This is a genomic window from Pseudomonas sp. Sample_24, assembly GCF_004307605.1.
Classification (GTDB): domain Bacteria; phylum Pseudomonadota; class Gammaproteobacteria; order Pseudomonadales; family Pseudomonadaceae; genus Aquipseudomonas.
Genome location: NZ_RCNW01000209.1, coordinates 57,672 through 98,744 on the forward strand (window position 1 = coordinate 57,672; position 41,073 = coordinate 98,744).

Here is a 41,073-nt window from a genome sequence, read left to right on the forward strand (position 1 = left end):
AGTGCGGCGAGAATGAGTGTGGTGCGTTTCATGGTGTGCCTCCCACTTAAAGATGTCGGATGCCTGTCGTCCATGAGTCAATGAATCAAAGTCGAACGCTCATTATCCGCCGATTCCGTTAAATGGGAACGCTATTGCACATCTTTGAATCTGCGGTGGGAGCAAGCGTGCTCCCACCGGGTTTGTGTTGCAATGAACTGACTATTTGAGGACAACTTCCGCCGCGACCGGCGCTTTCGGTTTGATCAGGCTGAAATCAATCAACGCCCGCTGTTGCCGCTCGTAGGGGTTGCCGATCATCAAGGGGCGAGGTTTGAAGCTGTCGCTGACCAGGCTCTTGCTACGATCGAGCTCATCGAAACTCAGGCCCGCCAGGTCTGCCCAGGTGTGGATCAGATGGGAGCTGCTGTACGGCCGCCCCAGATCAGCGGCAAAGTTCCAGTCATGGGTTTCACGCCATTTTGGCGAGGCCCAGGCCATGAACGGGATGGTGTACATCGGCGCTGTCGGTTTGCTTTCGTTGCGCCCGAGCGTGCTGTGGCCCGGGGAGTCGAAGACGTCTTCACCGTGATCGGAGAGGTACAGCAAAAAGCCGTTCGGGTCGGTCCTGGCGTAGTCCTTGATCAGGCTCGACACCACGAAGTCGTTGTACAGCACCGCGTTGTCGTAGCTGTTGTACGTCGGCAACTGATCGTCACGGACACCGGCCGGAACCCCATTGCGATCCTTGAACTTGTCGAAAGTCGAAGGGTAGCGGTACTGGTAACTCATGTGCGTGCCGAGCAAATGCACGACGATCAGCTTGCGCGGCGCTGTGTCAGCCAAGGCCTTGTTGAACGGCTCGATGACGTCGCCGTCGTACTGGGCGGCGTTCTGGTTACGGTTGTTGTTCAGGTACACCTGCTCGTCGGCCTGTTGGGAGAACGTCGTGAGCATGGTGTTGCGCTTGGTCATGGTCTGCTGGTTGGTGATCCAGAAGGTCTTGTAACCGGCCTGTTTCATCATGCTGACCAGCGAAGGCGTGCTCAGGTACAGGTCAGGGTTGTCTTCGTCGGCGAAGGTCAATACCTGCTGCAACGCTTCGATGGTGTAGGGGCGTGGCGTGATGACGTTATCGAAGACCGCCAGTTGATCCTTCAGCTTGTCCAGTTCCGGCGTGGTCTTGCGCGGGTAGCCGTACAGGCTCATGCGTTGCCGATTGGTGGACTCACCGATTACCAGCACCAGGGTGGAGGGCTGGTTGGCCATCGAATCCTTGAAGTTGTGCAGGGGTGGAATCGTGCTGGCGCTGTTGAGCATCTCCTGCATACCGGCCAGTGTGTCCAGATAGCGGTGGTAGGCCACAGCCATCTGCCAAGGCACTGCCGGTTCGATACGGGTTTCGAATTTTTCGAAGCCGGCGGCAAAACTGCCGGTGCGCAGGGTTTGCTTGACTAATGGATAACCGACAACGGCCACCAGGATCGCTGTGGCTGCGACCAAAGCCTTGCCGCGCGGCAGGTACACCGGGCGCAAGCGCGTCCACAGGAAGTAGCCGAAGGCGGTATGGGCGAGGAAGGCCGGGACCATCCACCAGGCAAAGTATTGCGTCATGTATTCGCCGGCTTCAGACACGTTCGATTCGAACATGATGAAGATGACGCTCTGTGAAAATTCCTGCTGATAGATAAAGAAGTAACCCAGGCTGGCCATGGAGCAGGCCCACAGCACAACACCGATCACGGCGGCCATGACGCGGGTCTGTTTCGGGAACAGCAACATCGGCGCGAGCCAGATGGCGCTCATCACGAAGGCTTGGCGAAAGCCGGAAAAACCGGAAGTGCCGGTCAACTGAATCAGCAGTTGGGTGATGCCGGAAAAATACCAGAAGAACAGGAAGAGCCAGAGAAAGCCTGCCCAATCGAAACCATTCGCAGACTGTTCGCTGCGTTTAAACCAAGACATTCACCGCTCCAATCTCTATTCACTTCCACCGTCGAGCCACTGCAAAGTCGCCGACGAACGGGAGGCGCGCGCATACCGAGCGGCCACAATGAACCGGAGTATCAACAAGCGGATGTGAAAACTTTGTGAGTTGCCAGGACTGGCAAAGCGCTATGGCGTGTCGGAAGCAGGGCGGTGCTGCTTCCGATTCAAGCGAGAGATCAGGCGTGAGGGGCGCGCTGGGTCACCGCTAACGGCTGTTGACCCTGGATCAGCAAGCGCAAGTGCGCCAGCTCCTGCTTCATTTGCTCGTGCTCATCTTTCAACTGACGCAATTCATCGCGACGAATTGTGACGTAAAGGGTTTGTGCTGGCAGTGCGGTGTGTACTGTGCCCATTGCTCACCTCGCAAATGGCGTGTCTCAACTGTAGATCCGCCTGAAATCAGCGGCTGATCTACTATCGGCGCCAATTTTGATTTCTTTTGCCCCCGAAGGGAACTTTTTTATTTTTCATGGTCGGTGTGTCTTCGGCACGATTCCCGACGTTATCAATCAGGATCGGGCACAATGCCCGGAAACTTCACGCCTGCTCGCTGGACTAAACCGAATGAGTCGCGTTGGGCTATAACCTTTGACACACTTTTTATTTGTAGTAGGGAGCATCAGCACATGCAACTCGGGATTATTGGACTGGGCCGCATGGGCGGTAATATTTCGCGGCGCCTGATGCTCAACGGACATTCCACCGTTGTGTACGACCGCAATACCGCTTTTGTCGAAACCCTGGCCGAAGAGGGTGCCACCGGCGTAGCCGATCTGCCGGCCCTGGTGGCTGGCCTGAGCAAGCCGCGAGCGGTGTGGGTCATGTTGCCGGCAGGCGCACCGACCGAAGACACCATCAACACCCTGAGCACCTTGCTCGAAGCCGGCGACACTATTATCGATGGCGGCAACACCTTCTATAAGGACGATATCCGCCGGGCGAAAACCCTCGCCGAAAAAGGTTTGCACTACGTCGATGTCGGTACTTCCGGTGGCGTCTGGGGCCTGGAGCGCGGTTACTGCATGATGATCGGCGGCGATACCGAGACCGTTCAGCGCCTCGACCCGTTGTTCGCAAGCCTGGCACCGGGCATGGGCGATATCCCGCGCACCAAAGACCGCAAGTCCGATGACGACCGTGCCGAGCGCGGTTACATCCACGCCGGCCCTGCTGGCGCCGGGCATTTCGTCAAGATGATCCACAACGGCATCGAGTACGGAATGATGCAGGCCTTTGCCGAGGGCTTCGACATCCTCAAGACCAAGAACAGCGAGAAACTGCCCGAAGATCAGCGCTTCGACCTGAACGTCGCCGACATTGCCGAAGTCTGGCGTCGCGGCAGCGTGGTGTCCTCATGGTTGCTCGATCTGACTGCCGACGCGCTGGCCAGCGATCCGAAACTCGATGGTTTCTCCGGCTCCGTAGCCGACAGCGGCGAAGGTCAATGGACCATTGAAGCCGCCATGGAACAAGCGGTGCCGGTGCCGGTGCTGTCGAACTCGCTGTTCTCTCGCTACCGTTCACGCGGGCAGGGCTCATTTGGCGACAAAGTCCTTTCGGCGCAGCGCTTCGGCTTCGGCGGCCACGTGGAGACTGCGAAAAAATGACCCATGCGATCCGCAGAAAATCCAAGACTGAACCCGCACCACCGACCACTCTGTTTTTGTTTGGCGCACATGGTGATCTGGTCAAGCGTCTGCTGATGCCGGCGCTGTATAACCTCAAGCGCGACGGGTTACTCGGGGATGGACTGCGGATCATTGGCGTTGACCACAACGCCATCAGCGATGAAGGCTTCGCGAAAAAACTCGAAGACTTCATTCGCAACGAAGTGGCCACCAAGGTCGGCAAGGGAGATCAGTCTCTTGATCCGCAATTGTGGGCTCAACTCGCAAGAAACATCAGCTACGTCCAGGGCGACTTCCTGGACGACAGCACCTATCAAGCGCTGGCGGCGAAAATTGCCGACAGCGGTACTGGCAACGCGGTGTTTTACCTGGCTACCGCGCCGCGTTTCTTCAGTGAGGTCGTTCGCCGCCTCGGCGCCTCCGGTCTGCTGGAAGAAACGCCCGAGGCGTTCAGAAGGGTGGTGATCGAAAAGCCTTTCGGGTCCGACCTGCACACCGCCGAAGCGTTGAACGCTTGCTTGCTCAAGGTCATGTCGGAAAAGCAGATCTACCGCATCGATCACTACCTGGGCAAAGAGACCGTACAGAACATTCTCGTCAGCCGCTTTTCCAACAGCCTGTTCGAAGCGTTCTGGAGCAACCATTACATCGACCATGTGCAAATCACCGCCGCCGAAACCGTCGGCGTGGAAACCCGTGGCAGTTTCTACGAACACACCGGCGCCCTGCGCGACATGGTGCCCAATCACTTGTTCCAATTATTGGCGATGGTTGCCATGGAGCCACCGGCTGCTTTTGCCGCTGACGCCGTGCGCAGTGAGAAAGCCAAGGTCGTTGGTGCGATCCGCCCCTGGTCGGTCGAAGAGGCCCGGGCCAACTCGGTGCGCGGGCAGTACACCGCTGGCGAAGTCGACGGCAAACCCATGCCGGGGTATCGCGAAGAGGACAAGGTGGCCCCCGACAGCAATACCGAAACCTATGTCGCCCTCAAAGTCATGATCGACAACTGGCGCTGGGTTGGCGTGCCGTTCTACCTGCGCACCGGCAAACGCATGAGTGTGCGTGACACCGAGATCGTCATCTGCTTCAAACCGGCGCCCTACGCGCAATTCCGCGATACCGCAGTCGATGAACTGGCCCCGACCTATCTGCGGATCCAGATCCAGCCCAATGAAGGCATGTGGTTCGATTTGCTGGCTAAACGGCCAGGGCAGGCCTTGAAGATGGACAACATCGAACTGGGTTTTGCCTACAAGGATTTCTTCGAGATGCAGCCGTCCACCGGCTACGAAACGCTCATCTACGATTGCCTGACCGGCGATCAGACGCTGTTCCAGCGTGCCGACAACATCGAGAATGGCTGGCGCGCAGTGCAACCCTTTCTCGATGCCTGGCAGCAGGATTCAACGGTGCAAGGTTACGCGGCGGGCGAGGACGGTCCGCCGTCCGCTGAAGAACTGCTGAGCCGTGATGGTCGGGTCTGGCATTGTTTGGACTGAGCGACCCGCGTTCTGCCCGATGACCTGGACGGCACGTTGCTGCTGCCCGTGGGGTTCGAGCCTCAGATACCGCCCTCTGGAGGTGCCTGAGGCTGCGATTTTTTGATTTTGTTCTTCAAGTTCAAGATCAAGAAATCGCCGCCTTCGGCAGCCCCAGCAGGGATAGAGCGATTACAGCCAGTAGCTCACGGCATACCAACCCAACGCACCCATTACCACGGTATAGGGCAAGGCCATCCAGACCATGCGTCCATAGGACAGTCGAATCAGCGGTGCAATAGCGGATGTCAGGAGAAACAGGAACGCTGCCTGGCCATTGGGTGTTGCCACGCTTGGCAGGTTGGTGCCGGTGTTGATCGCAATGGCCAGCGTTTCGAAATGCTCGCGGCTCATGTGTCCGGAGATGAATGCCTGCTTCACTTCGGTGATGTAAATGGTCGCGACAAACACGTTGTCACTGATGGCAGACAACAAGCCATTGGCGATGAACAGCATGCCCGGTTGTTGATCGGCGGGCAGGGCCAGCACCCATTGGATCAGCGGCGTGAACAACTGCTGATCGTGAATCACCGCCACTACAGCGAAGAACACCACCAAGAGTGCAGTGAACGGCATGGCGTCCTTGAACGCACTGCCAAGCCGATGCTCGTCAGTAATACCGGTAAACGCGGTAATCAACACAATGACCATCAGCCCGATCAGGCCGACTTCCGCCACATGGAATGCCAACGCGACAATCAGAATCAAGGCCGCCACGCCTTGCACGATCAATGCAGCGCGCTGACGCGAAGTACGCTCGGCATTGTCTTCATCAGCGTAATTGGCCAGCACCGCGCGTACGTTGTCCGGCAGCAACGTGCCGTATCCGAACCAGCTCAGCTTCTCCAACACTACGCAGGTCACCAGGCCTGCCACCAACACCGGCAACGAGACCGGCGCGATCTTCAGAAAGAACTCGGAAAAGTGCCAGCCCATTTCATGGCCGATCAACAGGTTTTGCGGCTCACCCACCAGTGTGCAAACGCCGCCGAGCGCGGTGCCCACTGCGCCGTGCATCAGCAGGCTGCGCAGGAACGCGCGGAATTGTTCCAGGTCGCCATGATGAAGTGCAGGTAGTTTCTGGTCATCGCCGTACTCGCTGTCCTGACGCGGATCGGAGCCGGATGCCACGCGGTGATACACCGAATAGAACCCCACGGCGGCGCTGATGATCACGGCGGTCACCGTCAATGCATCGAGAAATGCCGACAAGAACGCAGACAGGAAACAAAACATCAACGCCAGCATTGCCTTGGAGCGAACCCCGAGCAGTAAGCGTGAAAACAGGAACAGCAGCAGATCTTTCATGAAGTAGATACCCGCCACCATAAACATCAGTAGCAGGATCACCGGAAAGTTGTGCAGAAGTTCGTCGTAAAGTGCCTGAGGGGTGGTCATTTTCAGCAGCAGCGCTTCGACCAACAACAAGCCACCCGGCATCAATGGATAGCACTTGAGCGCCATGGCGAGGGTGAAGATGAACTCCAGCACCAACAGCCATCCTGCGGCAACCGGCCCTACGGTCCAAAAGACCAACGCGTTGAGTATCAGGAAACCGATAATACAAACCTTGTACCAGCGGGGTGAGTTGCCGAGAAAGTTATGCGCGAACGCCTGGGCCATGGAACCGGACATCGGCTACTCCTTGTATAAAGAAGCGCGCAAGTTGCCGTAAGCGGAGAAGAAGATCAAGTGTAGGAAAAGTACCTTTTGACTAGGCCAGATAGCGAGCGACAACTGCCCGATAGTTGCCATCAAGTGAATAGCCGCCGACAACGATCTTGCCATCGTCCTGGACGGTGATAGAGGTGGCCGTGTCGAGGCTGCGGCCCAGACGCGTGCGAACCCATCCGGTGCGGTCGCCAAAGTCCGAATCCAGCTGCCCGTCAGGTTGATAGCGGCCCACCAGGAAATCGGCCTCGATACCACCGATGGTGGCTCCGGCGGTCAGCACATGGCCATCAGGCTGCAGGTGAGCGGCGGTCCATTGACTGCCTCCACGAGCGATTTCCAGCAATTGCGGCAGGCCGCCGTTGCAATGAATGTCCGGACGACCATTACTGTGCACTTTCAAGGCAAGACAGTGCATCGGATCGCGGCTGCTGCCAAAACAGTGAATGTCACCGTTTTGATGCTGGACGATGTGGCTGATCTGGGCACTGCGACCCTGCGCCTTGAAGCTCATGAAACCGTCCACGGCAAAACTTTCATCAAGACTGCCGTCACTGTGATAACGGGCCAGCAAACCTTCCTCGGGGAAGTTGATCGAGCCGCCGACAAGGATGCGGCCATCACTCTGCAGTTTCAGCGTACTGAGCCAGGTGTTCATCAGCAAATGCCTGACGATCACGAACCCTCGCCCATTGAAGGTTGGGTCCAGGGATCCATCGGTGTCGAGGCGTATGAGAATGCCAGCGTGGTCTGCCAGCTCAAAATGGTGATTGGCCACCAGCAAAATCCGGCCATCCTCCTGGACGTTGATATCGCAAGCTTCGGCCCCGGGCACGCCGGGTGGCAGCCAGGCATCGCGCACACCATGGGACAGATTGCCCGGCAATCGAACGACGCAACGGCCGTTGTCACCGAATTCCTGGACGGGACGGCCTTGTGCGTCGAACATCGCCAGGGCCGGCAGCGTGCGGTGGGCATTCTCGTAATGCAGGCCGATGACCAGCAGGCGACCATCCGGCAGTACCTGAACCGTCCCGGCCATCGCATCGAAGCCCGGTTCGAACTGGCCGATGATGCTGCCTTGTTTGCCGAAGCCCAAATCTGCCGAGCCATCTTCCAGCAAGCGCGCCAGACCGAAACGGCTGCCGTCCGCCATGCCGACTTTCGCCGCCACCAACAGCCGGCCGCTGGAATCGATCGTGACCCCGTTGGTCATGCTTGAAAGACTGTCGGCGAAATACACCTGCGCTTGGCCATGGGAGGCAAAACGTGTGTCGAGCTGTCCCGAGGAATGGGCGGGTAGAGGGAAGGCTAAAACGGACTTGGTTGACATGCACGCATCTCCTTGCGAGTCGTCCTTATCCGGATTGGGGGAGGCGACCTGATAAGGAGATCATTCAATCCTTGAATGCTTGGATGCACAACTGACAGAACTAACAGACGGAGGGTCGTAGTGCGCCACAACAGTGTCTTTTCGAACCAAAGGCAAGCCTGCAAAGAATCCAGGCGTTGCGAAGTTCAAATAGCAATACGTCGCAAATACAGATATGCCGGGGTTGACCAGGCAACTAATCAAGACAAAGAGGGCGCGGATTACTCATCGAGTAATCCGCACAAGGATCAATGCGGCATCGACCATGACTGGAGCGTGTAACCTTCTTCGCTCAACTCGGCACGGGCCTGTTCAAGCAAACGTTCGAGCTGTGCCGGATCGGTGTAGGCACTGCTGGGGATCAGCTTGCGACCTATACTGGTATTGGTCCGGTCAATAACCGTCAGGCTGAGTTCACCGTTACCATCCTGTGGCGCCCAGGCCACGCACTGAAAAGGCTTGAAAGCGCGGTCGGCAATTAAAAGAGCTTCGTTGATACGGATCGGGGCGTTCATGGAATGTTCTCTCAGTATTGCCCAATCAAATGAGGTGCCGAAGGTTGGGCTTACCAATCGGCTGGTTACTTGTACTGATGTCCGCAACCAAGGTTCAGGTCACACCCAAACAAAAGAAATTTCAACTTTCTTTCGAAAGACCCACGCGAAAGTGGCTATTTGAAAGCTTAATGAAAGATTGAAGTTCGTTAGGTAACTATCCAACTACCTGCTTATAACTAATTACGCAATAACCCTATAGTCAATCGGTACAAGCACACGTCAAATTCTTGCTAATGTTACAGCCAGGTCCGCCAAATGACTGTTTTTAATAAAATTTCTTAAATTTGGCGCCAAGGAACAGTCATGAGTGAAGCGCCTGCCTTACGACGTCTATTAGTGGTTGACCCGTGTGACGACTGTCATCGTCTATTACCGGGATTGCGCTCCGTGGGTTGGGATGTAGACAGCTGTTCGCTGGAAAACGCCATCGACCGAATGTGTGACGTGGGGCTGCTACGCTTGCAGCCTTTTCACCTCGAACGACCGGATGCCGTCAAAGAACTCATCAGCCGCAGCGGTACGGAGTGGATTGCCGTTCTCAACCAGGAAGTCCTGAGATTGCAGAACGTAGGCGACTTTGTCTGTGAATGGTTTTTCGATTTCCATACCTTGCCGTTCGATGTATCCCGGGTACAGGTCACGCTCGGGCGCGCGTTCGGCATGGCGCGCCTGCGCGGTCAGGGCACTGTTCACATCGATCAGCCTGAACATGAATTGCTTGGCGACAGCAAGCCGATACGGGAGCTGCGCAAACTGCTGAGCAAACTGGCACCCACCGAGTCGCCGGTGCTGATCCGGGGCGAGAGCGGTACCGGCAAGGAATTGGTCGCGCGCACGTTGCATCGACAATCCCAACGTCACAGCAAGCCTTTTGTCGCGATCAATTGCGGGGCAATACCTGAGCATCTGATCCAGTCGGAACTGTTCGGCCACGAAAAGGGGGCCTTTACCGGCGCCCATCAACGCAAGGTCGGACGAATCGAAGCGGCCAATGGCGGCACGTTGTTTCTCGATGAAATCGGTGATTTGCCTTTGGAACTGCAGGCCAACCTGCTGCGGTTCCTCCAGGAAAAACACATCGAACGGGTCGGTGGCAGTCAGCCTATTCCCGTGGATGTGCGGGTTTTGGCTGCGACCCACGTTGATCTTGAAGCAGCGATTGAAAAGAAACGCTTTCGTGAAGACTTGTACTATCGGTTGAATGTCCTGCAAGTCGTGACAGCTCCACTGCGTGAGCGTCATGGCGATCTGTCGATGCTGGCCAACCACTTTTCCCATTTCTACAGCCATGAAACCGGGCGCCGTCCTCGCAGCTTCAGTGAAGACGCGTTGATTGCCATGGGTAAACATGATTGGCCGGGCAATGTCCGTGAGCTGGCCAACCGGGTCCGCCGTGGGCTGGTACTGGCTGAAGGCCGGCAGATCGAAGCGCGGGATCTGGGCTTGATCAGCCAGCAGGCAATTGCCACGCCAATGGGCACGCTCGAGGACTACAAGACTCGGGCTGAGCGTCAGGCGCTGTGCGATGTGTTGAATCGCCATAGCGACAACCTGAGTGTGGCTGCACGGGTGCTGGGCGTTTCGCGGCCGACGTTCTATCGGTTGTTGCACAAGCATCAAATTCGCTAGGCAGCCAACAAAAAAGCCTGGCTGCGATTGAGATCGCAGCCAGGCTTTATATTGTGGATCAGAAGTAGTACGGGAATTTCAGGCTGAACTGGAAGTCCGGGGCATCGTCCGTCATGCCGATGGACAGGTTGGGAACGATGGTCAGGGCGTTGGTGGCGGCAATGGTCATGCCGATGTTGAAGTAGCCCGCATTGGCGTCACTGGACACCACCGACTCCCAATCACCGCCATCCTGTTTGATTTTACTTTTGCGTTGCACCACATCGGATACCGAGAACGACATACTCATCTTCTCGTTGAGGGCGAATGCAATACCGGCACCGAGCTGGAAGCTGTCGCCGATGTCCACTTTGCCCGGGTTGTCCTGTCCGACCGTTGAACTGATGTCGTCGAATGACTCCTGGAAGTTATGGGTATATGACAGGCTGCCGAACAGCACGGCCGGGTCGTAGGTCTTGACCAGGGAAATGCCTGGCGTGATCGACCAGACGCCGTTACCGGTCGGCAGAGTGTCAGGTACGAACAGGTTGGAGTTGGCGTCCACCTGGCGCAGCTTGATGCCGAACGGGTCCTTGCCGGTAGGAGCCTTGACGCGCAAGGTGACCACCGCATCGGGCGTGTTGACCGACTCGTCGAGGAATTTGTAGGCGATACCGAAGTTGACGTCACCGATTTCCGGATCGCGGGTTACGGTTTCTTCGGTTGTCACACCGGCGGAGCCACCATTGCCTCCGCCCGACTGGTAAGTGGATTCGCGATAGATTACCGGCACGTTCAGGTCGAATTGCCAGCGGTTGTCGAAGTTGTAGCGACCGGTCAGGTCGAGTGTCCAGGTATCGGCCTTGATCCGGTCAAGGTTGATGTTGCCCAGAAAGATAGAATCCAGTGCGAGGAAACCGTTAAGGATCAACTGGCGAGTGTCGTACCGCGAATAGGTCAGCCCGGTTTCCACGCTGAACCTGCCGCCGCCGAAGAATCCGCTGGCCTCGTCATACAGGTTGGAAACGCTTTGTGCCGGTTGGGAATCGTCTGCCAGCGACTGCCCGTAGGAACTGCCGCCCCCGGCTGCGCCTCCCGAAGCCGCTGCAGCACCGGTGCCGACCGCGACTTGCGAGTTGCCTTTCATGTCTGCTGGCGATTTGGCCAGGCGTTTCGGAGGAGGGGCTGCCGGTTGTTCCTCAACCTGGCGGACCCGTTGTTCGAGAACCGCCAGGGCTTTTTGTTGTGCTTCGTATCGTTGCTTCAGCTCCATAAGTTCCTGTTTCAGAAGCTCTACTTCCGCATTCGGTGCTGCTTGCACCATCACCGCCGGGAACAGAGTGCTCAAACATACAACTGCACGCAGTGATACTGATCGATACATGAATCAAGCCGTCCCTTTAATGCCTAATGGTCGAGACTCAGCGTAGTTCAATATCCCAGGGAGCGAAGGGCAGTGAGTTGGTTCAGGTTGCAGTCCAAAGCACCTGCAGTCGGGCCATTGTTATTGAGAACGACGTTGAGCTGAGTGAGGTTGCTGACCATGTTGCTGTTGCCCAGCAATCGAGTGTTTTGCAGCAGGCCGCCCTGGGCGACTTGCTGGATGGCCGAACCTTGATTGTTGTTGGCCTGAATAGCCATTTGCACGCCGCCATTGCTGGCAGAAACCGCAATGCTGCCCGCAGCGCTGCTGCCGGTGATGGTATGGCCGGCCATCAGTGCCTGCCCTTGGGCCGGTACCAAAGCCGGCGCATGGCTGGCTTCTTTCACATCAATGGCGATGTTGTTGTAAGCGCTGTTGCCGTCACCTGCGGCGCGCACACTCTGGTTGATACCCTGAGTGCTGTTGAGCCCTGCACCTCCAATCACACTGCCGGTGCCTTGTTCGGCAGGTCCACCGTTACCGCTTTGGCTATAGGTTGAAACGTAGAACTCGGGTTTTACCGTTGCGGCCTGTATCTGCATTGAGGTGGTTGCCCCGATCAGATCGCCACTGGCATTGCGCCAGGTACTGCTCATGACCACACCGAAGCTGATGATCCTGCCCGGCATCACATATCGACCACGCAGCTCGGCCAGCTCCTGATCTTTTATCTCGATGGGTTTGAATCCATTGGCAAAACCTGAGGTGCTGGCTACCAGACACGCAGCCGCCACCCAATAAGAGGTTTTCATGTGCTGCTCCCGGAGCGTCCTGCTCCAAATCTTCTTGTTGGCGATTAAAAGAAGTCGCTCTGTATGAAACCAAAATCCATCAATTCAGCATCTTTGACCGGGTTGAAGTTATCCAGCTTGTTCTTGGCTGTCAGGGGTTCCGGTGGGCTGCGCAGTACATTTGTTTTTTCGTAACCGGCACCCACAATAGCGAAGACAATACCGTTCCAACCTTTGACAAAGTCATCATGGGAGTAGCGTTTTTGACCGAGTACCGGGTCGGCGATGTAGACCCAGTTTTTGTCAGCACGCTGCAACACCACGAAGTGCTTGTAACCGCGAACTTCCGTCAGTACCACCACCGGGATTGTTACTGCGTCGAGCTTTTCCGGCGGGATCTTGTAGCCCCGGGCGCGCATGCCGATGCTTTCTATGTAGCGCTTCATGTCGAGCATGGAAAAACCCTGGGTACGAACCAGGTCCTGGTCTGCATTGACCAGCATGCCTTTGATGACGTGCTCTTCATCGACGTCGAGCCAATAGGCCTGGCGCAAGATCGTTGCCAGCGCGGCGGCGCCGCAGCTGAAATCGGTCTTCTGTTCGACAATGTTGCTGAATTTGCGCTCACGCAAACTCTGCACCTGTTTGTAGATGAGTGTGCCGCCAGGCAGGGCGGCCACTGACATCTGTGCGGCCTCGGTCAGGCCAGACAGGCAGAGAAGGGCGATAAGGGCAGTCTTACGCATGGTCGATACGCCTTGGGACTGAGGAAAAAAGCCCCGTTGCCGGGGCTTTCAGTGCTATCGCGATTACAGGCAGGCTCTGCAGCCGGCAGCGATGGACAGCGAGTTGCTTTGTTGGTTGCCAACACCGGCAGCGTTGTTGAACCCTGCGTTGCCGGAGAAGTTGTTGCCTACGTTGCTGACACTGGCATTGTTGGTGACAGGGTTTTTCCAGCCGTCTGGAGTCATCACTTGTTGAGTGGTTACGCCAGCCAGACCGAATACACCTACGGCTACGAAGTCGGAAGTGGTGTCGCCGTTGCCGCCGTGGCCACCACCGTGGCCGCCGCCATGACGTGGGCCACCGTGGCCGCCGCCGTTGCCTTCGGTTTTTGCCTTGCCGACTGCGACGAATTTCCCGGCAGCGTTGAAGGTCCCGGTGAGCGTGTCGGTGGAGTAGGCCTGATCAGCATTGTTGGTAACGCTCAGGCCGGTGGAGCTTTGGTTGGCCGCTGCAGCAGCTTGTGCGACACGGCCGCCCGATACGGCAATTGCCAGGTTGTTTTTCTGTTGGTTGAAGTTGCCGGCAGCGTTGTTCACACCCATGTTGCCGGAACCGCCATTACCCACGTTGTCGAGGGTTGCGCGAGCAGTGCTGGAGTAGTTGGATACGGTGTTGCCGCCGTTCACTTGAGTAGCGCTGGAAGCGGCGACTGCGGTGCCGAAGATGAAGCTTTCGTCAGCAGTAGCCAGTGCAGCGGCGTTGTCTTGTTGGTTGCCGTCGCCACCAGCGTTGTTGAGGCCCACGTTGCCGTTGGAGCCATTGGCCGAGTTTTCGACAGTGGCACGGTTGGTGGTGCCCTGGTTCAGTACTTCGTTGCCGCTGCTGCTTTGCTGATCCATGACGGTGGCCCCGGCACCGGCGGTGATCTGCAGAATTTGTTCCAGAGACGGGCCTCTAGGTCCGTTGTTGCCGTGCCCGTTGCCGTGACCATTGCCATGACCGTGATCATCACGACCGCCTGCTTGTGCTGCGATTGCCATCACTGCTGCGAGAGCGAAAACCAGTGGTTTTAAGGCCATTGTAGGTTTCATGGTGTTTCTCCGTGCTTATTAGTTGGTTAAGTGTTGGTACTTTCTAATCGCACTGCGTTTGGGTCAGTCAGCGACCCGGATGCTCAGGGTGTTAGCCATTCGGTTTCCCACCCCGGCACTCTGGTTCACCTGAATCACCCCTCGGCTGCCGGTGAAAGCCTGGTCGCTTGTCACGACCTGGCGACTGCCGGTTGGGGTGCCAGTTGCTCCTGAGCCTGGTAGCAACGCCACGTTCTGTTGCGAAAGGGCGCTATCGTCAATCGCCTGCGGAGCAGCACTGATGCTGATGCGCATGACGTTGGCCATCTGGTTGTTGGCCCCGGCGCTCTGGTTGACCCCCAGTACACCGTTGCCATTGCTGAAAGAAGTGCCGCCGATGGTGGCCGTCGCGTTCATTGACGGATTGGCGGGCGTATTGAGTCTTTGGTTGACAATGGTGGTCGCACCGGCTTCTGTGCCAATGGCGATCGCTCGAACGTTGGTCTGTTGCTGTTGGTCACCAGCGGCCTGGTTGACGTTGAAGTTGCCCCTGTATTGCGTGCCGGAATCCTGGATGTCCGCGTTGTTGATGGCCTTCACGCCGGAATCAGCCATGACGCTGGCGCAGCCGAACAAAGCGAGGAAAAGCAGGGAGCGATTCATGTCATTGACCTCCAGCCAGTCTGCCCAGTGGGGCGAGGCCGGAACTCATGGCGCGGTTGATGGTTCCCGAAATCGCATTGCCGCTGCCGCCCTGATGGCCGGCACCCATGCCGGGCATGCCGTTGGGGTTGGTGACAGTGTTGAGACCCTGCATGCCGCCCATGGCCTGGTTGTTGGCGCCACGGAAAGAGGTGCCGCTGGCGACGTTGGCGAAGTCGCCATCGCTCAGTTCACCAGTGATGCGTGCCGAGGGGTTGGTATTGACGGTAACCGGATTCGGATCCTTGCCCTGATTGCGGCCGATGTGCACCGGCTGGACAGTCCGTTGAAGAACGATAACGCCATCGCCTTCAGCCTGGACATTGAAACTGAGCACCGAGCTGGCGGCGCTTGCGATCAGCAGGAGGCAGGTCAAGCCTTTCGTGTAAGTCCCCACGGTGCAATTCCTTCTTTTTGTGGGCTGGCCCTGGTCAGCGTTGTGAAGGAGAGAGCGAAAGCTATGCCTGTTTTGAATTTGTGTTTGGATTCAATAGTTTGTGGATTTTGTCCGGGCGCACGGCAACGACGCTGTTTCAACCATGAGACAGCTCGTCGTGCTTACGCCGGGCCAAAGTGCTTGCGATGCTCTAGAACAGTACTTTGCGCGAAGGTGTATCAACGCTTTAACAAATGCGTTGGCAACGAGGGAAGAGTGTTGAGATAGGCCTTCTGCGGGTACAAGGGTGTTTCAGGAGCGGACACTTTTTCCCCAGAAAAGGGCAAAGGATGGGTAAATACCCCCAGAATCAGGGGCTAGGGCCAATCAATTTCGCAACCGCATCAAACGCTTGGGCGCGTCGCTCAGCCCAGTTGCCGCATAAGACTTTCACCGGTTTCCCATGCTGTTCAAGCCACGCCCGGATGTCGTTGAAAAAAACCTGGCGTTCTTTCAACTCAGGCTGGCAGCGCTGACCATCGTCGGTCCACTCAACGTTGTCCGGTGACAACAACAAGTGCAGGTCATATCGCCGGGACAGGAGTGCCTGCTCGATCCAGCCTGGACAGTCACCAAAGAGCGTGCGACTCCAGAGGATATTGCTGAGCAAATGGGTGTCGAGGATGAGCAGTTGCGGTAGCAAGGCGCGAGCCTCGTCTTCCCATTGCAACTGGCCGCGGGCGATGGTCGGGATGTCTGCCAGACAGGTATCTCGCGGGTTCTCTTCAATGAATCGGCGCACGTATTCACCAACCAGCACCCCGCCGAAATGCGCTTGTAGCTCGCCCGACAGCCAGCTCTTGCCGCTCGACTCGGGACCTGTGAGTACCAGTACTTTCATGTGCGTAACGCCGGGGCCGCGCGCCATTCACGCCAACCTTGCACGGCCAGCAGCAAAAACAGACCGTACAGTGCGGCCGTCAAGTACATGCCTTTGTAAATGAATAGCCCGACGAAAATCACGTCCACTGCGATCCAGAGCGGCCAGCACTGGACGCGCTTTTGCGCCATCCACACTTGCGCCACCAGGCTGAAACCTGTGAGGGCCGCATCGAGCCAGGGTTGGGCGGCATCCGTCCAGTGCGCCATCGCGGCGCCCAGCAGCAGGCTGCCGATGGCACCGAGGATCAATCCGAGGGTCACTGATTGCGTGTCCAGCCGGCTCACTTCACGGCCATGGCTGGCATCGCCCGCACGTGTCCACTGCCACCAGCCATACAATTGCAACGCGGCATAGATCACTTGCAGCAACATGTCCGAATACAGCTTCACCTCGAAGAAGATCCAGCTATAGATAAGTACCATGACCAGGCCGATCGGCCAGCACCAGGGGTTCTGCTTGACCGTCAACCAGACGGCAATCACACCGAGGGTGGCGGCAAACAGTTCAAGCCCGGACATGTCGGTTCCTTGGAGAAAATCGAAGAGGGGCGGATTGTAACCGCAGGCAGCGGATTTTGGTTTGCAGATCAACAGAACGCAGACTTCGGCAAGCCTTTAGCCGCTGCCCAAGCCTGCGTTCTTTTAAGGCTTATACCCTGAACTGCTTCAGCAGCCCGTTCAACTGCTCACTCAAGCCCCTGAGCCGCACGCTGGCGGCACTGGATTGCTCCGCCGCCAGTGCAGTGGAATGGGATAACCCGGCTGCTTGCGTCACGTTCTGATTGATGTCCTCGACCACATGCGCCTGCTGCAAGGTCGCGCTGGCAATCGAGGCATTCAATCCGTTCAGATTGCGCAATGCCTGGCCGATGGCATTAAGGCTCGCGCCGGCGAGGCCAGCCTGTTCAATCGTCAGTTGCGACGCACGGCTGCTGTCGCCGATGACCTTGACCGCCGCTTCGGAATGACTTTGCAGGCGTTCGATCATCGACTGGATCTCCGCCGTGGACTTCTGTGTACGCTGGGCCAGCAGTCGAACCTCATCGGCCACCACGGCAAATCCGCGACCTTGCTCGCCGGCACGGGCAGCCTCGATGGCCGCGTTCAAGGCCAGCAGATTGGTCTGCTCGGCGATGGAGCGGATCACCTCCAGCACGCTGCCGATCTGCGTGCTTTCGGCGGCCAGGGTACGAATGACTTCCACGGCCTGATCGATGGTCGAAGACAGCGTATCGATCTGTTGCAGGCTGCCGTCGATGTTGATCTGGCCTTGTTGAGCCTGGGCTTCGGCGTCGCGCATTTCACTGGCGGCATGTTCGGCGTTTTTGGCCACATCCTGCACGCCATAGGTGACTTGGTTGATCGCCGTGGCCACCAGTTCCATTTGCTGCGACTGTTGCTGGCTGCGTTGCTGGGCCTGAGTGGCGTCGTTGCCCAGTTCGCTGGACGACTGGCCCAAGGCACTGGCAGATGCCTGCAACTCGCCGATCACCAGGCGCAGTTTGGCGGTGAAAGCATTGAAGTGCCGCGCCAGTTGCGTGACTTCATCCTGGCCATGGGTGTCGAGGCTGCGGGTCAGATCACTTTCACCGCTGGCAATGTTGGCCATTGCGTTCACGGTTTCCTGGAGCGGACGCACGATGCTGCGGGCAATCAGGATCACCAGCGCAACCATGATCAGCGCAATGGTCACCCCAATGATCGTTGCTTTCCATACTTGCCCGTAAAACTCGGCCTGCATGTCATCAATGTACACCCCCGAGCCGAGCACCCAGCCCCAGGGCTCGAACAGTTTGACGTAGGAGGTTTTCTCGACCGGCGCGCTGGCCCCCGGTTTCGGCCAGCGGTAATTGATGATCCCGGCGCCTTTGCTCTTGGCCACGGCGACCATTTCGTTGAACACGGCAAAACCGTCGGGATCGCGGATCGCCGAAAGGTTCTGGCCGTCGAGCTTCGGGTTGGCCGGGTGCATGATCATCACCGGCGTCAGATCGTTGATCCAGAAGTAGTCATTCTGGTCATAGCGCAGGCCGCGTACGGCGGTCAGCGCCTGTTTCTGGGCGTCTTCACGGCTCAGCGTGCCGGTGGTCTCCAGGCCATGGTAATAACTCAAGATACCGCTGGCCGTCTGCACCACATGCTGGGTTTTTTGAGCCTTGGCGTCATACAGGTCATCGTGAATCTGCTTGAGCATCAAAACGCCCAAGGCCAGCAGCATCATGACGGCCACGATCAAGATGAGCCACAACCGACGGCTGATCGACATATTGCGCAAGCTGTTCATAACGCGGTGCTCCGGTTTCTTGTTTTTGTAAAGTGATCGCCAGCATCCTGCCAGGTCCGATAACGCGGCAGCGCTTTTCAGACTTGTCTGTTAGGATTTCGGCCCGGCGCGCAAAAACCTGAATCCAAATTGATTTTCCACGCGATTTTCAGGGGCCAGGGGGGACTTTGCGCACGCGGACTTCAACGACGCTGATCGCAGTGAACGCTTGGTATTAATGACGGGGCATGCGCAGATGCATAGCCTTTTGGGGGATCGATGGACCTTTGGACTGCCTTTCAGGCTTTGATTCTTGGCGTTGTAGAAGGACTGACGGAGTTTTTGCCCATTTCCAGTACCGGGCACCAGATCATTGTTGCGGACTTGCTCGAGTTCGGTGGTGAACGCGCCATGGCGTTCAACATCATCATCCAGCTCGGGGCGATCCTGGCGGTGGTCTGGGAGTTTCGCCGCAAGATTTTCGACGTGGTCATTGGATTGCCAACCCAGCCGAGTGCGCGACGTTTCACCGCGAACCTGCTGATTGCCTTCCTGCCGGCCGTGGTTCTGGGGGTGATCTTCGCTGACTTGATTCACCATTACCTGTTCAACCCGATCACCGTGGCCGCAGCCCTGGTCGTGGGTGGCGTGATCATGCTGTGGGCCGAAAAGCGTCAGCATGAAGTGCATGCCGAAACCGTCGATGACATCACCTGGAAAGATGCGCTCAAGGTGGGTTTCGCCCAGTGCCTGGCGATGATTCCCGGCACTTCGCGCTCCGGCTCGACGATCATCGGTGGACTGCTGTTCGGCCTGTCGCGCAAGACCGCTACCGAGTTCTCGTTCTTCCTGGCCATGCCGACCATGGTCGGTGCCGCGGTGTACTCGGGCTACAAGTACCGCGACCTGTTCGTGCCGGCAGACTTCCCGGTGTTCGCGATAGGTTTCGTCACCGCTTTCATCTTTGCGATGATCGCCGTACGTGGCTTGCTCAAATTCATCGCCAGCCATAGTTATGCGGCGTTCGCCTGGTATCGCATTGCCTTCGGCCTGCTGATCCTGGCCACCTGGCAGTTCGGCTGGGTCGATTGGACAGCGGCCCAGCCATGAGTGATTCCAGCGCACGCAACAACCCCGGTCGGCAATCCGGGGGAGGGGTGCAAAACCTTCGCCTGAAGTGGCTGGTGTTTGCGATCCTGTGTGCGCTGCCTCTGTTCGGTTCGATGTCGTTATGGCTGTATGGGGTGTCGACGATTCCCCTGGCGGCCTATGGCATCGTCAGTGTGCTGGCGTTTTTGCTGTATTGGAGCGACAAGCGCAAGGCCCGCGCCGATCAGTGGCGAACCCCGGAAAACGTGCTGCATGCGCTGGAGTTCGCCGGTGGCTGGCCGGGCGCCTTGTTGGCTCAACAGGCGTTTCGGCACAAGACGCGCAAGGTTTCGTTCCAAGTGGTGTTCTGGTTGATCGTGCTGATGCACCAGGTGTTCTGGATCGACCACTTGTTCCTCGGCGCACACCTGTTCGCGCTGTTCTAAAGCAGTAAGCCGACCTGGCTGCGCTTGGGCAATTTGCTGACGACCAGTTGATGGGAGCGCCTTAGCAGCGCCTGCAATTCCTCGCCGCCCAGCGGATAGGGCGTGGCCATGATGATCCACTGGGCGCGTGCCAGATAAGGCGCCGGATGAATTCCCGGGCGATCGCAATGACCGAGAAACAAATCCTTGTCGACCTTGAACGCCAGTGACGCACCGCGCAGGCCCTGCAGGGCGAACATCTTGTTTGCGGCAATCGAAAACACCCGTACGCCGCCCCATTTGTAGTCTTCCCGTGCACCCGGCAGTGCGAGGCAGAATGCTGCGACCTCGTCTTCGCTCATGCGCCCAGCCTTCATATCAAGCGATCTCCGCAGGCATTGAATGTTTCGATCAAATGGTCAAGCCAGGCGCGAACCGCCGGCATCACCCCACGTCGATGAGGGTAGACGGCTTGCAGCCAGCCTCCCGGCAAGGACCACTCGGGCAGCAACTGCACCAGAGAGCCGTTTGCCAGTTCCTGCTCGCAGTACATCATCGGCAACGTGGTAAAGCCCTGGCCGGCGAGGGCGCAGGTCTTGCGCACGATGAAGTCATCAATGCCCAGTCGTGCTTCAAGGGACAGCTCGTAACTTTTGCCCTGACGATCAACCAGACGAATGTGCACCATTCGATCGGGTTCAAGTGCACCCAGCACTGGCAGGCTTTTCAGGTCATCGGGATGACTGATGTCATGTCCCTTGAGGAACGCGGGGCTGGCCACCATCAGCATTTGCGCCTGACGCAGTCGGCGTGTAACCAATAGCGGGTCTTCGTCGCCGGGCTCGCGTACACGTAAAGCGACGTCCACGCCTTCGGTCACCAGATCGACGCGGCGATTGACCAGCATCACTTCCAATTGCACCTGGGGAAATTTTTCGAGGAAATTGCTGATCACACCCGGCAACATTTCATGGGCCAATCCGACCGGCGAAGACACCCGTAAACGACCGCGTGGTTCGCTGGACATGCTGGCCACAGCCTCATCAGCCATTTCCGCTTCGAGCAGCATTGCCTGGCAGTGTCGCAGGTAGCGTTCACCTACAGCCGTCAGCTTGAGCTGGCGGGTGGTGCGTTGCAGCAGACGTGCGCCGAGACGCTCTTCCAGTTCGGCAATGCGCCGCGACAAGCGCGATTTGGGAATCCCCAGCGAGCGCCCGGCCGCTGCGAAGCCGCCAGCCTCGACAACTTTGGCGAAGTAATAAAGGTCATTGAGGTCTTGCATGCGTGTGTGCTCGATTGTTCTATCAGTGAGACAAACTATCGCATTGTTGCATGCTAATCAGCTATTGGTTTCGTCTGTAGGATTGTTTCCATCAGATCGCCCTTGTGGGCGATCCTCACCTGGAGATCCCACATGAAACTGCTGCATATCGATTCGAGCATTCTTGGTGACAACTCGGCTTCCCGTCAGCTGAGCGGTGAAGTGGTCAAAGCCTGGCAAGTTGCCGAGCCATCCGCTGTGGTGACCTATCGTGATCTGGCCGCTGATGCCATCAGCCACTTTTCCGCGACGACGCTGGTTGCTGCCGGGACCAGCGCTGAACTGCGCAATGCCGCACAACAGCACGAAGCCGAACTGAGCGCCCAAACCCTCGCTGAATTTCTCGCTGCCGACGCAGTAGTGATTGCCGCGCCGATGTACAACTTCACCATTCCAACCCAGCTCAAGGCCTGGATCGACCGCATCGCCGTGGCCGGTCAGACCTTCCGTTACACCGAAGCCGGTCCTGAAGGCCTGTGCGGTGGCAAGAAAGTGGTGATCGTTTCGACGTCCGGCGGCCTGCACGCAGGTCAGGCGACCGGCGTAGCCCACGAAGAGTACTTGAAAGTGCTGTTCGGTTTCATCGGCATCACCGATATCGAGTTCGTTCGCGCCCACGGCCTCGCCTATGGTGATGAAGTGCGTACCAAAGCCATGAACGACGCCCAGACGCAAATCAGCGAGCAACTGTTCGCCGCTGCGTAAGGCTTGCGTAAAGCAGCAAACCGTTCAGGTAAAGCCCCAAAAAACTCTGTATTCTGGATACGCAAGTACCAGGTGCGGAGTTTTTTGTTTCTGGTCGTTACAGGTTGTGGCCCAAGATATGCAATCGAGGGTTTACCTCCATGGTCCGGTAACAAGGTGGGCATCCCATGATGCGTCTTTGTGCAACCTTAGTGATATGCCTGTTGAGCAGCCTGAATTCGGTGCACGCCGCCCCCGCGCCACATCCTCACTGGAGCGTCGGTTATCACGAGATGAGTTTTCTCGACCCGCTCGATCTGCAGCCGATGCGCGGCATCGCGTTCTATCCCTCCAGCGAAAAAGAACATTCCAGCAAGCTTGAGGGCTACACGGTCGAAGCCGGCGAAGACACCAGGGTCGCCATGGGCCGCTTCCCGATGCTAATGCTCTCCCACGGCAATACCGGAACCCCGCTGGCGCTGCACGACCTGGCCACGTCGCTGGCTCGCAAAGGGTTTGTGGTGGTGGCGGTGATTCACCCCGGGGACAATTCCAGGGACCACAGCCGACTCGGCACCTTGAGCAACCTGTACGGGCGGCCGATCCAGATCTCCGAAGCCATCACCGCGACGTTGGGCGATCGTATGCTCGCGCCGTTCGTCAATGCCGAGCAGGTGGGCGTTATCGGTTATTCAGCCGGCGGGGAGACCGCGTTGATTCTGTCCGGCGCGACGCCCGATCTCGATCGCCTGCGCCGTTACTGCCAGGAGCGTCCGGATGACCGTGACGCCTGCAATACCCAGGGTGAGTTGATTGTCGACCGTGATGATTTGCAACCGGTGGCTGACCCGCGGGTCCATGCGTTACTGCTGATGGCGCCGCTGAGCCTGAAGTTCGGCCGACACACGTTGGCCGATGTGCATGTGCCGGTGCTGCTCTACAGCGGTGACGGCGACAAATTGGTGGCCTTTGACAAGAACGCCGCAGCGCTGGCGCGCAAACTGCCCATCGCACCGGACTTCAGATTATTGTCCGGGGCAGGGCACTTCGTGTTCATGGCACCTTGCAATGACGAACAGATCGCGATCATGCCGGCACTTTGCACCGATGCTGATGGCGTCGACCGCGAAGACATTCATCGCAATCTGATTGCCGAGGCTGGACGTTTTTTCTCGCGTACCCTGGGCAAGGCAACCCGGGCCGGGATGCAAACCGCCGATCAGTAGCTCAACGCCCCCACAGTTCATTGGGCCATCGAACGCTGCTTGAGCAGCAGCGTCAATCCAAGACCGCTGATCGACAACAGCGCCGCACTGAAGAAAATCCACGAGTACCCCATGTTCAGCGCAATGGCCCCCATCAGCGGGCCGGCAATCGCCAATGCCAGATCGAAAAATACTGCGTAAGCACTCAGTCCCGCGCCACGGCTGGAGTTGGGCACTTGTTTGATCGCCTCGACACCGAGCGCGGGGTAAACCAGCGACAGGCCAAACCCGGTCAACCCGGCACCTATCAAGGCATACCCGGTTGAGGGTGCGAGCCACAGCAGCACCAGGCCGACTGTCTCGATGGTCATGCAGGCAATGGCCGAGCTGAATCCGCCAAACCGGCTGATGCTGGAAATGAACAACAATCGCGCAAGGATAAAGCACACGCCGAACACCGTCAGGCAGTACGCCGCACCGCTCCAGCCGCGGTTCAAGTAGTACAAGGTAATGAAGGTGGTCAGGGTGCCGTAGCCAATGGACGCCAGGCTCAAGCTCGCACCGAACGGTGCAATGCGCCCGAACACCGCCCAGAACGGCAAGCGCTCACCACGCACCACTGGCACCGACGGTTTGTTGCGAATCAACAGTAGCGCCGCCAAGGCCAGTACCGACAGGGCAATGCCCAGGCTGGCGAACCCCAACTGAGCGACCATCACCACCCCCAACGGCGCTCCGATGGCGATCGCACCGTAGGAAGCTATTCCATTCCAGGAAATCGAACGTGCCGTGTGCTCCGCGCCAACCTGGCCCATGCACCAACTGATGGTGCCGACGCCGATCAAGCCTTGGGCGATCCCCAGCAACAAGCGGCCGGCGATCAGGATCGACAAACTTAACAACGGAAACCCTTGCAGCAAGGTCGACAGCAGCGTCAGCACACCGCTCAACACAATCCCTGACAACCCGTAAACGATCGCCCGTTTGGTCCCGACGTTATCGGACATGCGTCCGGCCATGGGCCGACTGAGCAGGGTCGCAAGGTACTGCGAACCAATGGTCAGCCCCGCGATTACAGCACTGAACCCCAGTTGTTCATGGACATACCCCGGCAACACCGCAATGGGCAAGCCGATGCAGAGGAAGGCAATAAAGGTGTAGAAAACGATGGAGACGATCTGCAGGGTGATCGCCATGGAGCTTTGCGGTGGCTGTTGCTGCGCAGACATGAGGGCTCGTTCGCGGGCGGCGGAGGGAGAGCTGCATGATGGCTTGGGCGCGGGATAAAAGAAAGCTGGCTAACTATGTTTTCCAGGTCGTGATCCTGATCGTTCCCACGCTCTGCGTGGGAACGCAGCCCGGGACGCTCCGCGTCCCATTCGAAAGCTGGAACGCGGAGCGTCCCTAGAGGCGTTCCCACGCAGAGCGTGGGAACGATCAGGTCGCAAAATGCAAAAAGCCCCGTCACAAGGACAGGGCTTTTCGATTCAAGCGGAGGCTTAGAACACTACGCCCTGGCTACGCAGGTAATCGTCATAGGTACCGCTGAAGTCGGTCACGCCATTCGGGCTCAGCTCGATGATGCGAGTGGCCAGGGAGGATACGAATTCACGGTCGTGGCTGACGAAGATCAACGTGCCTGGATAGTTCTCCAGCGCCAGGTTCAGCGCTTCGATGGATTCCATGTCCAGGTGGTTGGTCGGTTCGTCCATCACCAGTACGTTCGGCTTTTGCAGGATCAGCTTGCCGAACAGCATGCGACCTTGCTCACCACCGGAGATGACCTTGACCGACTTGAGGATCTCGTCGTTGGAGAACAGCATCCGGCCCAACGTGCCGCGAATGATCTGCTCGCCCTGTGTCCACTGACCCATCCAGTCGAACAGGCTGACGTCGTCTTCGAAGTCGTGGGCGTGGTCCTGGGCGTAATAGCCCAGCTCCGCGCTTTCGGTCCACTTCACGGAACCGGCGTCCGGGGTCAGCTCGCCCATCAAGGTGCGCAGCAGGGTGGTTTTGCCGATACCGTTCGGGCCGATGATCGCTACGCGCTCGCCAGCTTCAACGGTGAAGCTGAAGTTCTTGAACAGCGTCTTGCCGTCGAAGCCTTTGGACATCTGCTCGATGGTGACAGCCTGGCGGTGCAGTTTCTTGGTCTGTTCAAAGCGAATGAACGGGCTCACGCGGCTCGATGGCTTGACCTCGGCCAGCTGGATCTTGTCGATCTGCTTGGCACGGGAAGTGGCCTGCTTGGCTTTCGAGGCGTTGGCCGAGAAGCGGCTGACGAACGTTTGCAGTTCGGCGATCTGGGCTTTCTTCTTCGCGTTGTCCGACAGCAGTTGCTCGCGGGACTGGGTCGCCGCGGTCATGTACTCGTCATAGTTGCCCGGGAACAGGCGCAGTTCGCCGTAGTCCAGGTCAGCCATGTGGGTGCAGACGCTGTTGAGGAAGTGACGGTCGTGGGAAATGATGATCATGGTGCTGTTACGCACGGTGAGAATCGATTCCAGCCAGCGAATGGTGTTGATGTCCAGGTGGTTGGTCGGTTCGTCGAGCAACAGCACTTCCGGATCGGAAAACAGCGCCTGGGCCAGCAATACGCGCAGCTTCCAGCCTGGAGCGACTTCGGACATCGGGCCGAAATGCTGTTCCAGCGGAATGCCCAGGCCCAGCAGCAGCTCACCGGCACGGGACTCGGCGGTATAACCGTCCATTTCGGCAAACTCGGTTTCCAGTTCGGCCACGGCCATGCCGTCTTCTTCGCTCATTTCCGGCAGCGAGTAGATGCGGTCGCGCTCGGCCTTGACCTTCCACAACTCTTCGTGACCCATGATCACGGTGTCGATCACGGTGAATTCTTCGTAGGCGAACTGGTCCTGGCGCAATTTACCCAGGCGCACGTTCGGTTCGAGCATGACCTGACCACCCGAAGGTTCGAGGTCACCGCCAAGAATCTTCATGAAAGTCGACTTGCCGCAGCCGTTGGCGCCGATCAAGCCGTAACGGTTGCCACCGTTGAATTTGACCGAAACGTTTTCGAATAGCGGCTTGGCGCCGAACTGCATCGTGATGTTAGCTGTAGAGATCAAAGGTTTTTCCTGCGAAGCATTCAGAGTAGCCAGGGTGGCGGCTGGACCGCGCTTGACCCGAGTCAAGGTGCGCTGAAACGGGTTTTTTCCGTCATCAACGAGGTGGCGCGTAAAGTTTGGCGGCGATTGTACTGGTCTGGCTCTTTAAACGATAGGGCAATGGAGGCCACACCGTCGTTTTGGCGGTAGCAGTGCGCATTTTCAATGTTATAGGTTAACTATTGGTTACAAAGTGTGGCTAAAATGCCATCTCTCACCGAGGCCGACATACGGCCTGGCTCGAAAACGGGCCAAAAGACGCTGCACAAGCCTCCACACGCCGCTGGCTGGCAAGGGGCGCAGTTTGTTCACTTCTGATGTGTGACGATTTCCGTGAAACTGATCATTGCCGCTGTCTACGTTGTATCCATCGCGTACGTCCATCTGCGCGGTCGCGTGCGCCACAAGTTGGGGCGCCAGTTGAGCGATCACTCGACGTTTCTGGCGCCGATCAATTGCTTTCTTTATCTGTTCTCGAAAGTCCCCAACAAGCCCTACCTGGATCCGGCGGACTTTCCCGACCTGACGCCCCTGCAAACCCATTGGCAGGAAATCCGCGCCGAAGGCCAGAACCTGCTGCGTGCCGGCGAGATCAAGCGTTCCAACCAATACGATGATGTTGGCTTCAACTCGTTTTTCAAGACGGGCTGGAAGCGCTTCTATCTCAAGTGGTACGGCGACAATCACCCGTCGGCGATGAAACTGTGCCCGCGCACCACTGAGTTGGTTCAGAGCATCGGCTCGATCAAGGCCGCGATGTTCGCCGAGTTGCCGCCGGGCTCCAAACTGGTTCGTCACCGTGATCCGTATGCTGGTTCCTATCGTTATCACCTAGGACTGGAAACGCCTAATGATGCCGGTTGCTACATCAACGTCGATGGCGAGAACTATCACTGGCGAGATGGCGAAGCCGTGATGTTTGATGAGACCTTCATTCATTACGCGGAAAACACCACACAACAGAACCGCATCATTCTGTTCTGCGATATCGAGCGCCCGATGAAGTATCGCTGGGCAGCCGCGTTCAATGGCTGGTTCAGCCGCACGGTGATGTCGGCTGCCGGCGCGCCCAACGAGGCGGGCGACAAGACGGGTGGCATCAATCGCCTGTTCGGCAGGATTTACAAGATTCGTCTGCGCGGCAAGGAATTGAAGAAGCGTAATCGCAAGCTCTATTACTTGCAGAAATGGGCCTTCTTCGGTGGTCTGCTGGCGATTTTTGTCCTGGTCTGAATCTCTTGTCAGTGCTGCTGCTGACGTCATCGCGGGCCTGCCTGCGATGACGCCGGAACATTCACCGCATCACTTGCTGACTTTCTTCCGCGCAGCCGGTTTGCTCGCTGATTTGCTCTTGGCAGGCGCCTTGTCGGCGCTCCTGCCCCCAAGACTGCGCTTGAGCAGTTCGGTCAAATCGATGACATCCGCGGTCTTGCGCTCTTCTTCGCCAGTCGCCGTTTCAATGTCTTCGATCTTGCCTTCATGGGCCTTCTTGTCGACCAGGGCCATGATCTTGTCTTCGAATTCATCCCGGTAATCTTCGGGCGTCCATTCTGCGCTCATGTCCTCCACCAAGCGTTTGGCCATGTCGAGTTCACCTTTGGCCAGTTCTGCTTTGGTGACGTCCGGCCCTAACGCCAGCTCGTCAAGGCTGCGGACTTCCGCCGGCCAACGCAGCTTGACCAGTACCAGCGCCGATTCCAGTGGCATCAATGCCGCGAGGTACTGGCGGGTATGCAACACCACGCGTGCCAACGCGACTTTCTTGGTTTTGGTCAACGTCTCGCGCAACAACGCGTAGACTTTGCCGCCACGTTTATCCGGTGCCAGGTAATAGGGCGTATCGATGTTTTGCAGCGGAATCTGTTCGCCGTCGACAAAGGCGAAAATGTCGATGGTCTGCGTGGATACGGGGTGCGCTGAGCGAATTTCCTCTTCGCTGAGCACCACATAACGACCCTTTTCGTAGGCTACACCTTTGACGATGTGTTCCTTGGTCACCTCCTTGCCGGTGACCTTGTTCACACGCTTGTAGCCCACCGGCTCCATGCTGCGGCTGTCGAGCCAGTCGAAGTCCACCCCTTGGGAAGAGGTCGCTGAGACCAGCGCCACGGGGATATGCACCAGTCCGAAACTGATCGCGCCTTTCCAGATTGCCCGTGCCATGGTCGTGTTCTCGCGAGTGATGATCAGGTGACCGTAGGCCTCGAGCAAAAGTTTCAGCGGCCTGCAGCCCGTCTCTCGCGCAAGATCAACTTCGTGTTACACCTTGCCGTTGAGGTTTTGATTAACAAATCCGAACCCGGGGCGTAGCGTGCTATCGAAGACCTTACACGCGCGTGCCCAGAGGCAACCCATGAACAGATGCATCCTCGGCTTCATCCTGTTGGCCTCGAGCAGCATTCTCGGCCCGCTGGCCCAGGCGCAAGTCCCTTCGACTCACGCGCCGTTGCTTTTGGCGCAGAGCCTGCCGAACAGCGGTAACAACAACCCCTACAACAGCCCGATTCGCCGGGCCAATCCCAACAGCATGCAAGGCACGCAACCCAGTGCCCCAGCGATCCGAGGACCGAACACGGTCCCTGTGCCACGTCCGCCAACCCTCGACAACGGTGGCATCGGCAATCGCTACCCGCAGACGCCAGCGGCTCCCGCCAGCTCTCCCAGATTCATACCCAACCCGCCAGCGCGGGGTACTCCCATTCGTTGAACGGCAAAATCTGCATTTCTCCCCGCCATTCTCATGACAAAAGGAATCGTGCATGTTGTGTAAATCTCTTCTGACCGCTCTCTGTGCCAGTGCAATGTTGACCGTTACGCCGCCTGTGCTTGCCGCGTCCGCGCAGGCGATGAAAAGTGAACTGGGCACGCTTGAAGTCACGCCCATCGCCGAGGGGCTGGAGCACCCCTGGTCCGTGGCGTTTCTGCCGGATCGCCAGGGCATGCTGGTAACGGAAAGGCCCGGTAATCTGCGCCTGGTCAACACGCAGGGCAAGGTGTCGGCGCCGATCAGCGGAGTGCCCAAGGTCTGGGCCAAAGGGCAGGGCGGCTTGCTGGATGTGGTGCTGTCACCCGACTTCAAGCAAGACCGCTTGATCTACCTGTCCTACGCCGAGGGTGGTGGTCAGGGTAACAAGGCCGGTACGGCCGTCGGTCGCGGCAGGCTGTCCGAAGACCTGACGAGCCTCAGGGATTTCACGGTGATTTTCCGTCAGGAACCCAAGCTATCCGTCGGCAACCATTTTGGCTCACGGCTGGTATTTGACCGTGATGGTTATCTGTTCATTACCCTCGGGGAAAACAACGACCGGCCGACCGCACAAGACCTCGACAAACTCCAAGGCAAGGTCGTTCGCATATATCCCGACGGCAAGGTACCGGACGACAACCCGTTTGTCGGTCAGTCCGGTGTGCGTCCCGAGATCTGGTCCTACGGGGTGCGCAATCCGCAAGGTGCGGCGCTCAACCCATGGACCGGCACACTGTGGGAAAACGAACACGGGCCTCGGGGCGGGGACGAGATCAACGTGATTGAGCGCGGCAAGAATTACGGTTGGCCATTGGCGACTCACGGCATCAACTATTCCGGGCTGCCCATTCCTGAAGCCCAGGGCAAAACCGCCGAAGGCACCGTCGGGCCACGGCATTTCTGGGAAAAATCTCCCGGGTTGAGCGGCATGGCGTTCTACGACGGCGATCGTTTCAAGGCCTGGCAACACAACGTTTTCATTGGTGCGCTCGTCACGCAGGAACTGATCCGTTTGCAGTTCGACGGCGACAAGGTGGTTCACGAAGAGCGCCTGCTGGGGGAACTGAACAAGCGCATCCGCGATGTGCGGCAGGGGCCGGATGGTTACTTGTATGTGTTGACCGATGAAGAGGACGGCGCGTTGTATAAAGTCGGATTGAAGTAACGCAAAAAGGATCGCAGCCTGCTGCAGCGCCTGTATGAACACGCGCGACCTGGAAGCGCCGCCGCAGGCTGCGATCTTTTCAACGGTTATGCAGGATCACCGCCGCCCTTAACTTGTCCCGACCAAAGCTGCACATCTTCTCGAATTCCCTATGGCTGACCGGCACATGCTGGCAGTCCATGGTTTGTCGATGCTGGCTGTGGTCCACATCGGGATCGTGCAGATAGACGAATTCGTCGTCGCAATCGGTAACGATCACCCAGTGCGGTGATTTGGAGCGAGTCAGGCGATAGCTGCTGATCAGTACCAAAGGCTGACCGCCTTGCTCCAGCAGCCGTGGGAGGTCCAGCTGTCCGCCGATTTCGCACTCGACGTCGCTGGCAAGCAACTGTTCAGTGAACGCTTCGTGCACCAGACGCATTACGTCTTTTTTATGCTCGTTGCGCACGCCGTCGAGAAACAACGGCCCGCTCATGCTCAGTTGCAGACGCACCCGAAACCCGCGGCGCCAGGCCGCCAACGCCAAGCCTTGAGGGCTGCAGCCACCGTGGCCGGAGGTCATGAAAACGGTAGTCGCCTCGCGCCAGATCTGCAGTTCTTCGCGGCGCTGCGGATATTGGTCACGCTGCAGTGCGGCCATGGCCATGATCAGGCAAGCCGGACCGCAGGTGAATTCGGTGGTTTGTGCGTAATAAGGCACTTGAACGTTACGCGACTCGCGATGCTCAAGGATGCGTTTTTGCAGGCGCAGCGCATCGGCATGGTCCTGGTAATAGTCATGAATCACGGCGAAGCGCCGGTAGCCGTTGCGTTCATACAAGGCAATCGCCGCAGGATTGTCGATACGCACCTCCAGCCGCAAATAAGCACAGTCGTGCTCCAGAGCGCAGGCCTCGACGCAATCGAGCAATTTTTTACCCAATCCGTTGCCTCGTGCCTGGGCGGCGATGGCGATCGAATACAGTCGTGCCAGCGACGTACCTCGATGAAATAGCACCACGGCGTAACCCAGCAAATGCTCACCGTGCTGTGCTACCAACAGTTGCCCGTGGGCACGAGTAATCATCCATTGAAAGCTGCGACTGTTGAGCCGATCGGTGGTGAAACACTGCTCTTCCAGTTGCAATAACTGAGGCACGTCTTGCAATACCGCCAAACGAAATATTGTATTCATACGACCGCCGTAAAAGTTGCGTAACGAAACGGGACTTTCAAAAAACATCGTGCTTAATAGGAAAGGTCTTGTTCACCAACGGATCGATCACTATGTCAGCGGTACAAGGTCATTGGCGCGAAGTATCCGAGCAAACTTTGCCGGCGGCAATCACTTCTGAAACTTATTTAAAAGGTTCTTCAAATGAGTCGGGTAGAACTTCCAGCCAGTTGATTATCATCGTCGAACGCAGGGAGGACTGGGCTTCCTACTTTCCCAGCGAGGACATTGTCACGGCCCAGGAATACCTGGAACAAACCCGCGACAACGACCAGGGCAAGCGGGTTCAGGTCATCAACCTGTGCCGCAGCTACAAGTATCTGGGGCACGGGTACTACTGCTCGCTGCTGGCAGAGGCCCGTGGGCACAAGGTCATTCCCTCTGTGCGAACCATCAGTGAACTCACCCGTAAATCCTTGTACGGCCTAGCGTTGGATGACTTGGATAAAACCCTGGAAAAAGCGCTCAGTCATCATGCTTACAGCGATACCGAAGGTTTTACCCTGACACTTTACTTCGGCAAGACCAATATCGAGCCGTTGCAGGATTTGGCGCGGCAATTATTTGAAGTATTTGCCTGCCCGATTTTGTTAGTTGAATTTCGTCGAACTAACGGCTGGCACATCGAAGGCGTTAAGTCGGGCGCACTGCATAAGTTGCGCGAAGATCAGGAAGATCAGTTTGCACAATCCCTGGATAGTTTCAGTCGAAAAATCTGGCGCCAGCCGCGATCCCGGCGATTGGCCCGATACGACCTGGCCATTCTGCATGACCCCCAGGAAGCCTTGCCGCCCTCCAATGCCAAGGCGCTGGATAATTTTGTCAGGGTCGGCCGGACGCTGGGCATCGACGTTGATCTGATCGAGCGCAAGGACTATTCGCGAATTGCCGAATACGACGGCTTGCTGATCCGCGAGACCACCAGCGTCGACAACCACACGTATCGATTCGCCAAGAAGGCCGAAAGTGAAGGGCTGGTAGTGATGGACGACCCGGCGTCGATTCTGCGTTGCACCAACAAGGTGTACCTGACCGATCTGCTCAAGAGTCACCAACTGGGCATGCCCGCTACTGAAATACTCTACAAGGAACGACCGGAAGATTTCGAGCGGGTGGGCGAACGCCTGGGGTTTCCGTTGGTGCTGAAGATCCCCGACGGGTGTTTTTCCCGGGGTGTCATCAAGGTCGAAAGCCAGCAAGCCTTGCTCGAAGCTACCGCTGAATTGTTCGAGCATTCGGTGTTATTGCTGGCGCAGGAGTTTTTCTACACCGAGTACGACTGGCGCATCGGCGTGCTGAACCGCAAGCCGATCTTTGCCTGCCAGTACTTCATGTCCAAGGGCCATTGGCAAATCTACAACCACAAGGCCAAAGGCCAGGATATCAACGGTGAGTGCCGAACCCTGGCCGTCCACGAAGCGCCGCGAGCGGTGGTGGAGCTGGCAGTGAAGACCGCCAACCTGATCGGCGATGGTCTGTACGGCGTTGACCTCAAGCAGTCGGGGGACAAAGTGGTGGTGATCGAGGTCAACGACAACCCGAACATGGACGCGGGTATCGAAGACGCGTACTTGCAAGACGACCTGTATTCACTGGTGCTGGAAGAGTTCGTGCGACGCCTGGAACTGAAACGTCGCGGCCAGGCCTGGTGATCAGCCGATGATCAAGGGCTTTGAATTGACCCACGGCGCTCTGCATGCCGTCGAGCGGCTGGATGCCCCGGTCGTGCTGTTCAGCAATCCCGATGTGGCCGAGCGCGACCTGTTGCACAGCCATTTCAAACTCGATGAACACGCCTTGGCGTCGGCACTCGACCCTGACGAGGTGTCGCGCATCGAGTTTCACCCCGACAACCTGTTCCTGATCTGGAAACGCCCGGAAAACTACTCCGGCTCGCAGAGCCTGGCGTTTGAAGTGTCATCCTGTGGCTTGCTGTTTTGCCTGGACCGCTTGCTGGTGATCGCCACCGATGACGCGCCGCTGAGTGGGTTGGGCAAGCGTCAGGCGCTGAACACGCCGCTGGATGTTTTGCTCGATCTGCTCTTCAACAACATCCATCACTACTTGGGTCACCTCAAGGTGATCAAACTGGTTGCCCGGGAGCTGCAGCAGAAATTCAATGCGTCGATGCAGAATCAGCACCTGATCCAGATGTTCAACCTCAGCGAAAGCCTGATCTATTACATCAATGCCATCCACAGCAACGGCGCGGTCCTCACCCGACTGCGCAACCACGCAGAAAAGCAACACTTCAATGCCCATGCCATCAGCCTGATCGACGACCTGATCATAGAAAACAACCAGTGCTACAAGCAGGCGGAAATCTACTCGACGGTGTTCTCCGGGCTGATCGACGCGCGGGGCAATCTGATGAACAACAGCATGAACAACCTGTTGCGCAAACTGACGTTGATCAATGTGGTGTTTTTGCCGCTGAACCTGATCGCAAGCATCGGCGGAATGTCCGAATTCAGCATGATGACGGCAGGCACGCCGTGGTGGATTTCTTATCCGTTGTTCTTGAGCGCGATGCTGCTGGGGGCAGGGGTGATGGTGCTGGGGCTCAAGCGCTTGGCGAAATGAATCGGGTGATGTTCACCAGGTCTGTGGGCGCGAGCCTGCTCGCGATAGCCGCTTCCAAATCGCCAAAATGTCCGGATCAGAGCTGTTGAGCCGCATCCATGCGGTCGAGCGCGCCGCGTTTGGCGACGCGTTGGCATGATGTGCAAGGATTATTCGGCAACGGCTTTTTCGACTTTAGTCGACGCCGACCAGATCCTGTAACGTACCTCTACATCCTCAGGTACATAGAGCACGATCGGCAGTTTGCTGTTGTAGCGCAGCATGAAACCGTCACCCACCACGGGCACGAAATCCTGTTTGCGCTTGCCGTCCGGGCAGGCCATCAGGGTGCTCATCGGGCCGATGACTTTTTCCAGTCGGTAAAACGGATAACCCCAGCCTTCGAGGTTTTTTTCCTCAAGCATGCCGCCCAGGCGTTGGCGGTTGCAGTCGACGGCAAGGGTCTTGCCAGCGAGGATTTCGACCTGGAAATCGTCTTCCCGGGTTTGCGGTGCCAAGTGAATGACCTGGCGGCTGAAGCCGTCCTCGGCTTTTGGAAATGGCGCGGTTTTTTCCAGCGTTGCCCCGTGGATGACGCCCGACAGTGCAGCCGCGATAACGCCGATGGATGTGCGAACAATTAAAGGACTCATGGTGCCTCCTTGCAGGTAAACAGAAGCGAACGATCGCCTGCGCGCATTCTCCCTGCCACGGGCACTCGATGCAAACTCACGCTGTGTGCAATTTGCAGGGCTATCTGAGGCCGATAGTGCAATTTGCATGACGGTTGTTACAGGTTGTTAACCTAAACCTCTGATTTACCGATGAGCTGCATAGCTGAATTCAAGGCATGTTTTATGCTGTAGATGTTCTTAAGCTGACCGGGATCGCACACGAGTCAGCCATCGATAACCGTTGGCAGTCTCACAAAGGAGAGGGTCGCCATGTTTCTTTCTGCCTTGGAACTTCGCAACATCATTGAAAGCAGTTTCCTGCCGAAACGCTGCCAATGCTCGCTCTCTCCGGACCTCAAGATGACCGTCAAGGTCTTCGCGGAGGATGGCACTGATACCCTCGATCTATTGAGGACAGATATCGATGCCCAGCATCTGAACAGCTGCAGGGAAATCCATGAGTTGATTGCGGGGCTGCGCTCAGACCTTTACCACCATCACGGGGAAAACGAGCACCGTGAGGTGCTGGGCAAAGCGCTGTAGCCCAACGTTTGAATCTGCCGTGCGCTGCGGGCCTGGATCAAAACACCAGGCCCAGCGCCAGATCGAACGCATAAATGCAACTTGTGCGATCAGTCAGTTTTGATAACTGCAAGCGTCCGACAGTTTTCGGTAGGCGAGTTCCGCGGGTTTGCCCGACTGCTGATCGATATACGTCATCGTTGCCGTGATCACTTCACAATCCATCGTCGTGGGTTCGGTCAGGGCAATCACTTTGCCAATGTGCAGGGGCATTCCGTAATGATACGAGGGTATCGCGTCGGCGACGGTGGTGTCCGCTACGGTAAAACCTGAAAAGCTGGCACAGACAAGAGCTGAAGAAACGAGCAAAACGCGCGAGTTCATGGGGCAATCTCCAGTGCAGACGGAAGTCAGCTCGACGGATCGTCGAACCTGCCGCACTGGGCGTCAGAGAACTCTGAGGGCGTGCGGTCCAGTAAGTGTTGGACTGCACGATTAAGCATTGGTTAATTCTCCTGAATGCCACCTGTCGCTTTGCCACTACCGTTCGGCGGACGACCACACCATCAGGTGCGTTATGCCAGTTGTTTTCGATAGGGCAGGTCCGGCCCGGTTTTGCCGCAAGTCAGTGCCGCTGCCTGAACCGCAAACCGCATCATCGCTTCGATCTGCTCGCGGCTGAGCTCACGCAATCCCTCGATTGAATCCAGTTGTTGCTCAGTCAACCAGGCAATCAACGCCGCCTGAAAAGTATCGCCAGCGCCCACGGTATCTGCGATTTTGACCGCGCAGGCCGGCACCGACCACGAACCATGGACCCGGCTGAACACCGTCGCGCCTTCGCCACCGCGCGTCAGGAACACCAACTGGCAACGGTGCTGCAACCAGCCCTCGATGACCCGCGCAGGGTCCTGTTCGGGATACAACAGGCGCAAATCCTCATCGCTGACCTTGATCAGGTCGGCATGTTCGACCAGCGTGGCCACGCGCGAACGCCACAACTCGATATTTGGCTCGGGGTTGAGGCGCACGTTCGGATCGAGGCTGATCAGGCGTTTACCGCTTTCCCGTCGCACCAACGCCAGCAGCGTGTCGGCAATCGGTTGCACCACCAGCGAAAACGAGCCGATGTGCAAGCCGCGTACGTCAGGCCCAAGTTCCGGCAGATGCTCAACTTTCAATTGCCGATCGGCACAACCTTCGCCACGGAAGCTGTAATGTGGCGAGCCATTGGCACCCACCGCAACCATCGCCAGCGTGGTAGGGGCGGCGAAATCCCGTAGATAGCCGGTTTGTACCCCTTCGTCCTGCAGCACTTGCAACAGTCGTCGGCCAAGGTAATCGGTGGACAACCCGGCAAACAGCGCCACGTTCACACCCAAACGGCGCAAACCCACCGCAACATTGAACGGCGAACCGCCGGCAATCGCCTTGAAATTCACTTTTGAAGCCAGGCCACTGGCATCGTTTTCACTGAAAAAATCAAACAGCGCTTCGCCACACACCAGATACATAATTGCTCACTCTTCAAAGGGTTGCGACATGCTGTTGATAGCGTTCGTAGGCTTGCTGCGAAGCCACGACGTTTTGTGCAATGGGCAAGGTTTCACTCGCCGGGTCGAGCTTCACGCAGCGCTCGCACAGATCCGCCAGGCTCTCTTCTCGACCGCTTTCCCGGGACTTGCACCAGGCTGCCTGAATTGCCGCCCCAAGGGCCGCGGCTTCGCTTTGTTCAGTGCAGACCACCGCAGTGTCCATGATGTCCGCGACTACCTGGCGCCATACCGTACTTTTCGAGCCGCCGCCGATCAGGCAAATGCTGCGGCTTTGTAAGCCATTTTGGCGCAGCAGGTCCACACCGAAACGCAATCCGAAGGTCGTGCCTTCAACCACTGCACGGCACAGATTGGCCTGGGTCAGGTTGGTCATGGTCAAGCCGCGCACGCTGCCGGTAGCGTGGGGCAGGGCGGGTACGCGTTCACCATTGAAAAACGGCAGCACACAAACGCCTTCGGCACCGATCGGTGCCTGGGCCGCGAGTGCATTGAAGCGATCGATATCCAGCTCGAATAACTCACGGAACACCCCGGTGGCATTGGTCAGGTTCATGGTGCAAATCAAGGGCAACCAGCCACCGCTCGAAGAACAGAATGTGGCGACTCCAGCGTCCGGGCTGACGATCGGTTGATCGGCATAGGCGTACACCGTGCCGGATGAGCCGAGACTCATGGTGATGGCGCCTGGCCGAATATTGGCGGTGCCGATGGCGCCCATCATGTTGTCGCCACCGCCGCTGGAAACAAGGGCTTGCGGATTGATACCCAATCGTCCAGCGATCGCCGGCAGGATCGTACCGACCGCTGCGTGCGCTTCGATCAGCTCCGGCAATGCCGCTTGCAGGCGCCCGCTCGGATCGATGTCGCGCAGCAATTGTAAATCCCACTGGCGAGTGCGCACGTTGAAATAGCCCGTGCCGGAAGCATCGCCGTACTCGCTGCAACTGCGGCCGGTGAGCCAGAAATTCAGGTAATCATGGGGCAACAGAATGCGGGCGATTCGGGCAAATACTGCCGGATGCTGTTCTTTGGTCCAGAGCAGCTTAGAGACTGTGTAACCCGGTGCGATGACCACGCCAAGGCGCTCCAGCGAACCTTTTTCACCGCCCAGGCGTTCGAGAAGGCGATCGTTCTCAGCGCTGGTTTCGGTGTCGCACCAGAGTTTGGCGGGGCGCAGGACCTGGCCCTGATCATCGAGCAGGACGAGGCCGTGTTGTTGGCCGGACACACCGATGCCGAGGATCGATTGGCCATCGACACCGGCCGCCAGCAATGCGTGGCGAGTGGCGCTGGCGAAAGCATCCAGCCACTGAGCGGGGTCCTGCTCGCGACGGCCGTTGGCGCCGCTGATCATGGTGTGGGCAGCGGCGCCCTGACCAATCACGGCACCACTGACCGCATCGAGGATAATGGCTTTGGTGCCTTGGGTGCCGCAGTCGATGCCGAGGAATAATTGTTGGTCTGCCATGGTGGGTCCTTGGTGTATGAAGGTTGTTCCCATGCTCTGCGTGGGAACGCCTCAATGGACGCTCCGCGTCTGCTTCTGGATGGGGACGCAGAGCGTCCCGGGCTGCATTCCCACGCAGAGCGTGGGAACGATCAGAAATCACTGTGGGAGCGGCGGTGCGACGATTCAACTTGCCCGCGATGACGGCGGCAGATTCACCGCATGCTTACGCCAGAACCCGCTCAAGCGTGCGCGTCACACCCACCTCGCGCAAACTGTTGCAACACCACTCAAACGCCGCGACAAACTCTGCCGAGCGAGGGATCGCGGTGCCGAAAATCTCCTCAACCTCCAGCAAACGCTGGGTGATCAATACGTCGTCGGCCACCAACGCCTGACAGAACGCCGCCCGTGGGTCCGGTATCGAGTAGGTATCGCCATTTTCATCCACGCCTTTCAAGTACAAGGCCCATGCGGCCACCACCAGCGCCGCACGCTTGGTCTCGCGGCCATCGGCGATCAAGCGGTTGATGGTCGGAATGGTGAACTTGGGAAACTTCGACGACCCGTCCGAGCACACACGTTCCAGTTGATCGGCAATGGCCTGATTGGAGAAGCGTTCGACCAGCGTGTTCTTGTAATCGGTCAGGTCAATGCCTGGCACTGGCGCCAGTTGCGGCGTGACGTCGAGGTCCATGTAGGCACGCATGTAGCGCACGAACAGCGGGTCGTTCATGGTTTCGTGAACGAAGCGATAGCCCTTCAAGAACCCTAGATAGGTCAGGGCCAGATGACTGCCATTGAGCAGTTTGATCTTCATCTCTTCATAGGGCGTGACATCGTCGGTGAACTGCACGCCGACCTTTTCCCAGGCCGGCCGGCCATTGACGAACTTGTCTTCCAGCACCCATTGCACAAAGGGTTCGCAGACCACCGGCCAGGCGTCATCGACGCCATGTTTGTCCGCCAGCAGCAGGCGATGCTCAGTACTGGTCATCGGCGTGATGCGGTCGACCATGGCGTTGGGGAACGTCACGTTGCGCTCGATCCAGTTGCGCAACTCGGCGTCCCGCAGCGCGGCGAATGCCAGCAGTGCTTTGCGAGTGACCGCGCCGTTGTGCGGCAGGTTATCGCAGGACATCAAGGTAAACGCGGGTATACCTGCGGCCCGGCGCTTGGCCAGTGCCGCGCAAAGAAAACCGAACACGGTTTTGGGTGAGTCCGGGTTGGCGAGGTCGTGCTGGATCTGCGGCAGGTGCGCCATGAACTCGCCGTTGCTGTCATCGATGCAATAACCGCCCTCGGTGATGGTCAGCGAGACGATGCGAATCTGCGGGTCGGCGAGTTTGTCGATCAGCGTTTGCGCACCGTCCTCTGCCAGCAGCATGTCGCGAATGGCGCCGATTACCCGGACTTCGGTGTCATAGGTATCACCCAGCTCAAACAGGGTGAACAGGCAATCCTGTTGCTTGAGATCGTCGCGGGCGCGGCGGTCTTCGGCACGCAGGCCGACGCCGCAGATCGCCCAGTCCAGGCCCTCGCCAGTGTTCATCAGCGCGTCGGTGTAGTACGCCTGATGGGCGCGATGGAAACCGCCGACGCCGATGTGGGCGATACCTTGGCGCGTGTCGCTCAGGGCGTAGGCGGGCAGGGCCACTTCGGGGGCGAGGTGGTTGAGGTTCTGTTTATTCAGTTTCATCACACACTCTCGCAAATCAGGCAGCAACGCGCAAAGGACGGGTCAGTGCCACGCCGTCGGCATCGAATAAATGGCAGTGTTCGGCATCCAGATGCAGGCTCAGGGTTTCGCCATAACGGCTGGCGAGGTCACCGCGTACACGCATGGTGAGGGCTTCGCCGGAAGCGGTGCGAACATGGCAGAAGGTGTCGCTGCCCAGGCGTTCGCTGACATCGGCGGTGACTTGCAGTGTGCAATCGCCGGGTTTGGCCAATTCCAGGTGCTCGGGGCGAATGCCCAGCGTCACCGCACCGCCGACGCTCAGCTTGGCGCCGCTCAGCGCCAGGCTGATGCGGGTGCCGGCGTCCAGTTGCACTTCACAGCCCTGGCCATTGACCTGGGTGATCCGACCTTTGAGGAAGCCCATTTTCGGCGTGCCGAGAAAACCGGCGACGAACAGGTTGGCCGGCTGGTGATACAGATCCAGTGGCGAGCCGACTTGCTCGATCTTGCCGCCATTGAGCACGACGACTTTGTCGGCCATGGTCATGGCTTCGACCTGGTCGTGGGTCACGTAAATCATCGTCGCTTGCAGGTCTTTGTGCAGGCGCAGCAACTCCAGACGCATCTGCACCCGCAGCGCCGCGTCGAGGTTGGACAGTGGTTCGTCGAACAGGAAGATTTTCGGGTTGCGCACAATGGCCCGGCCGATCGCCACACGCTGGCGTTGCCCGCCGGACAGTTGCTTGGGCTTGCGCTCGAGCATCGGCCCCAGTTCAAGGATGCGCGCCGCTTCGCCGACTTTCTTTTCCACTTCGGCCTTGGGCACGCCGGCCAGATCAAGGGCGAACGACATGTTTTTGCGCACGCTCATGTGCGGGTACAAAGCGTAAGTCTGGAACACCATCGCCAGGTCTCGCTTGGCTGGACTGACTTCAGTGATGTCGCGGCCATCGAGTTCGATGGTGCCACCGCTGACTTCCTCCAGCCCGGCGATCAACCGCAGCAGGGTGGATTTACCGCAGCCCGATGGGCCGACGAAGACCACGAATTCCTTGTCGTTCACTTCAAGGTCAATGCCCTTGA

Annotated in this window: 40 protein-coding genes (1 of these 40 cut by a window edge); 13 read left to right on the top strand and 27 right to left on the bottom strand. The window is 57.9% G+C overall.

Going from position 1 to position 41,073, the window contains the following annotated elements:
* The 3 genes from D8V06_RS10635 to D8V06_RS30370 all read right to left on the bottom strand — a co-directional run.
* Positions 1-32, bottom strand: partial view of a hypothetical protein gene (locus D8V06_RS10635; protein ID WP_130930939.1) — the start only. The gene continues 184 nt to the left of window position 1, outside the view; the window shows 32 of its 216 coding nt (coding positions 1-32); the start codon lies at positions 30-32; the stop codon falls past the left edge of the window.
* A gap of 169 nt (positions 33-201) precedes the next feature.
* Positions 202-1,944 (bottom strand): phosphoethanolamine transferase CptA, encoded by a 1,743-nt coding sequence (locus D8V06_RS10640; protein ID WP_130907266.1) that lies wholly within the window; start codon positions 1,942-1,944, stop codon positions 202-204.
* A 200-nt stretch (positions 1,945-2,144) separates the two neighbouring features.
* Complete coding sequence (locus tag D8V06_RS30370) at positions 2,145-2,321, bottom strand: DUF6026 family protein (RefSeq protein ID WP_177336590.1); 177 nt, start codon at positions 2,319-2,321, stop codon at positions 2,145-2,147.
* A 273-nt stretch (positions 2,322-2,594) separates the two neighbouring features.
* Between D8V06_RS30370 and gnd the strand changes: the two genes are divergently transcribed.
* Both gnd and zwf read left to right on the top strand, forming a co-directional pair.
* The gene (gnd, locus tag D8V06_RS10645) at positions 2,595-3,575 is read left to right on the top strand and encodes a phosphogluconate dehydrogenase (NAD(+)-dependent, decarboxylating) (RefSeq protein WP_056855456.1); all 981 of its coding nucleotides are present in this window, start codon (positions 2,595-2,597) and stop codon (positions 3,573-3,575) included.
* Positions 3,572-5,095 carry a glucose-6-phosphate dehydrogenase gene (gene zwf / locus D8V06_RS10650; protein WP_056855455.1) on the top strand — a complete coding sequence of 508 codons (1,524 nt, stop codon included), beginning with the start codon at positions 3,572-3,574 and terminating at the stop codon, positions 5,093-5,095. The genes gnd and zwf overlap by 4 nt, the downstream gene beginning before the upstream one ends.
* A 171-nt stretch (positions 5,096-5,266) precedes the next feature.
* Here the strand turns inward: zwf and nhaB are convergent, their stop codons facing one another.
* The 3 genes from nhaB to D8V06_RS10665 all read right to left on the bottom strand — a co-directional run bounded on the left by nhaB (position 5,267) and on the right by D8V06_RS10665 (position 8,692).
* Positions 5,267-6,769, bottom strand: a complete 1,503-nt coding sequence (gene nhaB, locus D8V06_RS10655; RefSeq protein ID WP_130930940.1) for a sodium/proton antiporter NhaB — start codon at positions 6,767-6,769, stop codon at positions 5,267-5,269.
* A gap of 79 nt (positions 6,770-6,848) precedes the next feature.
* Positions 6,849-8,138 (bottom strand): hypothetical protein, encoded by a 1,290-nt coding sequence (locus tag D8V06_RS10660; protein ID WP_130930941.1) that lies wholly within the window; start codon positions 8,136-8,138, stop codon positions 6,849-6,851.
* Positions 8,139-8,425: 287 nt separating this feature from the next.
* Entirely contained in the window at positions 8,426-8,692 is a 267-nt protein-coding gene (locus D8V06_RS10665; RefSeq protein ID WP_056855452.1) for a hypothetical protein, read from the bottom strand.
* Positions 8,693-9,037: 345 nt separating this feature from the next.
* Between D8V06_RS10665 and D8V06_RS10670 the strand changes: the two genes are divergently transcribed.
* Entirely contained in the window at positions 9,038-10,363 is a 1,326-nt protein-coding gene (locus D8V06_RS10670) for a sigma-54 dependent transcriptional regulator (RefSeq protein ID WP_130930942.1), read from the top strand.
* Positions 10,364-10,421: 58 nt separating this feature from the next.
* On the opposite strand, the gene D8V06_RS10675 is transcribed toward D8V06_RS10670, so the two are convergent.
* From D8V06_RS10675 to D8V06_RS10715, 9 genes are all read right to left on the bottom strand, one after another.
* Positions 10,422-11,726: a hypothetical protein gene (locus tag D8V06_RS10675; protein ID WP_056855450.1), complete on the bottom strand. Its 1,305-nt coding sequence runs from the start codon at positions 11,724-11,726 to the stop codon at positions 10,422-10,424.
* A 47-nt stretch (positions 11,727-11,773) separates the two neighbouring features.
* Positions 11,774-12,517 carry a hypothetical protein gene (locus tag D8V06_RS10680; RefSeq protein WP_056855449.1) on the bottom strand — a complete coding sequence of 248 codons (744 nt, stop codon included), beginning with the start codon at positions 12,515-12,517 and terminating at the stop codon, positions 11,774-11,776.
* Between the two features lie 44 nt (positions 12,518-12,561).
* A complete protein-coding gene (locus D8V06_RS10685) occupies positions 12,562-13,242 on the bottom strand; it encodes a C39 family peptidase (protein WP_056855448.1) in 681 nt (226 codons plus the stop codon).
* A gap of 63 nt (positions 13,243-13,305) precedes the next feature.
* On the bottom strand, positions 13,306-14,313 hold the full coding sequence (locus D8V06_RS10690; protein WP_056855447.1) for a hypothetical protein: 1,008 nt from the start codon (positions 14,311-14,313) through the stop codon (positions 13,306-13,308).
* A 63-nt stretch (positions 14,314-14,376) separates the two neighbouring features.
* Positions 14,377-14,955: a hypothetical protein gene (locus D8V06_RS10695; protein WP_056855446.1), complete on the bottom strand. Its 579-nt coding sequence runs from the start codon at positions 14,953-14,955 to the stop codon at positions 14,377-14,379.
* A 1-nt stretch (position 14,956) separates the two neighbouring features.
* A complete protein-coding gene (locus D8V06_RS10700; RefSeq protein ID WP_130905609.1) occupies positions 14,957-15,391 on the bottom strand; it encodes a hypothetical protein in 435 nt (144 codons plus the stop codon).
* Positions 15,392-15,740: 349 nt separating this feature from the next.
* Positions 15,741-16,271, bottom strand: coding sequence for an AAA family ATPase (locus D8V06_RS10705; protein ID WP_130930943.1), 531 nt, complete (start codon positions 16,269-16,271; stop codon positions 15,741-15,743).
* Positions 16,268-16,831: a nicotinamide riboside transporter PnuC gene (gene pnuC, locus D8V06_RS10710; RefSeq protein WP_056855595.1), complete on the bottom strand. Its 564-nt coding sequence runs from the start codon at positions 16,829-16,831 to the stop codon at positions 16,268-16,270. Before pnuC ends, D8V06_RS10705 begins: the two co-directional genes overlap by 4 nt.
* 130 nt (positions 16,832-16,961) lie before the next feature.
* A complete protein-coding gene (locus tag D8V06_RS10715; protein WP_056855443.1) occupies positions 16,962-18,596 on the bottom strand; it encodes a methyl-accepting chemotaxis protein in 1,635 nt (544 codons plus the stop codon).
* A 258-nt stretch (positions 18,597-18,854) separates the two neighbouring features.
* On the opposite strand from D8V06_RS10715, the gene D8V06_RS10720 reads away from it, so the two are divergent.
* Positions 18,855-19,685 carry an undecaprenyl-diphosphate phosphatase gene (locus D8V06_RS10720; RefSeq protein ID WP_056855442.1) on the top strand — a complete coding sequence of 277 codons (831 nt, stop codon included), beginning with the start codon at positions 18,855-18,857 and terminating at the stop codon, positions 19,683-19,685.
* Positions 19,682-20,110: a DUF1294 domain-containing protein gene (locus D8V06_RS10725; protein ID WP_130905607.1), complete on the top strand. Its 429-nt coding sequence runs from the start codon at positions 19,682-19,684 to the stop codon at positions 20,108-20,110. The genes D8V06_RS10720 and D8V06_RS10725 overlap by 4 nt, the downstream gene beginning before the upstream one ends.
* Here the strand turns inward: D8V06_RS10725 and D8V06_RS10730 are convergent.
* Both D8V06_RS10730 and D8V06_RS10735 read right to left on the bottom strand, forming a co-directional pair.
* Positions 20,107-20,466 (bottom strand): MmcQ/YjbR family DNA-binding protein, encoded by a 360-nt coding sequence (locus D8V06_RS10730; RefSeq protein WP_130905606.1) that lies wholly within the window; start codon positions 20,464-20,466, stop codon positions 20,107-20,109. The two genes, D8V06_RS10725 and D8V06_RS10730, sit on opposite strands and share 4 nt — an antisense overlap.
* Positions 20,463-21,371 (bottom strand): LysR substrate-binding domain-containing protein, encoded by a 909-nt coding sequence (locus D8V06_RS10735; RefSeq protein ID WP_056855439.1) that lies wholly within the window; start codon positions 21,369-21,371, stop codon positions 20,463-20,465. Before D8V06_RS10735 ends, D8V06_RS10730 begins: the two co-directional genes overlap by 4 nt.
* Positions 21,372-21,503: 132 nt before the next feature.
* Here D8V06_RS10735 and D8V06_RS10740 point away from each other — a divergent pair, with 132 nt between their 5' ends.
* Positions 21,504-22,115 carry an FMN-dependent NADH-azoreductase gene (locus D8V06_RS10740; RefSeq protein ID WP_056855438.1) on the top strand — a complete coding sequence of 204 codons (612 nt, stop codon included), beginning with the start codon at positions 21,504-21,506 and terminating at the stop codon, positions 22,113-22,115.
* A 167-nt stretch (positions 22,116-22,282) separates the two neighbouring features.
* The gene (locus D8V06_RS10745; protein ID WP_130905604.1) at positions 22,283-23,320 is read left to right on the top strand and encodes a dienelactone hydrolase; all 1,038 of its coding nucleotides are present in this window, start codon (positions 22,283-22,285) and stop codon (positions 23,318-23,320) included.
* A 17-nt stretch (positions 23,321-23,337) separates the two neighbouring features.
* Here the strand turns inward: D8V06_RS10745 and D8V06_RS10750 are convergent, their stop codons facing one another.
* Complete coding sequence (locus D8V06_RS10750) at positions 23,338-24,528, bottom strand: MFS transporter (RefSeq protein ID WP_130930944.1); 1,191 nt, start codon at positions 24,526-24,528, stop codon at positions 23,338-23,340.
* Positions 24,529-24,798: 270 nt separating this feature from the next.
* Complete coding sequence (locus D8V06_RS10760) at positions 24,799-26,385, bottom strand: ABC-F family ATPase (RefSeq protein ID WP_033044478.1); 1,587 nt, start codon at positions 26,383-26,385, stop codon at positions 24,799-24,801.
* 372 nt (positions 26,386-26,757) lie between these two features.
* Between D8V06_RS10760 and lpxO the strand changes: the two genes are divergently transcribed.
* Positions 26,758-27,657, top strand: a complete 900-nt coding sequence (gene lpxO, locus D8V06_RS10765; protein WP_130905602.1) for a lipid A hydroxylase LpxO — start codon at positions 26,758-26,760, stop codon at positions 27,655-27,657.
* Positions 27,658-27,726: 69 nt separating this feature from the next.
* Here the strand turns inward: lpxO and D8V06_RS10770 are convergent, their stop codons facing one another.
* Positions 27,727-28,587, bottom strand: a complete 861-nt coding sequence (locus D8V06_RS10770) for a Ku protein (protein WP_130930952.1) — start codon at positions 28,585-28,587, stop codon at positions 27,727-27,729.
* Between the two features lie 190 nt (positions 28,588-28,777).
* Between D8V06_RS10770 and D8V06_RS10775 the strand changes: the two genes are divergently transcribed.
* Together D8V06_RS10775 and D8V06_RS10780 are read left to right on the top strand one after the other, a co-directional pair.
* Positions 28,778-29,131, top strand: coding sequence for a hypothetical protein (locus D8V06_RS10775; RefSeq protein WP_130905601.1), 354 nt, complete (start codon positions 28,778-28,780; stop codon positions 29,129-29,131).
* 52 nt (positions 29,132-29,183) lie between these two features.
* On the top strand, positions 29,184-30,335 hold the full coding sequence (locus D8V06_RS10780; RefSeq protein WP_130905600.1) for a PQQ-dependent sugar dehydrogenase: 1,152 nt from the start codon (positions 29,184-29,186) through the stop codon (positions 30,333-30,335).
* Positions 30,336-30,414: 79 nt separating this feature from the next.
* On the opposite strand, the gene D8V06_RS10785 is transcribed toward D8V06_RS10780, so the two are convergent.
* Entirely contained in the window at positions 30,415-31,509 is a 1,095-nt protein-coding gene (locus tag D8V06_RS10785; protein ID WP_130905599.1) for a GNAT family N-acetyltransferase/peptidase C39 family protein, read from the bottom strand.
* Between the two features lie 92 nt (positions 31,510-31,601).
* Between D8V06_RS10785 and D8V06_RS10790 the strand changes: the two genes are divergently transcribed.
* Together D8V06_RS10790 and D8V06_RS10795 are read left to right on the top strand one after the other, a co-directional pair.
* On the top strand, positions 31,602-33,200 hold the full coding sequence (locus D8V06_RS10790) for a RimK family protein (protein ID WP_130905598.1): 1,599 nt from the start codon (positions 31,602-31,604) through the stop codon (positions 33,198-33,200).
* A gap of 7 nt (positions 33,201-33,207) precedes the next feature.
* Positions 33,208-34,131 (top strand): magnesium transporter CorA family protein, encoded by a 924-nt coding sequence (locus D8V06_RS10795; protein ID WP_130930945.1) that lies wholly within the window; start codon positions 33,208-33,210, stop codon positions 34,129-34,131.
* 149 nt (positions 34,132-34,280) lie between these two features.
* Here D8V06_RS10795 and eco read toward each other — a convergent pair whose 3' ends face one another.
* Positions 34,281-34,763, bottom strand: a complete 483-nt coding sequence (gene eco, locus D8V06_RS10800; RefSeq protein ID WP_130930946.1) for a serine protease inhibitor ecotin — start codon at positions 34,761-34,763, stop codon at positions 34,281-34,283.
* A 291-nt stretch (positions 34,764-35,054) separates the two neighbouring features.
* On the opposite strand from eco, the gene D8V06_RS10805 reads away from it, so the two are divergent.
* Positions 35,055-35,327, top strand: coding sequence for a DUF1652 domain-containing protein (locus D8V06_RS10805; RefSeq protein ID WP_130905595.1), 273 nt, complete (start codon positions 35,055-35,057; stop codon positions 35,325-35,327).
* A 93-nt stretch (positions 35,328-35,420) separates the two neighbouring features.
* Here D8V06_RS10805 and D8V06_RS10810 read toward each other — a convergent pair whose 3' ends face one another.
* The 5 genes from D8V06_RS10810 to ugpC form a co-directional block, all read right to left on the bottom strand.
* On the bottom strand, positions 35,421-35,690 hold the full coding sequence (locus D8V06_RS10810; protein ID WP_130930947.1) for a DUF2790 domain-containing protein: 270 nt from the start codon (positions 35,688-35,690) through the stop codon (positions 35,421-35,423).
* Between the two features lie 191 nt (positions 35,691-35,881).
* Positions 35,882-36,820, bottom strand: a complete 939-nt coding sequence (locus D8V06_RS10815) for a carbohydrate kinase (protein ID WP_130930948.1) — start codon at positions 36,818-36,820, stop codon at positions 35,882-35,884.
* A 13-nt stretch (positions 36,821-36,833) separates the two neighbouring features.
* On the bottom strand, positions 36,834-38,330 hold the full coding sequence (gene xylB, locus D8V06_RS10820; RefSeq protein WP_130930949.1) for a xylulokinase: 1,497 nt from the start codon (positions 38,328-38,330) through the stop codon (positions 36,834-36,836).
* A gap of 205 nt (positions 38,331-38,535) precedes the next feature.
* Positions 38,536-40,008 (bottom strand): mannitol dehydrogenase family protein, encoded by a 1,473-nt coding sequence (locus tag D8V06_RS10825; RefSeq protein WP_130930950.1) that lies wholly within the window; start codon positions 40,006-40,008, stop codon positions 38,536-38,538.
* A 16-nt stretch (positions 40,009-40,024) separates the two neighbouring features.
* Positions 40,025-41,073, bottom strand: a 1,049-nt coding sequence (gene ugpC, locus D8V06_RS10830) for a sn-glycerol-3-phosphate ABC transporter ATP-binding protein UgpC (RefSeq protein WP_241667807.1), incomplete at its 5' end; no start/stop codon positions are given.

Excerpts from the sequence above, each read along its gene's own strand:
- D8V06_RS30370 (WP_177336590.1), bottom strand. The coding sequence starts at position 2,321 with ATGGGCACAGTACACACCGCACTGCCAGCACAAACCCTTTACGTCACA.
- D8V06_RS10775 (WP_130905601.1), top strand. The coding sequence starts at position 28,778 with ATGAACAGATGCATCCTCGGCTTCATCCTGTTGGCCTCGAGCAGCATT.
- zwf (WP_056855455.1), top strand. The coding sequence starts at position 3,572 with ATGACCCATGCGATCCGCAGAAAATCCAAGACTGAACCCGCACCACCG.
- D8V06_RS10695 (WP_056855446.1), bottom strand. The coding sequence starts at position 14,955 with ATGAATCGCTCCCTGCTTTTCCTCGCTTTGTTCGGCTGCGCCAGCGTC.
- D8V06_RS10750 (WP_130930944.1), bottom strand. The coding sequence starts at position 24,528 with ATGTCTGCGCAGCAACAGCCACCGCAAAGCTCCATGGCGATCACCCTG.
- D8V06_RS10725 (WP_130905607.1), top strand. The coding sequence starts at position 19,682 with ATGAGTGATTCCAGCGCACGCAACAACCCCGGTCGGCAATCCGGGGGA.
- D8V06_RS10705 (WP_130930943.1), bottom strand. The coding sequence starts at position 16,271 with ATGAAAGTACTGGTACTCACAGGTCCCGAGTCGAGCGGCAAGAGCTGG.
- D8V06_RS10665 (WP_056855452.1), bottom strand. The coding sequence starts at position 8,692 with ATGAACGCCCCGATCCGTATCAACGAAGCTCTTTTAATTGCCGACCGC.
- D8V06_RS10745 (WP_130905604.1), top strand. The coding sequence starts at position 22,283 with ATGATGCGTCTTTGTGCAACCTTAGTGATATGCCTGTTGAGCAGCCTG.
- D8V06_RS10720 (WP_056855442.1), top strand. The coding sequence starts at position 18,855 with ATGGACCTTTGGACTGCCTTTCAGGCTTTGATTCTTGGCGTTGTAGAA.
- D8V06_RS10785 (WP_130905599.1), bottom strand. The coding sequence starts at position 31,509 with ATGAATACAATATTTCGTTTGGCGGTATTGCAAGACGTGCCTCAGTTA.
- D8V06_RS10735 (WP_056855439.1), bottom strand. The coding sequence starts at position 21,371 with ATGCAAGACCTCAATGACCTTTATTACTTCGCCAAAGTTGTCGAGGCT.
- eco (WP_130930946.1), bottom strand. The coding sequence starts at position 34,763 with ATGAGTCCTTTAATTGTTCGCACATCCATCGGCGTTATCGCGGCTGCA.
- pnuC (WP_056855595.1), bottom strand. The coding sequence starts at position 16,831 with ATGTCCGGGCTTGAACTGTTTGCCGCCACCCTCGGTGTGATTGCCGTC.
- D8V06_RS10780 (WP_130905600.1), top strand. The coding sequence starts at position 29,184 with ATGTTGTGTAAATCTCTTCTGACCGCTCTCTGTGCCAGTGCAATGTTG.
- D8V06_RS10660 (WP_130930941.1), bottom strand. The coding sequence starts at position 8,138 with ATGTCAACCAAGTCCGTTTTAGCCTTCCCTCTACCCGCCCATTCCTCG.
- D8V06_RS10815 (WP_130930948.1), bottom strand. The coding sequence starts at position 36,820 with ATGTATCTGGTGTGTGGCGAAGCGCTGTTTGATTTTTTCAGTGAAAAC.
- D8V06_RS10730 (WP_130905606.1), bottom strand. The coding sequence starts at position 20,466 with ATGAAGGCTGGGCGCATGAGCGAAGACGAGGTCGCAGCATTCTGCCTC.
- D8V06_RS10680 (WP_056855449.1), bottom strand. The coding sequence starts at position 12,517 with ATGAAAACCTCTTATTGGGTGGCGGCTGCGTGTCTGGTAGCCAGCACC.
- D8V06_RS10640 (WP_130907266.1), bottom strand. The coding sequence starts at position 1,944 with ATGTCTTGGTTTAAACGCAGCGAACAGTCTGCGAATGGTTTCGATTGG.
- D8V06_RS10825 (WP_130930950.1), bottom strand. The coding sequence starts at position 40,008 with ATGAAACTGAATAAACAGAACCTCAACCACCTCGCCCCCGAAGTGGCC.
- xylB (WP_130930949.1), bottom strand. The coding sequence starts at position 38,330 with ATGGCAGACCAACAATTATTCCTCGGCATCGACTGCGGCACCCAAGGC.
- D8V06_RS10715 (WP_056855443.1), bottom strand. The coding sequence starts at position 18,596 with ATGAACAGCTTGCGCAATATGTCGATCAGCCGTCGGTTGTGGCTCATC.
- D8V06_RS10740 (WP_056855438.1), top strand. The coding sequence starts at position 21,504 with ATGAAACTGCTGCATATCGATTCGAGCATTCTTGGTGACAACTCGGCT.
- D8V06_RS10805 (WP_130905595.1), top strand. The coding sequence starts at position 35,055 with ATGTTTCTTTCTGCCTTGGAACTTCGCAACATCATTGAAAGCAGTTTC.
- D8V06_RS10670 (WP_130930942.1), top strand. The coding sequence starts at position 9,038 with ATGAGTGAAGCGCCTGCCTTACGACGTCTATTAGTGGTTGACCCGTGT.
- D8V06_RS10770 (WP_130930952.1), bottom strand. The coding sequence starts at position 28,587 with ATGGCACGGGCAATCTGGAAAGGCGCGATCAGTTTCGGACTGGTGCAT.
- gnd (WP_056855456.1), top strand. The coding sequence starts at position 2,595 with ATGCAACTCGGGATTATTGGACTGGGCCGCATGGGCGGTAATATTTCG.
- D8V06_RS10790 (WP_130905598.1), top strand. The coding sequence starts at position 31,602 with ATGTCAGCGGTACAAGGTCATTGGCGCGAAGTATCCGAGCAAACTTTG.
- nhaB (WP_130930940.1), bottom strand. The coding sequence starts at position 6,769 with ATGTCCGGTTCCATGGCCCAGGCGTTCGCGCATAACTTTCTCGGCAAC.
- D8V06_RS10685 (WP_056855448.1), bottom strand. The coding sequence starts at position 13,242 with ATGCGTAAGACTGCCCTTATCGCCCTTCTCTGCCTGTCTGGCCTGACC.
- D8V06_RS10795 (WP_130930945.1), top strand. The coding sequence starts at position 33,208 with ATGATCAAGGGCTTTGAATTGACCCACGGCGCTCTGCATGCCGTCGAG.
- D8V06_RS10810 (WP_130930947.1), bottom strand. The coding sequence starts at position 35,690 with ATGAACTCGCGCGTTTTGCTCGTTTCTTCAGCTCTTGTCTGTGCCAGC.
- D8V06_RS10675 (WP_056855450.1), bottom strand. The coding sequence starts at position 11,726 with ATGTATCGATCAGTATCACTGCGTGCAGTTGTATGTTTGAGCACTCTG.
- D8V06_RS10690 (WP_056855447.1), bottom strand. The coding sequence starts at position 14,313 with ATGAAACCTACAATGGCCTTAAAACCACTGGTTTTCGCTCTCGCAGCA.